Origin of the sequence: Methylobacterium sp. 2A, from assembly GCF_009806555.1 — a bacterium.
Taxonomy (GTDB): domain Bacteria; phylum Pseudomonadota; class Alphaproteobacteria; order Rhizobiales; family Beijerinckiaceae; genus Methylobacterium.
Genome location: NZ_VUOK01000064.1, coordinates 281 through 56,803, shown reverse-complemented (window position 1 = coordinate 56,803; position 56,523 = coordinate 281). Strand labels below are relative to the sequence as shown.

Genomic DNA, 56,523 nt, shown 5'->3' with positions numbered 1-56,523 from the left:
GCCAGGGCGAGGTCGCCGACCGCGTCGAGAATCTTGTGCCGGACGAACTCGTCCGGGAAGCGTAAGCCTTCGGGGTTGACCACGGCGGTCTCGCCGACCGCCACGGTGTTCTCCAGGGAGGCGCCGAGGGCAAAGCCCGCTTTCCAGTAGCGCTCCACGTCCCGCATCATCCCGAAGGTGCGGGCACCGGCGATTTCGCGGCGGTAGGAGGCGGGCGACAGGTCCATCGCCTTGCGCGAGCGGCCGATCACCGGGCTCTCGAAATCGATCTCGACATCGAGGCGGAAGCCCCGGTCGATCGGACGGAGTTCCGCGAAGGACCGGCCGGCCTCGATGCGGACGTGGCGCAGCACCTTGAGCCAGCGGCGGGGCGTGCCGCAGGTGGCGATCCCGACTTGATCGATCGCCTTGACGAAAGGCAGCGCGGAGCCGTCGAGGATCGGCATCTCGGGCCCGTCGATCTCGATCAGCGCGTTGTCGACGCCCAGGCCGAACAGGGCGGACATCAGATGCTCGACGGTGGCCACCGCGCCGGTCTCGACGTCGCCCAGGACGGTGCAGAGCTCGGTGGCGGAGACGAGGGCGTGATGCGCCTTGATCAGGCGATCGTTGCCGTGGGGCGTACCGGTGCGGAGGAAGGCGATGCCGTGATTGGCGGGTGCGGGCCGGAGCGTGATTTCGGCGGGGTTCCCGGAATGGACCCCGATGCCCGAAAGAGTCGCCGGCCCTTTGAGGGTCGTCTGTTTCAGCGTTCGCATTCCTTAGCCCCCGGCCGCGATCAGGTTCCGCCATTCCGACCGGGAACGGGAGAAGACTGACTGATCCGTCCGCTGCTTGATGCCCCTGCTCACGCGATCAGGTTGTATCCCGATGCATGTCTCGTCGGTCTCGGTGCTTCTATAGCTGCACCGCACAGGGCAGCCAAATCACGGATTCTTACGCTCTGTTACAGACACGCTTGCGGTCCGGCAGGCGCAAAAGGCTGTGTGTTCAAGGGCTTAAAAAATGGTTAACGCGTGGCTAACCGGCGGCCGATCTGTGTCGCGGATGCACCAGCCGTCCCCGGAAGACACAATCAGGGCGTCTCCGATGACGCCTGCAGCACCAATTTATAAAACCTGAAATTGTATTCGCGACGCAAAAGGGCCGGCGGTTGCCCGCCGGCCCCTGTTCCCGGTCGACCCTTGTGCGGCTTCAGTTCGCCTGGCGGCGGAGGAAGGCCGGGATCTCCAGCTGATCGTCGTCCATCATCCGGGTCTGGGGCGCCACGCGCCCTTGAGCGTCGAGGTTGCCCTGGGCCGGACGGTATTGCGGCACCGCCGGGGCGGCCGGCGCGCGCGGCGCCGGCGGGACGTGCGGCTGCGCCATCTGCGGCTGCGGCGCGGCGGAATTCACCCGCGCGGCGGGAGCGCCCTCAAGCTCGTCGCGACGCCCGCCGAAGCCCACCGTGGCGAGGCGCCGCAGCAGCGACGTCCGCTTCGATTCCGGGGCAGCCTCCTCCTGGGCGCGGGTCGCCAGGATCTGATTCTGGGCGATCGGCGGCAGCTCGTGGATCTGCGGCATCCGCGGGGCGCGGGCCAGCGGCGCGCCGCCCGGGGCGGCGGGACGCGGCGGCACGAACGGGCCGGCCTGGAACTGCGGCGCGGGCTCGGCCGGCTGAGGCGCGGGCGGCGGGACGAAGGGGGCTGCGGCCCGCGGCTGGACCGGGGCGAGCACGACGTCGTCACGGCTCACCGGAGCGACGGGCTCGCGGCTGACCAGCGGCTCGGACCGCATCTCCGGGGCCGGCAGCGGCGCGGGGGCCGGAGCGGGCGCCGGGGCCGGAGCGGCCGCCTCGGTGCGGATGCTCGGCACCGGCGAGGCGGCGCGCGAGCGGGCCTCGGCGCGCAGGCGCTCGGCAACCTCGGCGATGCGCTGCTCGGTCTCGGCGATGGCCGGGTTGTTCGGCGAGTTCGCCGAGATCAGGGCCGGCTCGATGCCGGTGGCGACCACCGACACGCGGATGATGCCGTCCAGGCTCTCGTCGAAGGTGGCGCCCAGGATGATGTTGGCGTCCTGATCGACCTCCTCGCGGATGCGGGTGGCGGCCTCGTCGAGCTCGTAGAGGGTCAGGTCCGAGCCGCCGGTGATCGAGATCAGCAGGCCGCGGGCGCCCTTCATCGAGACGTCGTCGAGGAGCGGGTTGGCGATGGCGGCCTCGGCGGCGCGGTTGGCGCGCTTCTCGCCCGACGCCTCGCCGGTGCCCATCATGGCCTTGCCCATGCCGCGCATGATCGCCCGCACGTCGGCGAAGTCGAGGTTGATGAGACCCTCCTTCACCATCAGGTCGGTGATGCAGGCGACGCCCGAGTAGAGCACTTGGTCGGCCATCGCGAAGGCGTCGGCGAAGGTGGTCTTCTCGTTCGCGACCCGGAACAGGTTCTGATTCGGGATCACGATCAGGGTGTCGACCGCGGCCTGCAGCTCCTGGATGCCCGACTCGGCGGTGCGCATGCGGCGCATGCCCTCGAACTGGAACGGCTTGGTCACGACGCCGACCGTCAGGATGCCCATGTCGCGGGCCGCCCGGGCGATGACCGGGGCGGCGCCGGTGCCGGTGCCGCCGCCCATGCCGGCGGTGATGAAGCACATGTGGGCGCCCGAGAGCTGATCGCGGATCTCGTCGATCACCTCGTCGGCGGCGGCCGAGCCGACCTCCGGGTGCGAGCCGGCACCGAGGCCCTGGGTCACGCCCAGGCCCATCTGGATCACCCGCTCGGCCTTCGAGGAGGTGAGCGCCTGCGCGTCGGTGTTGGCCACGACGAACTCGCAGCCCAAGAGGCCCGACTCGATCATGTTGTTGACGGCGTTGCCGCCAGCGCCACCGACGCCGAAGACGGTGATGCGGGGCTTCAGTTCCCGGATGTCCGGCGCCTGGAGTGTGATGGCCATGGTGTCGAGCCTCTCGCTAACTGTGCTGTCCGTGCGACGCCGCGGCGCCGGATTCTCTTCAATCCGCCCGTGGGGCGGGGGCGAAACTAGAAGCTGTCCCGGAGCCAGCGGCCGACCCGGTTCAGGTAGTTGTCGGTTCCGGTCGCCGCGAAGGCGCCGTGCCCGCGCGGCTCGAAATGCTCGGCATGGGCCACCTGCGGGTAGACCAGCAGGCCGACCGCCGCCGAGAAGGCCGGACCCTTGGCGGCTTCCGGCAGGCCGCGGATCCCGAGGGGGCGGCCGATCCGAACCTGGCCCTGGAGGACGCGCCGGGCGACCTCCGGCAGGCCGACGAGCTGGCTGGCGCCGCCGGTGAGCACCACCCGCCGGCCGGCCTGCGCGGCGAAGCCGGCCTCGCGCAGGCGGTCGCGCACCAGCTCGACCACCTCCTCGACCCGCGGCTTGATGATCCGCACGAGCTGCGAGCGCGGGATGTGGGCCGGGGCCTCGCCCTCGTCCTCGCCGACCCCGTGCACGGCGATCATGTCGCGGTCATCCGACGGGGTGGAGAGGGCCGAGCCGTAGAGGGTCTTCAGCCGCTCGGCCGCCGCCATGCGGGTGGAGAGGCCGCGGGCGATGTCCATGGTGACATGGTGGCCGCCGACCGCGACCGCGTCCACGTGGACGAGGTGGCCGCCCGAGAACACGCCGACGCTGGTCGTGCCGCCGCCCATATCGACGACGCAGACGCCCATCTCGGCCTCGTCGTCGACCAGCGCCGACAGGCCGGCCGCGTAGGGCGTGGCGATCACCGCCTCGACCCCGAGATGGCAATGCTCCACCGCCAGCATGACGTTGCGGGCCGCGGCGAGCTCGCTCGTGACCACGTGCAGATCGACGCTGAGCGCCTCGCCGATCATGCCCGACGGGTCGATCACGGCGCCCTGCCCGTCCAGCGCGTAGCCGGTCGGAAGGGCGTGGAGCACGGCCCGGCCGGGGCTGACGCCGTGGGCGCTCGCGGTCTCCAGCACCCGCTCGACATCGCTGCCCGTGACGGTGCCGGAGCGGACGTTCACCCGCGCCTGGAAGTGCTGCGAGGCGAGCCGGCCGCCCGACATGTTGACGATGACCGACTGGACCTCGACCTTGGCCATCCGCTCGGCGGCGTGGACCGCCTGGCGGATCGCCCCCTCGGCGGCGGCGAGGTCGACGATGGCGCCGCCCTTCAGGCCGAGCGAGCGCTGGTGGCCGATGCCGATGATGCGGGCGAGGTGCGTCCGGCCGCGGAGCGTGGTCAGCGCCTCGGCGGGCTGCAGCTCGGCGATGAGGCAGACGACCTTGCTGGTGCCGATGTCGAGCACCGACAGGGTGGTCGAGCGTCGGGCCGAGAGCGGCTTCAGGCGCGGCGTGAGGCCGTGGTGGCTGTGCATGGACGCTACCGGACGCGGGGTGCGGGACGGGCGGAGGTCTTGGTCGAGGGCATCAGCTGGCCGCGCCCTTCTTCTTCGCCTTCTGGGCTTCCGCACGGGCGGCGGCCGCCTCCTCGGTCAGGCGCACCACGAGGCGGTCCGGCATGCGCAGGTCCACCGCGATAATGTCCTTCTCCAGGAGGCCGGCCTCGCGCTCGTACTTGACGAGGCGGGCGAGCGCGGCCGCCGGATCGGTCTCGGGCAGGCGCACGTCGACGCCATCGAGCTTGAGCGTCCAGCGCCGGCCGGAGACGTAGGTGCCGGCCTTGATCCGCTCGGCCAGCGGACCGGCCGAGGCGATCAGGGCGAGGTATTCCGGGAGCTTGATGTTGGCGTCCTCGCCGACCACCAGGGGCAGGCTGGCGTAGCGGTCGTCCCGCATGGCATCGATGACGGTGCCGTCGGCCGCGATGACGCTGATCTCGCCGTTCTTCTGCCAGAGGGCCGCGGGCTCGCGCTCCACCTGGGTGATGGCGATCTCGTTCGGGTAGATCTTGCGGACCGAAGCCTGGGCGATCAGCGGCACGCGCAGCAGCTTCTCGCGCACGTCGGCGACGTCGAGGAACGGCACCGAGGAGCGCCAGTCGATGCCGGCGGCGGCCAGAACCTCGCGCTCGTACATCCGGGAGATGCCCGAGATGGTCACGCGCTCGACCCCGAAGCCCATCAGCCGCGCGGCGATATCGAGCGGGCGGCCCTGCTCGGCCACGAAGGCGTCGTAGCGCCCGCTCGCCACGAAGCCAGCCAGCGCAAAGGCCGCGAAGGTCATGGAGACGGCGACCGTGCCGGTCCCGCGGGACAGGCGCGCCGTCAGCCGCTGACCGGAGCGCGCCCGGCGAACCGAGAGCGACCGGGACGGGAGCCGGCCCATCACGGCTCCGGCAAGGCGCGCGGGACCGCTCCGGCCGGCGTCGCCGCCGCTCAGCGATTCAGGGAAGCGTCCTCCACCATCCATCGGACGAGCTCACCGAAAGTCAGGCCCGCATGGGCCGCCATATCCGGCACAAGGCTCGTCTGGGTCATGCCGGGTTGCGTGTTGACCTCCAGGACCACGAGCCGCCCGGTTCCACCCGGCGTATCGTCGAATCGAAGGTCGGCACGGCTGACGCCCCGGCAGCCCAGTGCTTGATGCGCCGTTAACGCCAGTTCTTGGACACGCTGGTAAACATTTGGTTTAAGTTCGGCCGGCAGCACGTGCACCGAGCCGCCGGGGGCGTACTTCGCGTCGTAGTCGTACCAATCCCCCGTGGCGGCCTTCACCTCGATGACGCCCAGCGCGCGGTCGCCCATCACCCCGCAGGTGAGTTCGCGGCCGGCAATGTAAGGTTCCGCAAGGACTTGCTCGCCGTAGGTCCATTCGTCCGAGGCCAGGATCTGGGGCGGGTGCGAGCGGCCGTCGCGCACGATGATCACACCCACCGATGAGCCTTCCGCGTTGGGCTTTACGACGTAGGGTGGTGGGAGGACGTGGGCTCTGGCGGCCTCAAGACGGTTAACGAGGCGACCCTCCGGCACGTCCACGCCGGCCGCACGCAACACGGTCTTGGCGCGTTCCTTGTTCATCGCGAGCGCCGAGGCGAGGACGCCGGAATGGCTGTAGGGGATCTTCAGGATCTCCAGCAGGCCCTGGATCGTGCCGTCCTCCCCGTCCGGGCCGTGCAGCGCGTTGAAGGCGACATCCGGCCGGAGCGCGGTCAGCACGGAGGCGATGTCGGGGCCGACATCGACGCGGGTCACGCGGTAGCCCTCGCCTTCCAGCGCGTCGGCGCAGGCCTTGCCGGAACTGAGCGAAACCTCGCGTTCGGCGGAGGTGCCGCCCATGAGGACGGCGACGTGCTTGGACATGGTGGGCACCTCGAATAGGTCAGCGCTGGACCGGTCTTTGGAAGCGTGATCGATCGCGTCAGGCGTCGACGTATTCGGCGATGCTCGTCGGCTGCGGCACCGGTTCGCCATCGGCCTGTAGGCCCTCAATGTGAAAGCGGATCGCATCGCGGATCTCGCGCTCGACCGCCTCGACCGTGGCTGCCGTCGCGATGCAACCGGGGAGATCGGGGACATAGGCCGCGACGTTGTCGCCGGCCCGCTCGATGATCACCGCGTAGCGCATCACCCATTCCTCTTGAGTCCGGCCTGCTTCAGGATGCTGTTATGCGTCCCGGGAGCGATCTCGTCGGACGGGGCACCCGCAATGGTTACGCGTCCGGGCTTGATGGGGTGTTTGAATTGGCGGTGGCTCCTCCGCGTCGCTACGAGAAAGCAACCGTCCGTTTCGATCAAGCGGATGAGTTCACGGACCTTCATGTCCGCCGCGCTCTTCGTTCGCGCCGGCGGGCAACCCGATCCGTCGGATCTCCCAGCGTAGCGCGACGCCACTGGTCTCTCGCACCCGCCGGCGGACTTCCTCGCCGAGATCCTCGATATCGGCCGCGGTCGCGCCACCGGTGTTGATCAGGAAGTTGCAGTGCATCGTGCTGACCTGCGCCCCACCCCGGGTGAGGCCCCGGCAGCCGGCGGCGTCGATCAGCTGCCACGCCTTGCCGCCCTCGGGATTGGCGAAGGTCGAGCCGCCGGTGCGCTCGCGGATCGGCTGGGCGGCTTCGCGGGCCGCCGTCACCCGCTCCATCTCGGCCTCGATGGCGGCCCGGTCGCCCGGCTTCCCGCGGAACAGCGCGCGGGTGAAGATCACGTCCTCCGGCGCCTCCGAATGGCGGTAGGAGAAGCCCATCTCGGGTTGGCTGAACGTGCGCAGCGCGCCACGCCGATCGATGCCGCGGGCCTCGACCAGCACGTCGGTGGTCTCGCCGCCATGGGCGCCCGCATTCATGCGCAGCGCCCCGCCGATCGAGCCCGGGATGCCGCGGTAGAAGGCGAGCCCGTCGAGCCCGGCCTCGGCGGCGGCCTTGGCGAGGCGCATGTCGGGCACGGCGGTGCCGACTGCCAGGGTCTCGCCATCGACCGCGATGCTGCCGAAGGCTTTCCCCCCTAACCGCACCACCACGCCCGGCACGCCGCCGTCACGGACGATGAGGTTGGAGCCGAGCCCGATCACCGTGACGGGGACATCCGGTTCGAGGGCGGCGAGGAGGCGGGCGAGATCCTCCTCGTCGGCCGGGGTGAACAGCACCTCGGCCGGTCCGCCGACGCGGAACCACGTGAGGTCGGCGAGCGGCTGGTCGGCGAGAAGACGCCCGCGCAGGTTGGGCGCGGCGGCGCGGATGCGGTCGTGGAGGGATGCGGTCATGGGTGTCTCTCCCCTCGCCCCGCCTGCGGGGAGAGGGCTCCGGCGACCTTGTCGTCGTCGGAGCGAGGCGGCAGCCGAGGGTGAGGGGGCGGTTCCGGATGTGTCTCGACCGGAACCGCCCCCTCACCTTCGCCCTTCGGGCTCGCCGCGCTTTCCCCCTCTCCCCGCAGGCGGGGAGAGGGGGAAAGCGCGGCTAGGATCGTGTCTAGGACACCGACGATGTTGTTCACGACTTCGGCGTTCCAGAAGCGAAGGATGCGGTAGCCCTGCGCGGTCAGCCACGCGTCGCGAACGCGATCGTGTTCGCTGTCGGCATGCTGACCGCCATCCAACTCGATGATCAGTCTTGCGTCGCGGCAGCAAAAGTCGGCGACGTAGCGTCCGACTGATTCCTGTCGCACGAATTTGAAGTCAGCTAGACGTCGGTCGCGCAGCCGGTACCAAAGGCGGCGCTCGGCCTCGGTCTGCGACTCGCGCAGGCCCCGCCGGAAACGGGTCCGTTCCGGGTCGGCCTCGCGCATCCCCTCACCGCCCCCGCGCGGCGAGCTCATCCGGCAGCGCGTAGGCCCATTGGGTGATCGTGCCGGCGCCGAGGCACACCACGTAATCCCCCGGCTTCGCCAGCTCCGCGATGATGCCGGCGAGTTCCTCCGGCCGCTCCAGCGCCCGTGCATCCCGGTGGCCGCGCGAGCGCAGGCCCGCCACGAGGCTGTCGCGGTCGAACCCCTCGATCGGCTGCTCGCCGGCCGCGTAGACCGGCGCCACGATCACCGTGTCGGCGTCGTTGAAGCAGGTGCAGAAATCGTCGAACAGCGATTGCAGCCGGGTGTAGCGGTGCGGCTGGACCACCGCGATCACCCCGTGCTCGGTCGAGGCCCGGGCGGCCTTGAGCACCGCCTTGATCTCCACCGGATGGTGCCCGTAATCGTCGAAGATCGTGGCGCCGTTCCATTCGCCGGTGCGGGTGAAGCGCCGCTTGACGCCGCCGAATGCGGCGAGCGCGTTGCGGATCGCCTCGGGCTTCACGCCGAGCTCGTGCGCCACCGCCAGCGCCGCCGTGGCGTTCAGCGCGTTGTGCTTGCCCGGCATCGGCAGGACGAGATCCTCCATCTCCATCCGGTAGCCGGGGCGGCGGTCGCGGATCATCACCCGGAAGCGGCTCTGGCCGCCGCGCAGGTCCACGTCGATCAGGCGGACATCGGCCTGCGGGTTCTCGCCGTAGGTGATGATCCGCCGGTCCTCGATATGGCCGACGAGATCCTGCACCACCGGATGGTCGATGCACATCACCGCGAAGCCGTAGAACGGGATGTTGTCAATGAAGCGCCGGAACGCGTCCTTGATGGCGTCGAACGAGCCGAAATGGTCGAGATGCTCGGGATCGATATTGGTGACGATCGCGACATCGGCCGGCAGCTTCAGGAAGGTGCCGTCGGACTCGTCGGCCTCCACCACCATCCACTCGCCCGCACCCATCCGGGCATTGGTGCCGTAGGCGTTGATGATGCCGCCGTTGATGACCGTCGGGTCGAGGTTGCCGGCGTCGAGGAGCGTGGCGACCAGGGAGGTCGTCGTGGTCTTGCCGTGCGTGCCCGCGATGGCGACGCAGGACTTGAAGCGCATCAGCTCCGCCAGCATCTCGGCGCGGCGCACCACCGGCAGGCGGCGCTCCCGGGCGGCTTGCAGCTCCGGGTTGTCGCGCCGGATCGCGGTCGAGACCACGACCAGCGCGGCTTCCTCGACATTCTTGGCGTCGTGCCCGACGAAGGTGCGCATGCCCTTCTCGGCGAGGCGCTGGACATTGGCGTTGTCGGAGGCGTCCGAGCCCTGCACCGTGTAGCCGAGATTGTGCATCACCTCGGCGATGCCGGACATGCCGATGCCGCCGATGCCGATGAAGTGGATGGGGCCGAGCTTGTCGGGCAGCTTCATGGGTCGAACCGTCTGGTGGCGGGACCGCCGGTCGCGGAATCCCTCGAAAGATCAGGTGCGGGCGGCCGTCTCGACGACGACCTCGGCCAGCCGCTCGGCGGCGTCGTGGATGCCGGCGCTTCTGGCCGCATCGGCCGCCGCGGTCAATTTTGCCGGCGTCGCGAAGCAGGCGGTGAGCTCCGCGGCGAGGCGATCCGGGGTGAAGTCCGATTGCTTCACGGCGAGCGCCGCCCCGATCGCGTCGAGGGTCGCGGCGTTGGCGGCCTGGTCCTGATCGAGCGAGCCGGGCAGCGGCACGAGGATCGCCGGGCGGCCGATCGCCGCCAGCTCCGAGACCGTCGAGGCGCCGGAGCGCCCGATCACGAGGTGGCTCGCGGCCATCCGGGCCGGGAGATCCTTGAAGAACGGCGCCGCCTCGATCCCGGCGAGCCCCATCGCGAGGTAGCGGTTCTGCACGGCCGTCAGATCCTCGGGCCGGACCTGCTGGACGAGGTGCAGGCGGGCGCGCAGCGCATCGGGCAGCCGCGCGATCGCCTCGGGCACGACCTCGCCCATGACCCGGGCGCCCTGGCTGCCGCCGAACACGAGGAGCCGCAGAACGTCACCCGCGCCGAAGGCCGGATACGGGACCTTCGCCGCCTCGATGACGGCCGGGCGGAGCGGGTTGCCGGTGTGGATGCGCGGGGCCTTCGCCTTGTCGGGCACGCCGCGCACCTCCTTGAAGCCGGTGGCGATGGTGCGGGCACCGCGGGCCAGGAAGGCGTTGGCCCGGCCCATCACGGCGTTCTGTTCGTGCAGGATCGTCGGCACGCGCAGGATCTGGCCGGCGAGCACGGGGGGCACCGTCGGGTAGCCGCCGAAGCCCACGATGGCCGCCGGGTTGATCCGCCGGATTTCCTTCGCGGCGACGCCGAAGCCGCGGCCGAGCGTCAGCACGGCGGCAGCCCGTTTCAGGGGCGCGCGTCCGGAGGGCGTCGCCGAGGCGATCGTCACCACCTCGGAGGCCGGGAACTCGGACGCGATCGCGTCGACCCGGGCGTCGGTGGCGAGCGCCACCCGGATGCCGCGGGCACGCAGCGCGTGGGCGAGGCTCTCGGCCGGGAACAGGTGACCGCCGGTGCCGCCCGCGCAGAGCAGGATCGTGGGGGTGAAGACCGTCACCGCATCACTCCGGCCACGGTGGCGGGTGTGGTGCCGGGGGGCTTCTGGCTGAGCAGCACGCTGCGCGGGCGCTTGCGGGTCAGGGCGACGAGGAAGCCGGTGCCGAGGGCGAGCGAGAACATCGACGAGCCGCCGAAGGAGACGAAGGGAAGGGTCATGCCTTTCGCCGGCATGAGCTGGGTGTTCACCGCCATGTTGATGCACGCCTGAAGGCCGAACAGGGTCGTCAGCCCCGTGATCGCCAGCCGCGAGAACGTATCGTCCGTGCGCCGGGCGAGCTTGAGGCCGCGCAGCACGATGTAGGCGAACAGGGCGACGAGGCACAGGCAGACGAGGACGCCGAATTCCTCACCGATCACCGAGAACAGGAAGTCCGTATGCGCGTCGGGCAGGTGGCGCTTGGCCACCCCCTCCCCCGGGCCGGTGCCGAACCAGCCGCCCGAGCGGAACGATTCCCGCGACCAGAAATCCTGGAAGCCGCCGCCGGAATCCCGGTCGAGGAACTTGTTGAAGCGCTCACGCACGTGATGGAAGAACATGTAGGCCGCAAAGACGCCGCCGAGCCCGAGCACGCCGAGCACCGCGACCCAGATCAGGTGCAGGCCGGCCACGAAGAACAGCGCGCACCACACCATGGTGATCAGCATGGTCTGTCCGAAATCGGGCTGGAGCAGCAGCGGCACGATGGTGATCGGCAGGAGGAGCAGGGCGAGGATCCCGCCCGGCATGTCGCGCCGCTGCGCGCCCTCCGAGAAGGCCCAGGCGGCCACGATCACGAAGGCCGGCTTCACGAATTCCGAGGGCTGCAGGCCGAAGGAGCCGAACTGGATCCACCGGTGCGCGCCCTTGATCTCCGGGCCGAATTTGCCCGCGAGCAGGCACAGGGCGACGCCGCTGATCCAGGTGAACAGCGCCATCCGGCGGATACCGCGCAACGACAGGAACGACACCGCACAGATGATCAGGATGGTCGGCGCGAGATACATCGCCTGCCGGTTCAGGAAGTAGAAGGTCGGCAGGCCGATGCGCTCGGCCACCGGCGGGCCGCCGCCCATCAGGAAAACGAGTCCGGCCACCATCAGCGCGAACAGGGCCGCGAGCAGGCCGCGGTCCACGGTCCACCACCAGTCGGTCAGGGGGGTGCGTTCCGCGCGTGACATCATGTCGGGCGACGACTCCAGGCCGCGCGGACGACGATCCGCGCGGGTTGGGCCGGATCCTCGGCAGGAATGGTAAACGGAGGCTTAGGGCCGCGCCCCCTTGGCGTTGCGCGCCGGCCTGACCTCGCGCCTCCGTCTCACCATGCTCGCGCGTGGGACCCGCGTTGGTTGCAGTGGCCGGCGCTCTCCGGCCGGTCGCGTCGGCCCCGGAACGAGAATTCGTGTTTATTGCATCGCTAATACTTGTATGAAGATACGCTGTGTTAATTTCGGTCGTGCAACTTCCGGATGTAAATATCCGGCGGTACGGAGCGCGAGGCGACCGGTCCGCCAAGCGGAAGCCGACGCGCCATGTTCCAGACCCTGTCCGTCCGTGAATCCCAGGCCAAGCTTGCCGCCCTCGACCGTGTCCAGGGCGTGATTGAATTCGATCTGGCGGGCCGCATTCTCGCGGCGAACCAGAACTTTCTCGATGTCGTCGGCTACACGCTGCCCGAGATCGTCGGCCAGCATCACAGCCTGTTCATGGACGCGGCCCAACGCGACTCCGAGGCGTATCGGGGATTCTGGGAGCGGCTGCGGACCGGCGCGTTCGAAACCGGCCAGTTCCAGAGGGTGGGCCGCGGCGGTCGTCCGATCTGGATCCAGGCCTCCTACAACCCGATGCTCGATGGCCGGGGGCGCCCCTACAAGGTGGTCAAGTTCGCCACCGACATCACCCGACAGCGCACCGAGGAGGCCGACCGTGCCGGCCAGATCGCGGCGATCGACAAGGTCCAGGCGGTCATCGCCTTCGATCTCGACGGCACGGTGATCGACGTCAACGACAATTTCCTGACGACCATGGGGTATACCCGCGGTGAGATTCTCGGCCGGCATCACAGCCTGTTCGTCGAGCCCGGCTACCGCGACAGCGAAGCCTACCGGGCGTTCTGGGCCGCCCTGCGCCGCGGCACCTATCAGGCGGCGCAGTTCCGCCGGGTCGGCAAGGGCGGGCGCGAGGTCTGGATCCAGGCGTCCTACAACCCGATCCTGGATGCGAGCGGGCGGCCTTATAAGGTGGTGAAGTTCGCCACGGATATCAGCGAGCAGGTCCATCTGTTCGCCAACCTGCGTACGCTGATCGACCAGAACTTTGGCGAGATCGAGCAGGCGGTGGCGCATTCGACCAAGGCGGCGGCGCTCGCCTCCTCGGCCGCGGATTCGACCTCCGGCAACGTCCAGACCGTGGCGGCCGCCGCCGAGGAGCTGGCCGCCTCCGTGGCCGAGATGTCCCAGAGCATCGTGCGCTCCCAGGGCGCCACCGACACCGCCTATGCCTGCGTGCAGGATGCCGACGCCCACACCAAGCGGCTCGCCGACACCGCGACCGCGATGACCAGCATCGTCGGCCTGATCCAGAACATCGCGGGCCAGATCAACCTGCTGGCGCTCAACGCCACGATCGAGGCGGCCCGGGCCGGCGAGGCCGGCCGCGGCTTCGCGGTGGTGGCCTCCGAAGTGAAGGCACTCGCCGATCAGGCGGCCCGCGCCACCGGGCAGATCAACGGCGAGATCGCCAGCGTCCAGCGGGTCTCGCAGGAAGTGGTGGAAGCGCTGAGCTCGATCGGCGCCTCGGTCTCGGTGATGCGCGAGACGGTGGTGGCGACCGCAGCCGCCATCGAGGAGCAGAGTGCGGTGACCCGCGACCTCGCCGAGAGCATGCAGAGCGCCTCCGGAGCGGTCACGGCGATCACGGGCAATATCGGCGCGATCGTACAGTCTGTGGCCGGCGTCTCGCAGGCGGTGGGGACCACCCGCGAGGCCGCCAAGGTGCTGGCGCGCTGAGGCCAGCCCTCAGGGCAGCGCCTGCACCAGCGCGCGGAAGCGGTTGCCGCGCACCTCGAAATTCGGGAACTGGTCGTAGGAGGCGCAGGCCGGCGAGAGCAGGACCACCGGCTCGGGCGCGCCCGAGGCGGCGGCGTTCTCGGCGGCCTTCTCGACCGCCACGTCCAGCGTCTCGCAGCGTGTGTAGGGCACGGCGCCCTCCAGGGTCGCCGCGAAGGCGTCCGAGGCCGCGCCGATCAGGTAGGCGTGGGCGACCCGCTCGAAATACGGAACCAGCGGGAAGATGCCGCCGTCCTTGGCCTTGCCGCCGAGGATCCAGTGGATGTCGCGGAAGGCCAGGAGCGCCTTCTCGGTGGAATCCGCGTTGGTCGCCTTCGAATCGTTGACGAACAGCACGGGGCCGCGCCGCCCGACCTCCTCCATCCGGTGCGGCAGGCCGGGGAACGAGGTCAATCCGGCCTGGATCTGCTCGGCGGTGAGACCCAGTGCCCGCGCCACCGCCACGGCGACGGCCGCGTTCTGCCAGTTGTGGGCGCCCCGCAGGGAGCCGATGCCGTTCACCTCGGCGAGCGCCGTGCCGTCCGGCTCGCGGACGATGCCGTCGCGCACGGTCAGGGCATCGGTGGCGAGCACCTCGCCGTGCGGCACGTGCACCCGCACGAGGTCGGTGCCGCGCCGTTCGGCGATGGCGCGGCTCGGCGCATCGTCGACGCCGACCACCGCCAGGGCCGCACCCTGGATCAGCCGCTCCTTGATGGCGGCGTACTGCTCCATGGTGCCGTGGCGGTCGAGGTGGTCGGGCGTGATGTTCATCAGCACGCCGATGCTCGGATCGAGGCCGGGCGTCAGGTCGATCTGGAACGACGACATCTCGATCACGTGGACCCGCTCGGCCGAGGGCGGCTCCAGGGACAGGATCGCGGTGCCGATATTGCCGCCCATCTGAACATCGCGGCCCGCTTGCGCGAGGACGTGGGCGATGAGGGCCGTGGTGGTCGATTTGCCGTTGGTCCCGGTGATCGCCACGAACGGTGCCCCCGGAGCCTGGGCACGGCGCTCCCGGCAGAACAGCTCGATGTCGCCGATGACCTCGACCCCGGCGTCGCGCGCACGGCGGACGCTCCAGTGCGGCTCGGGATGGGTCAGCGGCACGCCGGGGCTCAGGACGAGGGCGGAGAAGCCCGACCAGTCCGCCTCGCCGAGATCCTGGACGGTGATCCCGGCCTCCTGCGCCCGGGTGCGGCTCGCGGCGCTGTCGTCCCAGGCCCGCACGTCGGCGCCGCCCGCCTTCAGGGCCTGGGCGGTGGCGAGGCCGGAGCCGCCGAGGCCGAACAGCGCGACGGTCTTGTCCTGAAAGACGGTAACAGGTGTCATGCGGAACTCTGGATGCGGCGGCGAACCCGGCCGATCCAACCCTCACCCGCATCCTGAGCTGCCCGCGCAGCGGGGCTCGAAGGCGGGCTCCAGGATCACGCGGCCGGCTGGAGGGCTCCTTCGAGGCCTCCGCGACGCTCCGGCCCCTCAGGATGAGGGTTAGACTGGCACTGGCCGTTCGAGACGGGTCTTTAGCACAGTTTCTCAGCGCAGCTTCAGCGTCGCCAAACCGGCCAGTGCCAGGATCACCGCGATGATCCAGAACCGGATCACCACCTGCGGCTCCTTCCAGCCCTTCTGCTCGAAATGGTGGTGGATCGGCGCCATGCGGAAGACGCGCTTTCCCGTCAGCTTGAACGAGGCGACCTGGATGATCACCGACATCATCTCCAGGACGAACAGGCCGCCGACGATCGCCAGGACGATCTCGTGCTTGGTCGCCACCGCGATCGTGCCGAGCAGGCCGCCGAGGGCGAGCGAGCCGGTATCGCCCATGAAGATCTGGGCCGGCGGCGCGTTGAACCACAGGAAGCCGAGGCCCGCCCCGATCACCGCGCCGCAGACCACCGCGAGCTCGCCCGTGTCGCGGACGTAGTTCACCTGCAGGTAGCTCGCCGTGAACGAGTTGCCGACGAGGTAGGCGATGAACCCGAAGGTGCCGCAGGCGATCATCACCGGCACGATGGCGAGCCCGTCGAGCCCGTCGGTCATGTTCACCGAATTCCCGGCGCCGACGATCACGAAGGCGCCGAACAGGGGATAGAACCAGCCGAGGTTCAGGAGCGCGTCCTTGAACACCGGAAAGGCGAGCTGGTTCTGAAGGGCGGCGGGGGAATAGACCGCAATGGTGACGCAGGCGGCGAGCGCGATCAGCGCTTCCAGGGCCAAGCGGAACTTGCCAGAAAACCCCTTGTGCGACTGCTTGGTCACCTTGAGGTAGTCGTCGTAGAAGCCGATCGCGCCGAAGCCGAGGGTCACGGTCAGCGTGATCCACACGTAATGGTTGCGCGGATTGGCCCAGAGCAGGATCGCCACCACGGCGCCCGCCAGGATCATCAGCCCGCCCATGGTGGGGGTGCCGCGCTTGGTCAGCAGGTGGGTCTGCGGCCCGTCCTCGCGGATCGGCTGGCCCTTGCCCTGGCGGATGCGCAGCAGCGAGATGATCCAGGGTCCGAACCAGAACACGAACAGGCCCGCCGTGAACAGCGCGCCGCCGGTGCGGAAGGTGATGTAGCGGAACACGTTCAGCGGCGTGAAGGTGCCGCTCAGTTCCGAGAGAAGGTACAGCATCCGGGCGCTCGGCCCCTTCGTTCAGGCGAGGGTTTCAGGGGGCGGCACCGATCGTCGTGGACGCTCGGCCGCAGCGATCAGGGGGCGATCACGGGGCCGCCGCGAGGGCGCGCCGCGCCGGGTCGAGCGCGTAGCGGGCTTTCAGCGCCTCGACAATCCGGCCCATGCGGCTGCCGTTCGATCCCTTGATCATCACGGCATCGCCCGGGCGCAGGATCCGCGCGAGCGGCTCGATCAGGTCGGCGGCGGTGTCGGCGACGCCGCCCCGGCGGCTCACCGGCAGGGCCTCGAACAGGTTGCGCATGAGCGGGCCGGATGTGAAGACGAGGTCGATCTGCGCCGCCTCGATCGTCTCGGCGAGGCCGCGGTGGAGGTCTGGGGCGGCGGCGCCGAGTTCCAGCATGTCGCCGAGCACCGCGATGCGGCGCCCGCGTGGGCCGGTCTCGATGCCGGCGAGGGTCGCCAGAGCGGCGCGGACCGAGGCGGGGTTGGCGTTGTAGCTCTCGTCGACGAGGTAGGCGGTGCCGCCCTCGATCTCCAGCGCGGTGCGCGCCCCGCGCCCCACGGGTGGAGACAGCGTGCCGAGCGACAGTGCGGCCCGGGCGAGGTCGGCGCCGAGCGCGTGGATCACCGCCATGACGCCGAGCGAGTTCAGCGCGGTGTGGCGCCCGGCAGTGCCGAGCTTGTAGGTGACGGGTTCACCCATCACGACGGCGTCCACCACCGACAGGTCAGGGCGCAGCACGATCCGCTGGGCGCGCACGTCGGCTTCCGGATGCTCGCCGAAGCTCACGATGCGGCCGGCCCGGGACGCCTGCGCGTGGGCGACGAGGCGGTCGAAATGCGGGCCGTCGCGGTTGATGATCGCCACGCCGCCGGGCTGAAGCCCGGAAAAGATCTCGCCCTTGGCGTCCGCGATGGCGGCGAGCGAGGCGAAATGCTCGATATGGACCGGCTCGACCGTGGTGATCAGCGCGATGTCGGGCCGGACCTGGGCGGTCAGCGGCACGATCTCGGCCGCGTGGTTCATGCCGATCTCAAACACGCCGTAGCGCGTCACGGCGGGCATCCGCGCGAGCGTCAGCGGCACGCCCCAATGGTTGTTGTAGGAGGCCGCCGAGGCGTGGGTCTCGCCCTGCTCCGACAGGACGTGGCGCAGGGCCTCCTTGGTGCCGGTCTTGCCGACCGAGCCCGTCACCGCCACCACCTGGGCCATGGTCCGGGCGCGGGCGGCGGCGCCGAGGCGGATCATCGCCGTCAGCACCGGATCCGCGCCGGCCTCCGGCACCGCCAGCAGGGGGCCGTGCACCGTCAGCGCGTCCGCGCGATCCTGGCGCACCACAGCGGCCCCGGCCCCGCGGCCGAGGGCGTCGGCGACGAAATCGTGGCCGTCGCGCGCCTCGCCCCGGATGGCGAAGAACAGGTCTCCGGGTTCAAGGGTCCGCGTGTCGATCGACGCGCCGCCGATCGCGCGCTCCGCGCCGATCAGACGGCCGCCGGTGGCGGACTCAAGCTCCTCGCAGGTCCAGAGTGCGGTCATCATGAATCCCCGTCGCCGTCAGGCGGCCGCGTCGGCGATGGCGGCGCGCAACACCGCGTGGTCCGAGAACGGCAGGGTGCGATCCCCCACGATCTGGCCGGTTTCATGACCCTTGCCGGCAACCACCAGCACGTCGCCCGGCCCGAGCCGGCCCACGGCGGTCCGGATCGCCTCTTCCCGGTCGCCGATCTCCTCGGCTCCCGGCGCCGCCGCCAGGATCGCCCGGCGGATCGCGGCGGCCTCCTCGGTGCGCGGGTTGTCGTCGGTGACGATGACGACATCGGCGAGGCGCTGCGCGATGGCGCCCATCAGCGGGCGCTTGCCCCGGTCGCGGTCGCCGCCGCAGCCGAACACCACGACCAGACGGCCGGACGCGAAGGGGCGCAGCGCCGTCAGCACGCTCTCCAGCGCCTCGGGCTTGTGGGCATAATCCACGAGGCAGAGACCGCCCCGCGCCTCGCCGATCCGCTCCATGCGACCCGGCACGCCGGTGAGATGGTCGAGGGCCGCGAAGACGCCGTCCGGATCGGCCGCACCCGCCGGCGTTGCGAGCGCGAGGCCCGCCGCCACCAGGGCGTTCTCGACCTGGAACTCGCCGACGAGCGGCAGCCGCAGCGTGCGGGAGCCTGCGCCCGCGACGAGCCGGACCGCCTGGGCGAACCCCTCCGTCCGAACGGATTCGACCCGCAGGTCCCGACCGGCGCGCCCGACCGTGCGCACGGGCCGTCCGGCGGCCTCGGCGGCGGCGATCACCCGGTCGGCATAGGCTCCGTCGGCATTCACCACCGCCGGGCAGCCCGGCGGCAAGAGATCGGTAAAAAGTCTCAGCTTGGCGGCGAGATACGCCTCGATGCTCGCGTGATAGTCGAGGTGATCCCGGCCGAGATTGGTGAAGCCGGCCGCCACGAGCCGCACGCCGTCGAGGCGGCGTTGCTCGATCCCGTGCGAGGAGGCCTCCATGGCCAGCTCCGTCACGCCCTCATGGGCGAGCCGCGCCAGGGTCTCGTGCAGCGTCACGGGATCCGGGGTGGTCAGCGAGCCGTACTGCGCGCCGCGGTTGGTCACGATCCCGACCGTGCCCAGGCTCGCCGCGTCGCGGCCGAGGCGCGACAGGATCTGGCGCACGAAGTCGGCGACGGAACTCTTGCCGGCGGTGCCGGTCACCGCCACCACATTCTCCGGCTGCGAGCCGGCGAACCGCGCCGCCGCGAGGGCCAGCGCGCGCCTTGCATCCGCGACCGCGACCCAGGCGACCGCCTCCGGGAGATCCATGGGGCGGGCGCCCTCCCCCGCCACCGCGACGGCGCCGCGATTGGCGGCCTGGGCGGCGAAGCGGCGTCCGTCCGCCTTCGTGCCCGGCACGGCGACGAACACCGTGCCGGTGGCGACCTGCCGGCTGTCGGCGGTCAGGCCCGTCACCATGAGATCGGCGGCCGGGCCGGAGGCTTCGGGAAAGAGTTCGACGAGCCGGGCCGTCATGACACCCCCCTCACGGACCGCCGAGCTGGTTGACGTGGTAGGCGTTGAGCTTGACCATTTGCGGGAACGGACGCGCCGGCGGCTCGAATTGCGGCGGCAGGCCGAGGATCGGCGCCACCCGCTCGATCACCTTGCCGGTGACGACGCCGGAATTGTAGGCCGCAGTGGCGTAGCCACCCGTCTCCGGCAGGCCCTGCGGCTCGTCCATGATGGTGACGAACAGGTATTTCGGGTCGTTCATCGGGGCCGCCGCCATGAAGGTCGTGAACAGCCGGTTGTGGATGTAGCGGCCACCGATCACCTTCTCGGCCGTGCCGGTCTTGCCGCCGACGAAGTAGTACGGGACCGCCGCCTTCCTGGCCGAGCCCTCGGTGGCGTTCAGCCGCATGATGTAGCGCATCGCCTCGGAGGTCTGGGCCGAGAGCACGTGCGTCGCCTTCGCCTTCGCGTCGTCCGACGTGGTCTTGAGGAAGGTCGGGGTGATGAGATCGCCGCCGTTGACGATGGCGCCCACCGCCATGGCGGCCTGGAGCGGCGCCACCGCGATGCCGTGGCCGAACGCGATGGTGATCGTGTTGATCTCGCTCCAGCGCGACGGGACGATCGGGGCCGCGCTCTCCGGCAGCTCCGTGCGCAGCCGGTCGAGCAGGCCCATCTTCCGCAGGAACGCCTTGTGGCCGGGCACGCCGACGCCGAGGGCCATCTTGGCCGATCCGATGTTGGAGGAGTGCGTGAACACCTCCGGCATGGTGATGACGCGGTTGGTGCCGTGATATTCGTGGATCTTCTGCCGGCCCCAGTTCAGCACGCCGCCGCGCGTGTCGAAGGTCGAGTTGACGTTGTACTTGCCGGATTCGAGCGCCATGGCCAGCGTCATCGCCTTGAAGGTCGAGCCCATCTCGTAGACGCCGACATTCATGCGATTGATCCGGTCGGGCGAGAGCGCGTCCTTCGGATCGTTCGGGTCGAAATCGGGCATCGACACCAGCGCGATCACCTCGCCGGTCTTCACGTCGAGGATCATCGAGGCGCCGGCCTTGGCCTTGAAGTGGTCGATGCCCCAGGCGAGTTCGTCGCGCACGGCGAACTGCGCGCGCAGATCGATCGAGAGCTGCACCGGCTTCAGGTCGGCCTGCTTGTTGATCAGGCCGAAGCTGTTGAGCGCCTGAATGCCGGTGGAATCGATGTACTTCTCGATGCCCGCAATGCCGACGCCGTCGAGGTTGGTGGCGCCCAGGATGTGGGCGGCCGCGACGCCGTTCGGGTAGACGCGCTTGTGGTCCGGCAGGAAGCCGATGCCCGGGATGCCGAGCCGGTGGACCTCGGCCTGCTGCTTCGGGGTCAATTCGCGCTTCACCCAGACGAAGCCGGCGCCGCTGCGACCCTTGCGCGAGGACAGCTTGGCGCGCAGCTCCGACGCGTTGAGCTCCGGCAGGACCGCGGTGAGTAGCTCGACCGCCTCGTCCTTGTCGTAGATGTTGCCGGGCTCGGCGAAGACCGAGACCGTGCGGATGTCGGTCGCCAGGATCTCGCCGTTGCGGTCGACGATGTCGGGCCGGAAGGCCGTGGAGGAGGCCGCCGCGACCCGGTGCTCCTGGCTCGGCGGGTCGCCGAAGATCGCCATCGCCAGGAGCTTGGCCGAGATCGTCCCGAACACCCCGACGAAGACCAGCCCGACGAGCGCCACGCGCATGTGCGACCGCTCGATGGCGAGCCGGAACATGCTGCGCAGGAACGCCTTGGCGCGCTCGGCCCGCGGTACCGGCGGGAGCGCCTCCTCCGGGATCGGGCGTGGGGCGGCCGCGGCATGGGCCAAAGCGGCGGCTTCGAGAAGCGCGGCCTCGTGCTCCGAGACCTCGGTGTCGGTCACCGGCGCGGCGTCCGGGATCTGATCGGTGTCTTCGGACACGGGTGACTACCTCGAAGCCGTCGTCGGGGTGCGGGTCGTGGTCACGGTGCGGGTGATCGAGCCGGTGGTGCGCGGCTCGGGTCCGCCCCTGTCCTTGGGGGTCGCAGTCGCGGCGAGCAGGCGGCCGATCTCGTCGCCGCGCTCCTGCCGGGCGGGCAGATCCGAGAGGCGCGCCAGATGGCTGGTGCCGATCGGCTCCAGGGCGAGGTGCTTGTCGACGGCCGCCTGGAGCCGGTCCGGCCGGGTCAGGAGCTGCCACTCGGCGCGCAGCACCGCGATGGCCTGCCGCTCCGTGTGCAGGGCCGTCTGCAGCTTGGAGACCTGACCGCCCTGATAGAGCGTGTCGTACTTGATCGAATAGGCGTAGACCGCCGAGGCGACGAGCCCCACCACCGCCAGCAGGTTGAGGAGGCGGATCATCGGCGGTGGCCCCCGCGGGCGGCTTCGGGAAGGCTCGCGAGCGCGGTCAGGGCCGCCAGCGCTTCCGGCACGTCGGATTCCGTGCGTTCGGCGGCGCGCAGCTTGGCCGAACGGGCCCGGGGATTGCGCGCGGTCTCGGCCTCGCCCGGCAGGACCGGGCCCTTGGTCACGAGGGTGAAGCTGCGCACAGCCTCGGCCGGCGCCCCCGGCAGGTGGCGCGAGCCCTGCGCAGAGCGGCCGCTGCGGGCGGCGAAGAACTGCTTGACGATCCGGTCTTCCAGCGAATGGAACGTCACGACGGCGAGCCGGCCGCCGGGGCGGAGCACCCGCTCGGCCGCGTGGAGCGCGCGCACCAGCTCGCCCAGCTCGTCGTTGACGGCGATCCGCAGGCCCTGGAAGGTCCGCGTCGCCGGATGGATGTGGCTTCCGGGCTCGGCCCGGACGACGCCGGCGACCAGTTCGGCCAGCTGCGCGGTGGTCTCGATCCGGCCGCGGCGGCGGGCCTCGTGGATCGCCCGCGCGACGGCCCGTGAGCGCCGCTCCTCGCCGTAATGATAGATGATGTCGGCCAGCACCGTCTCCTCGGCCTCGTTCACGAGGTCGGCGGCGCTCGGACCGTCCTTGCCCATGCGCATGTCGAGGGGGCCGTCGTGGCGGAACGAGAAGCCGCGCTCCGGCGCATCGAGCTGCATCGACGAGACGCCGATATCGAGCACGATATGATCCGCCTGCGCCTCGCCCGCATCCCGCAGGAGGGTGTCGAGATCGCCGAACCGGCCGGGCACCAGTTGGAGACGTCCCCCGGAGGCAGCAACCAGGGGTTGACCCGCGGCGATCGCGGTCGGATCGCGGTCGATGGCGAGAATCCGCAGGGCCGGATCGCGCTCCAGCAGCGCGCGGGTGTAGCCGCCGGCACCGAACGTGCCGTCGATGGCGAGGCCGCCTTCGGTCTTCAGGGCCATCGCCACCTCGTCGAGCAGGACGGGGATGTGCGGTGGGGCCGGGCAGAGTTCCGGTGCCGGATCCGGCATCGTCGGAGAGGGACGCCGCCGGTTCATGCGGGCCTCGGCGCGGCGGCGCGGCCGGTAGCGGGATGGCGGCGCGGTCCGGAAATCCGGACGCGGATGCGGCTCAAGCGTCTCATGGTGCCCTGGGCCGGGCCGCACGGGGGCGGCACACGTGACGGGAACGGCACCGGATGCGGTGTGCGCAAAACGCCGCGCACGGACGGGCCCTGCCCTGAGACAGGTTGCGCCCGGCGATCCGATACACGCCGTTGACGGGAGGATGCCGGGTATCATGGGCCTCGGAGGATCGTCAACGGACGAGCTTGGCGCTGCCGTGCGGATCGATCTGAACCCGGCAAGGTTAACCGAAGGTTTTTACCGCGCTGGAAAATGCGCGTCCGCCCGGTCCGGAGCGAGCGCTGCGGTCCGGTAGTAAGGCCTTGGGCCGGCGCGGTTTTTCGGTGGCGGTGGATCAGCCGGCCTGTAAGCCGGGTTCTGTAGGGCCGACGCTCGCGCGCCGACGTGGCAGCCATTCCTCTGGGACGGTCGTTGCCGACCGCCTCGAGCAACCAACCCGGGCGACTGGCCTGGAGAGAAGGCCTGCCCCTCTCGCGAAGGGCGCGCCGCCCCTATTCGGTCTTGCTCCCGGTGGGGTTTGCCGTGCCGTCCGCGTTGCCGCGTCCGCGGTGCGCTCTTACCGCACCCTTTCACCCTGACCCCGGACGCGTCCGGGGCGGTCTGCTCTCTGTGGCACTGTCCCTGGGGTCACCCCCGCCGGAGGTTATCCGGCACCGTCTCTCCATGGAGCCCGGACTTTCCTCCCCGGACGCGAAAGGCGCCCGGAGCGGCCGCCCGGCCGGCTGATCCGAGGGGCAGATGCGCCCGCGGATCAGCCCGGGTCAAGGACCGGATCACCAGGTTCCGGTATTCTCCATGGAGGTCCAGGGCTCCTGCGGCTCCTTGGCGGCGCCCTTCTGGAGGATCTCGATCGAGATGCCGTCCGGCGACTTCACGAAGGCCATGTAGCCGTCGCGGGGCGGCCGGTTGATGGTCACGCCCTTGTCCCGGAGCTTGGCACAGAAGGCGTAGATGTCGTCGACCTGATAGGCGAGGTGCCCGAAATTGCGCCCGCCCGTATAGGTCTCCGGGTCCCAGTTGTAGGTCAGTTCGAGAAGCGGCGACTTCGTCTCCTCGGCGCGGGCGGCGTCGCCGGGGGCAGCCAGGAAGACCAGGGTGTAGCGGCCCTTCTCGTTCTCGACGCGGCGGACCTCCTGCAGGCCGAACGTATCGACGTAGAAGGCGAGGGCCCGGTCGAGATCGGCCACCCGGACCATGGTGTGCAGGTATTCCATCGGGGAGAATCCCTCAGCTGCGACGAGGGCCATCGCGATGCCCTCGGGGAGAACCAACGTGGCCGACTCCGCGTCGGCCGATCGCGTTCCTAAGATAGGATGGGTCCGGGGCCGAGGGTAGGCCGGAATGCGCGGCCGGTCGCGACCTGCCCCGGCGCCCGCCGGCGTTGCGCGGGGCGCTGCGAGCGACCAGAAGGGATCGCAGCGAACACCCGGAGTGAGAGCCGCATGCGCACCGAGACGCCGCCGCTGATCCGCCTGGAGGAATACCGGCCGAGCGACTACCTGATCGATCGCGTCGACCTCGACATCCGCCTCGACCCGCATGCGACCCGGATCGACGCGACCCTGGCATTGCGCCCGAACCCGGCTGGGCTGCCGGGGGCGCCCCTGACTCTCGACGGCGACGACTTGCGGCTGGTCTCGGTCGCCCTCGACGGCGCGGTGCTCGCACCCGACGCCTACACGGCATCCCCTTCGGGCCTCAGCCTGCTCGCCCCGCCCCGAAAACCCTTCAGCCTGCGCCTCGTCACCGAGGTCGACCCCACGGCCAACACCAAGCTGATGGGGCTCTACCGCTCGAACGGCGTCTACTGCACGCAGTGCGAGGCGGACGGCTTCCGCCGCATCACCTATTTCCTCGACCGGCCCGACGTCATGGCGGTCTATACCACGCGGATCGAGGCCGACCGGGCCGAGGCGCCGATCCTCTTGGGCAACGGCAACTGCGTCGAGTCCGGCCCGGTCGGCGCCGACCGGCACTTCGCAATCTGGCACGATCCGCACCCGAAGCCCGCCTACCTGTTCGCCCTCGTCGGCGGCCGGCTCGGCAAGGTCGAGACGCGGTTCACCACGATGGACAACCGCGCCGTCACCTGCGCGGTCTATGTCGAGCCCGGCAAGGAGAACCGGGCGGATTACGCCCTCGACGCCGTGATCCGCTCCATGGCCTGGGACGAGACGGCGTTCGGCCGCGTCTACGACCTCGACGTGTTCAACGTGGTCGCCGTGTCGGACTTCAACATGGGCGCCATGGAGAACAAGGGGCTCAACATCTTCAACGACAAATACGTGCTGGCGAGCCCCGAGACGGCGACCGATGGCGACTACGCCGCCATCGAGGCGATCATCGCCCATGAGTATTTTCACAACTGGTCGGGCAACCGGGTCACCTGCCGGGACTGGTTCCAGCTCTGCCTGAAGGAAGGCCTGACGGTCTTCCGCGATCAGGAATTCTCCTCCGACATGCGCTCCCGGCCGGTCCATCGGATCGCCGAGGTGCGCTCGCTCCGGGCGCGCCAGTTCCCCGAGGATGCCGGGCCGCTGCGCCACCCGGTCCGGCCGCGGGCCTATGCGGAGATCAACAACTTCTACACGGCGACCGTCTACGACAAGGGCGCCGAGATCGTCCGGATGCTGCGCACGCTGATCGGCGCCGAGGCGTTCCGGGCCGGCATGGACCGGTACTTCGCCGACAATGACGGGCGCGCCGCCACGGTCGAGGATTTTCTCGCGGCCTTCGCGGCCGTCACCGGGCGCGACCTGTCGGCCTTCGCCCGCTGGTACGAGCGCCCCGGCACGCCCCGCCTCTCGGTCTCCGGCACGTACGATCCGCAAGGAGCCCGCTACACCCTGCGGCTCGCGCAGAGCCTTCCCGACGCCGATGGACAGGAGGGGCCGCCGCTGGTCATCCCGGTCGCCCTCGGTCTCGTCGGCGCCTCGGGCCCGCTGACCGGCGCCACCTGTGCACAGGTGCGCGACGGCGTGTTCGTCCTCGACCACCCGGCGGCCGAGATCGTGTTCGAGACCGTCGCCGAGGAGCCCGTCCCCTCGGTGCTGCGCGACTTCTCGGCGCCGGTGCGGCTCGACCTCGCGCTGACCGACGCGCAGCGCATGCGTCTGCTGGCGCAGGACAGCGATCCGTTCAATCGCTGGCAGGCCGCGCAGGACGTGGCGCTGCGGCTGATCCTCGAACCCGATGCCGGCCGCATGGAGGCCTTCGCGGAGGCCCTGGGCCGCTTCCTCGACGGCGAGGCGCTCGCCGATCCGGCCTTCGCGGCCCTGGTGCTGGCGCTGCCGAGCGAGGGCGAGGCCGCCGACGCCCTGCCGGCCGATGTCGATCCCGACGCGATCCACCGGGCGCGCTGCGACCTCCGGGCCTATCTGGGCCGGACCTTGAGGGCGCGCCTGGAGCGGATCGACGCCGCCCTCGCCCCGGTCGCGGGCGCGCCCTACAGCCCGGACGCCGCATCGGCCGGGCGCCGGTCCCTGCGCAACGCCGCCCTCGACCTGGTCGCGGCGGGCGATCCCGAGGCCGGCGCGGCGCGGGCCGCCGAGCGGCTTGCGGGTGCCACCAACATGACCGACCGCCTCGCGGCCCTCACCACCCTGGCGCTGATCCCGGGCGAGACCCGGGAGTCGGCCCTGGCCGAGTTCGCAGCGCGTTACGCCGACGAGCCCCTGGTCCTCGACAAGTGGTTCGCCATCCAGGCGCAGATCCCCGAGGCCGGCACGCTGGAGCGAATCACCCGGCTTCAGGAGCACCCGGCCTTCATGCTCACCAATCCGAATCGGGTGCGCGCCCTGATCGGCAGCTTCGCATTCGGCAATCCGACCCAGTTCGCCCGGCGCGACGGGGCCGGTTTTTCGTGCGTGGCCCGGATGGTGACGGCGCTCGATTCGACCAACCCGCAGGTTGCCGCCCGCATGCTGACGGCCTTCGGATCCTGGCGCCGGCTCGAAAAATCGCGCGCCGCCAAAGCCGCCGAAATGCTCAACGGGATCAAGGCGATCCCGGGCCTCTCCCGGGACACGGCCGACATCCTCGCGCGCACCCTGGGAGACGGCTAAGTACCTGACCTTACGGTAGAAATCGAATCTCTGGCACCGCTGCAACAGGCGCCGGCCGTCAAGCCCTTATGGTAAAAAATCCGTGGACAAACCGCCCCGCGGGGTGATTGTATTCACAGAGATTCGGGGGGCCGAGCGCTCCGACTGGGTCACAGTTCCCACGGGCGAGGTTCGGCCATGCCGGAGGCGGGTTCCGCTTCCTTCTCCGCGCGTGCGGAATCGACTCTTGCTGTCTCCTGGCCGGGGCGTAGCCAGGAGACACGATTCGGGCAGGCCGAGCGCTGGCTGCGCTTCGCCGTGCCGGGCACGTTGGCAATGTTCCTGGCCTGCCTGACCGGGCTTGCCGCGCTCCACATCCGCGGCCAGCGCGCCGAGATCCTGGCCGTCGCCCAGACGGAGATCGAAGGGTTTGCGCGCCTGGCCGCGCGGGCCATCGGCCCCACGGGGATCGTCGGCGCGGATCTGCGCGCGCTGATGCCGGAGAGCGGGCGGCATTCGGGCCGGCGGCTGCTGCTGGTCCGCCCTGATACGCGCATCGTCGCCGCCCATCCGCCCCTGCCGGCTCACCTCGAGACCTTGTCCCAGGTGCTCGGCGAGAGCGAGCCGCTCTCCGGCCTCGGCGAGCGCGCCGGCGCCATCGCGCTCGATCTTCCCAACGGCCAGAGCGTGCTGGCCGCCATGCACAGCCTGCCGGGCGGCGCCGGGCAGGTGGCCGTGCTCCAGCCGATCGAGCCGCTGCTGGAGGGCTGGAGTGCCCGCACGCGGGACCAGATCGTCCTGATCGCCGCCGCCGCCATCGTGATCGTCGGGGTCGGGCTCGCCTACGGTCTCCAGACCCGGCAGGCGGCCCGGGCCGACCGCGCCCGCGAGACGATCCGCGGGCGCCTGGAGACGGCGCTTCGCCGGGGCGCCTGCGGCCTCTGGGATTGGGATGTCGCCCGGGGGCGGATCTACTGGTCCGACTCGATGTACAGCCTGCTCGGCTACCGGCGGCAGCACGAGTATCTCTCGTTCGGCGACGTCAACGGCCTCGTCCATCCCGATGACGGCGACCTCTACAGCCTCGCCCGCGGGGTGGCGGCCAACCAGACCCATATCGACCACGCCTTCCGCATGCGCGGCGCCGACGGGGCCTATGTCTGGTTCCGCGCCCGGGCCGAGGTGGTGGTGAACGCCGTGGACGGCAGCCAGCACCTCGTGGGAATCGCCACCGACATCAGCGAGCAGCGCGCCCTGGAGGAGACCAACGCGGCGGCCGACATGCGCCTGCGCGACGCGGTCGAGGCGATCTCGGAGGCCTTCGTCCTCTGGGATACCGGAAACCGGCTGGTCCTGTGCAATTCGAAGTTCCGCCATCTCCACGCCCTCAGCCCGGAGGACGCCCGCTCGGGCCAGAGCTACGCGGAGGTGATGCGGCGGGGCGTGCTGCCGCAGATCCGGCGCGAATTGCCCGATGTCGGCCTCGCACCCGGCGGCGCGACGTCCCGGACCTTCGAGGCCGAGCTGGCGGACGGCCGCTGGCTCCAGATCAGCGAGCGACGCACCAAGGACGGCGGCTACGTCTCGGTCGGCACCGATATCACGAGCCTGAAGCGCCATCAGGAGCAGCTCCAGGCCTCGGAACGCGAGCTGATCGAGACCGTGAAGGATCTCAAGCGCTCCCGCCGGACCCTGGAACTCCAGACTCAGCAACTCGCCGACCTTGCCGAGCGCTACCTCGACCAGAAGGCCGTCGCCGAGGCGGCGAACAAGGCCAAGGCCGAGTTCCTGGCCAATATGAGCCACGAGTTGCGCACGCCGCTCAATGCCATCATCGGCTTCGCCGACGTGATGGAGAACGCGGTGCTCGGCCCCCTCGGCACGCCCCGCTACACCGAATATTGCCGCGACATCCGCGAGAGCGGCTCGCACCTCCTGTCGATGATCGACGACATCCTCGACATGGCCCGGCTCGAAGCGCGCCGCGTGCGGCTGAGCCCCCGGGCGGTCCCGGCGGAGGCTGCGGTGTCGTCGGCCATCGCGCCCTTCGCGGCCGTTGCGGACGAGAAGGCGATCACCATCAGCACGGATGTGCCGCCGGATCTCGACCTGCTGGCGGATCCGAGCGCGCTGCAACAGATCCTCGCCAACCTCGTGCAGAACGCCGTGAAGTTCACCCCGGCCGGGGGGCAGGTCGCGGTCCGTGCACGACGCGCCGGCGCGAGCACCCATCTGTACGTGGTCGATAACGGCATCGGCATCCGGCGCTCGGATATCGCCCGGCTCGGCCGGCCGTTCACGCAGGTCGAGGCCCAGATGACCCGCAGCCACAAGGGGTCGGGGCTGGGGCTCGCCATCACGCGCTCGATCGTGGAACTGCACGGCGGTTCGCTGCGCATCCGCTCCGAGGAATCGGTCGGCACCATCGTCCTCGTGCGCCTGCCGGCCGCGCAGGCCGGTGCGCCGGATCAGCCCGGATCGGGCCTTCCGGCCGGTCGCGTCGCACCGCGCCGCAATCGCATGGCGTCATCGGCCGCAGCGTAGCCGCTGCCCGCCGCAGACGTGGCGCTCGCGCTACCGTCGCGAATCGAGGCCGCCGAGGCGCGCCATGCGCCCCTGTTCCGCGTGCCAGCGCGCATCCGCCACGGCGCGGGCGAGGCTGCGGATGCGCCAGCGGTGATAGAGACCGAGGATCGGATTGCCGCCGAGCCCCGCCTGATGACGATGAAGGCGTCGGAGCAGGCCCGGGATTTGGGCGGATGCCGCCTCGCCGGTCGCGATCGCGATGGCGCGCAATTCGGCCCGGAACCCTGCCTTCCAGTCTTCCATGACGCCCGCGTCTCCGCGCTGAAGCCGCCCTTCGCCTGTGGCCCGGACGAACCCCTCCGGCGGCGGATCCGCCAAGGCCGCGGCATGATTGCGCGCCCTGTAAACCCGCATCCGAGGGATGGATTTACGCCACAGACGATCCGTTCGGCGGATCACGCTCGGAGAATAGGATCAATGCGCTCCGGAACACGATTGCGCCTCAGCGTCGCGCTCCTGCTCGGCCTCGCGTCCGCACCGGCGTTCGCCCAGAGCACCGGCTACGTCACCGGCTTTCCCGGCAAGGATCCCGCGGGCGACGAGGAGATCGGCTGGGGGCCGGCCTACCGGCCGGAGACGAGCTTTGCCCAGCCCGGTACGCCGCCGACACCCGGCGCGATCGCAGGCCGCGCCTATCGCGCCCGGACCGGCCATGGGGTTTACGATCGTGTCGAGGGCGACGGGCCGTACCGGAACCGGTAGGGCGCGCTCGCCGCGCTATCGCCGCCGCAGGGCTCGCTTGGCGGCGGCGCGCGCCTCCCGCTCGAACCGCGCGAGCCGGAGCCGCCGCTCCAGGGAGAGCGCGTGGCTGCCCGGGGGGAGCGCGATGATGTCCGCGATGGCGGTCCGGTCCCGGTAGAGGCTTTCCAGGGCCGAGCCGTCGAGCGTCGCCGAATCGAGCCGGTCGGCGAAGCCGGTCGCGTGGCAGGCGCGCACGATCTCGGCTTCCAGGAGCAGCCCCGGGGCGTGGCTGCGCAGATCCTCGTCGTAGGCGGTCTTCAGCAGCGTCGCGGTGCCGCCGCCGACCAGCGCGAGGCTGACCGCGATCGGCCGGCCGTCGAGGGTCAGCGCGTCCGCCCGGACTGTCACCGGACCCGCCCCGTCCGCGAACAGGGCGTCGGCGAGCGCCTTGGTCTCCGGCCGGCAGGCCAAGGCGGTGCCGGCCCGTCCCTTCCAGCCGGCGCGTTCCAGGTCGAGGAACGCCGCGACCAAGCGGGCGAGGTCCGCCCCCGCGCTCGCGCTCTCGAACGCCACGGTGCCGATCTCCGAGAGGCGGCGGGCCCGGCGGCGCAGATCCTTGAACCGGGACCGGTTCGGGTGACCGGCCAGGAAGGCGTCGTGGTCGGCCCGCCGATCCATGACCGGGCGGTCGAAGGCCGCCACGACACCCACGGCCCAGCCGCGTGCCCGCATGGCCGCCAGCAGGTCCGGCACCGCCCCCTCCTGGGTCGGCAGCAGGGGCCAGCGCCAGGCCGCACCGCGGGAGGCCGCTTCGAGGGTGGCCACCAGCTCGTGTGCATGCGCGGCACGGTCCGGCCCCTCGGCGATCAGCGGCGCCGTGGCGGTCACGAAGGGGGAGAGGAACGGGCGCATCACCCGGCCGCCCAGGGCCGACACGTCGCGGGCCGGCGCGCAGGGCAGGAGCGCGACGAGGCGCTCCCCCCGCCGGACGGTGACGAACTGCAAACCAGCCGGCAGCAATCCGGCGGCTTCATGCGCCGCCAGGACGTGCCGCGAGAAATGCGGGTGCGGGTGGGCGGCGGCCGCGAACAGCGCGTCCCAGGCTTCCGCAGCCGGCGCCGCCGCGTCGGAGATCGACCGGTCGGACCGGCGGAGCGCGGTGTCGGCGCGGCTCATCGGACGGCGCCCGCGGACCAGATCGGCGTCGGCAGACCGTGGATCCGGCCCGCGGCCTGGGCGAGGAAGCCGGCGCGCGCGACGGTGGCGACCGCCACCGCCACGGCGGCGCCGAGCGCGCCCAGGGCCGGCACCAGGGTGAGGCACAGGCAGGCGGCGGCGAGGAGCGCGGCCGCCGTGATCGCTGCACAGCGCCGCTCGCCGCCCAGCATGGTCAGCAGATCCTCGCCCGGCCCGAACAGGCTCGCCGCGACGCTGCCGGCCACGAGCACGCACAGGATCGGAACGCTGTCGCCGAGGCCCGCGCCGAACATCGCCAGGAGCAGCGGCGACGCCGCCAGGATCGCGCCGCCGACCGCGAGCGTCGCGGCCGCGGTCAGCTGCGCTTGGCGCCGCACGAGTTCGGCCAGGAGGAAACGGTTCTCCACGGCATGGGCGGCGCTGTAGCGCTGGAGCGTCGCGGCGCTGACGGCGAAATGCACGAACACGACGAATTGCTGGATCCGCGTCGCCGCGAAGTAGAGGCCTACCTCGGCCGGGCTCACCAGGGCGCCGAGCACGATGACGTCGACGAAGGTGAATCCGGCATTGGCGAGATCGATCGCGGCGATCGGCAGGCTCGTGCCGAGCCAGGTCCGCCAGCGATAGCGATGCGGCCCGTGCGCCAGATGCCGGCGCAGGCGCGCGACGAGGAGAGCTGCCTGAACGGACGTTGCGGCCGCGGCGGCGACCAGCATGCAGCCCATCGCGACCTCCGCGCGCGGCGGGGCGCCGAGCAGGATTGCCGCGACCATGCAGGCCATCATCAGGGTCTGGCGCAGGAGGTAGGGCGGCGCGATGGCGAGCCCGATCCAGTTCTGGCTGCGTGCCACGCCCTCCAGATAATCCTGCAGCGCGAAGAGCGGCATCACGCAGAGGGCGACTGCGACCGGCGCCCGGTAGGCCGGGGCGAACAGCTCCGGTTCGAGGAACAGCAGCGCCGCACCGAGGCCCGCCACCGCCAGCGCCGCCCCGCCGGTCATCAGCGCGCCGGCGCGGATGTAGCCGCGGGCGAGGTCGAGGTCGCCCTGTGCCTGCGTGGCGGGCACGAACCGGCAGGCGCCCTGCGACAGGCCGAGCGTCAGCGTGTGGCCGAGCATCGCGGTCCAGACCCAGACGGAGGCGAAGATGCCGTAGGCGTCCCAGCCCATCAGCCGGGCCGCCAGGACCTGGGCGCCGTAGGCGAATCCGGCCGAGCCGACGCGGATCGCGAAGACCGCGAGCGCCACCCGCTGCGGGCCGTTCCGCAGGGCGCGCAGGCGCCGGAAGGCGCGGATCGGGAGAGCCGTGGCTGACATCGGAGCGCTCTCCGCCGAACTGGACGCCGGTTCGGCGCAAGAGAGCGCGGCACGATAGGCCGGGAAGCCGTTCCCGAATCCAGAGCGATCGGGATCGGCTTTTGGCGTACGACGCCGAACTCAAGGCTGGCGGGGCGCCGACCTCCGGTTGTCCGGTCTAACCCGGTGCGCGTTGCGTCCCGGTTAAGGGCGGCGCGGCGGGCGCCGCCTTCGGATCTGCGGGCGTCTCGGTCTTGGCGAGCGACGTGACGATCGTCAGCGCCACGTGCTCGGCCATGCAGCGCAGGCCCAGATCGTTCAAGCGGAACTGGCGCCCCAGGAAGTGTCCTTCGCCCCGGTCGATGCGGCTCGACAGGTAGTGCAGCGCTTCGTAGCGCCGCACCAGGGGCACCTGCTGCTGCATCGCCACGGTCCGGACCGCATCGACGATCCGGTTGTAATCGGCATCCGCGGCCATGCTGGCGGTGTAGATCGGATCGACCAGAACCACGTCGATCCCGTGGGACCGGATCCAGGCCACCGCCTCGGAGAGGGCCAATTCGAAGGCCTCGGCCTCCACGCGGGCGATGGCGTCATGGGTGCCGACCTGCCAGACGACCAGATCGGGCTCGGCCTCCACCACCATGGTGCGCATGTGCTCGGCGGCGCCGGAGGCGATTTCGCCCGGAAGACCGCGGTGGTCGATCACCACGTCGACCTTCGGCAAAGCCCGTTCCAGGGCCGCCTCGAGCTTGGCCGGATAGGAGGCGGAGGCCCCGGGGGCCGTGGAGCCGCCGATCGCCAGCAGCTTGATCGGCCGCTTCTCGGCCAAAGCCGCCTGGACAGCGCTGAGCTTGGCGGCGGTGTAGAGTTGCGCACCCGGAACCCGGCATTCGAGCGACAGGCTCGTTTCCCCGGCGCCCGGATCCGCCGCCTGCTCGGCCAGGGGATGCGACGCCGAAGCGGCCAGCACCAGGGCCGCCAGGATCGCGGTCCGCAGGGGCGACATGGGCCGGGCCGCGCTCACGTCCGCGGCCTCGGAGACTTGCTGCGGGTGCGCCACTCGACGAACCATGCGGTCAATCCCAGCCCGATCAGGCCCGTGCCGGCGACCAGCATATCGATCGGCAGGCCGCCGCCGGTCTGGAAACGCACGAGCTGCCCGATCAGGCTCAGGATCGAGCCCATCGAGAAGACAGCCAGGGAGTTCCGGCCCAGCTGGGTCAGATAGCCGACGATGGGGCCGATTCGGGGAGCGAGCAATGCGTAAACGGGGGCGAACGCCAACAATACCCCCAGGAAATGGACAAGACGTGCCGGTGTGAGATAGGTTTTCTCGAACGTGAACAGCAGACGCGGCTCCGGCACCAGCATCGGATCCGGCCGGATCTCAGTCACGGCGAGCACGATCCCGACAAGGACGATGACGATGCCGGCGGGAAACAGCCGCCGCGCCCATCGGCGCAGGACGCCGGACCGGGCGTTCCATCGCTGCAGCACGAAGCCCAGCACCAGAAGCACCTGCCAGCAGAGGGGGTCGAAGTACCAATCCCCCTCCCCGGGCCAGGAGGGCACGTTCCACGCGAAGACGAGGCTGGCGAGATAGATCCCGCCCGAGAGGAGCAGGGCCGCGACGAGGCTGAAACGGCCGACGATGACGAAGATCGGCGCGATGCCGATCAGCAGCACGTAGAGCGGCAGGATGTTGAAATAGCCGAGCTGGTAGGTCAGCAGCGCCATGCCGCAGACCGACTGGATCGGGTCCGCGAAGAAGCCGCCGGCATTGTGCCATTCGAGGATGAGCGGGTTGTCGAGCAGCAGCGCCGCGCCCGCGATGATCGCCAAGGCCAGCAGCATCACGGTGAGCTGCGCCCGGTAGACCTCGACGGTCCGGTTCAGCAGCCGCAGGACGCTCTTGCCCGGCGGCTCCGGGACACCGTCGCGGCCGCGGGTCGCGATGCCGATCGACCAGCCCGCCAGGAACACGAACAGCTCGGCGGCGTCCGAGATGCCGTATTGCGAGAAGGTGTAGCGCTCGAAGGTGTTGCCCGGGACATGGTTGATGAAGATCGTCACCAGGGCGAAGCCGCGCCAGAAATCGATCGCGTTGGGATCCCGCATCGTCGCGGCGGCTCCGAGTTTCGATGCGTCCGAGGGTCGGCGGCGGTGTGGCGGCCCCTGATACGGTGCCGGCCCGGGTCTGCAAAGGCGAACAAAGGTGGGGATCGCTCCGCAGGTCGAACCCGGCGGTCACAGCCGCGTTACGTCCCGGTACGGCGCCCCGGACCGACGGCTCGCCCGATCACGATGCTCGGCCCCGCGATCCTCATGGCCGTGATGGCTGCCGACGGCGTCCAGGCGCAGCCTCGGACCGAGACCGGGGGCGGCCCGACCACGACGGTGACGGCGCCGCCCGCCGCGCCGGTCGGGCGATGCCGCCGCGGTGCGGGCGCGGCGACCGCCGACGACAGGCGCGCCGCGCGAGGTCGAGAACCACAGGCTCATGCGCGGGATCGGCATCGGCTGCGACGCGCGTCACCGGCCAGCGAGTCCGCGCCGCCGACTTGTCCGCGCCGCCTACTTGCCCCGGCGCAGGCGCAAATCGTCCTCGCTCTCGCGGGAGAGCCGGAGCAGGTTCTGGCCGTAGCTGGTCTTGGCGAACATCTCGCCGCGGGCCACGAGCTGGTCGCGGGTGATGAAGCCCTGCAGGTAGGCGATCTCCTCCAGGCAGGCCACCTGGAGCCCCTGGCGGTGCTGAAGGGTGCGGACGAACTCGCTCGCCTCCAGCAGGCTGTCGTGGGTCCCGGTGTCGAGCCACGCGTAGCCCCGCGACATCCGCTCCACGTGAAGCTGGCCGCGCTCCAAGTAGGCTTCGTTGACGCTGGTGATCTCAAGTTCGCCGCGGGGCGAGGGCTTCACGTCCGCCGCGATGTCGAGCACCTGATTGTCGTAGAAGTACAGGCCGGTCACCGCCCAGGTCGATTCCGGGTTCTGCGGCTTCTCGACGATCTTGGTCGGGCGGCCGGCCTTGTCGAGGTTGACCACGCCGTAGGCCTGCGGGTTGTCGACATGGTAGGCGAAGACCGTGGCGCCCTGCTTCCGCGCGGCGGCGCGCTCCAGAAGTTCGCCCATGCCGGCGCCGAAGAACAGGTTGTCGCCGAGGATCAGCGCCACGTCGTCGTCGCCCACGAAGTCGCGCCCGATCACGAAGGCCTGGGCGAGGCCCTCCGGCCGCGGCTGCAGCGCGTAGGAGAAGGTGAGACCGAACTGCTCGCCGGTGCCGAACAGGCGCTTGTAATTGTCGAGGTGCTCCGGCGACGAGATGATCAGGATCTCGCGGATGCCGGCCAGCATCAGCACCGAGACCGGGTAGTAGATCATCGGCTTGTCGTAGACCGGCAGGAGCTGCTTGTTGATCGACAGCGTGGCCGGATGCAGGCGCGTGCCGGAACCGCCGGCCAGGACGATGCCCTTCATGGTTTGGATACTCCCTCTGAGACCGGCCCGACGAGCCGGTCCAGGATGTCGTCGAGCGCCGCCTGCCAGGGGCGGGGCTGAAGGCCGTAGGCCTCGGTGAGGCTGGCCGTGGACAGGCGCGAATTGGCCGGGCGCCGGGCCGGTGTCGGATAGGCGGAGGTCGGGATGCCCCTGACCGGGATTGAGCGGCCGCCGCGCCGGGCGGAGCCCGCCACGATCGCCTCGGCGAAGCCACACCACGTCGTGTCGCCCGCGTTCACGCAGTGGAACGTGCCCGTTGGGGCCGCCTCGTCCGTCGCGAGACGCTGCGCGATCGCCGCGAGCGCGGCGGCGAGGTCGGCGGCCGAGGTCGGGCAGCCGTGCTGGTCGTCGACCACGGTCAGGGCGTCGCGCTCGGCCGCGAGCCGGAGCATCGTCTTGACGAAGTTGCCCCGGTGCGGGCTCACCACCCAGGCGGTGCGCAGGATCGCATGGCGCGGGTTGGCGGTGCGCACGGCGAGTTCGCCCGCGGCCTTGCTGGCCCCGTAGACGCTCTGCGGGTCGATGGCTTCGTCGGGCGCATAGGCCCCATCCGGCTTGGTCCCGGCGAAGACGTAGTCGGTCGAGACGTGGACGAGGGGTATTTTTCGAACTGCGGTGGCCGCCGCCAGGATCGCCGGGGCGAGCGCGTTGAGGCGCCACGCCGCGACCACGTCGGACTCGGCCTTGTCGACCGCCGTGTAGGCGGCGGTGTTGATCACCGCCGCGTAGGCGCGGGCGTCGAGCGCCGCCGCGACGGCCTCCGCATCGGTGATGTCGAGCTCGGACCGGCCCGGCGCGTGAACGGTGACGCCGGCCGGCCAGGACAGCGCCTGCAGCTCGGTCCCGACCTGACCCGCACCACCGAGGACGAGGATGTCCATCAGGCGTTCAGCCCCAGGCGCTCGCCCTTGTAGCGGCCCTCGCGGATCGGGCGCCACCAGCTCTCGTTGTCGAGATACCACGCGACGGTCTCTTCCAGCGCCTGCTCGAAGGTCTTCTGCGGCCGCCAGCCGAGTTCGGTCTCGGCCTTGGTGCAGTCGATCGCGTAGCGCCGGTCATGGCCGGGGCGGTCGGCCACGAAGCTGATCAGCCGCTCGTGGGGGCCGTTCTGCGGGCGAAGCCGGTCGAAGGCCGCGCACAGGCCCTTCACCACCGCGAGGTTGTTGCGCACCGCCCGGCCGCCGAGCAGGTAGGTCTGGCCGACGCGGCCGCGCTCCAGCACGGCGACGAGGCCCTGGGCGTGATCCTCGACGTGGATCCAGTCGCGCTCGTTCTGGCCGTCGCCGTAGACGGGAAGCTTCTTCCCCTCGAGCGCGTTGAGGATCATCAGCGGGATCAGTTTTTCCGGGAAGTGGCGCGGCCCGTAATTGTTCGAGCAGTTCGTCACCAGCACCGGCAGGCCATAGGTCTCGTGCCAGGCGCGGGCGAGGTGGTCGGAGGCCGCCTTCGAGGCCGAGTAGGGCGAGCGCGGGTCGTAGCGGCTCTCCTCGGTGAAGAAGGCGCCCGGCGGCAGCGAGCCGTAGACCTCGTCGGTCGAGACGTGGAGGAACCGGAAGGTCTTCTTGTCCGCCTCCGGCAGGGATTCATAATGGCCGCGGGCACCGTCCAGCATGGTCTGGGTGCCGATAGCGTTGGTGCGCACGAAGGCACCCGGGTCCGTGATCGAGCGGTCGACATGGCTCTCGGCGGCCAGATGCATCACCGCCTGCGGCTTGAAGTCGGCGAAGGCCCTCTGCACCGCGGCGCGGTCGCAGATATCGGCCTCCACGAGGCGGTGGCGCGGGTTGTCGGCGAGCGGGGCCAGGGAGATCGGGTTCGCCGCGTAGGTCATCGCGTCGAGGGTGCAGACCTCGTGGCCGAGATCGTTGACGAGGTGCAGCACCAGCGCCGAGCCGATGAAGCCGCAGCCTCCGGTCACCAGGATGCGCATGGCAGGATACCTCTTCGGAGTGTTCGCAAACGGATGGGCGGGGCGTCAGAAGACGGCCGCCGTGACGGAATTACGGCCGACGGGCCGCTTCGATCAGAAGACGGGCCCGAGATCGGCGAGTTTCGGCGCGCGGCGATCCTTGTCGGACAGAATGGCCACCTCGGCCGAGACTGGCCATTGGATGCCGATTGCGGGATCGTTCCAGGCGAGCGACCGGTCATGCTCGGGGCTGTAGTAAGCGTCGACTTTGTAGGCGACCATCACGTCGGGTGTGAGGGTGCAGAAGCCGTGGGCGAAGCCGTGCGGGATGAAGAGCTGCGTGCCCGTCTCGGCGTCGAGCGTCACGGCCACGTGCCTGCCGTAGGTCGGCGAGCCGCTGCGGAGATCGACCGCGACGTCGAGGATGGCGCCCTGCAGCACGCGGATCAGCTTGGCCTGTGCCCGGGGCGCGATCTGGAAGTGCAGCCCGCGGATCGTGCCCTGCGGGGCGGAGAAGGACTGGTTGTCCTGAACGAAGGTGTTGGTGATGCCGCCCCGTTCCATGGCATCGACGCGGAACGTCTCGGAGAACCAGCCGCGCGCATCGCCCAGCCGCTTCGGGACGATGCGTTTCACGTCCGGGATCTCGGTTTCGATGACGTCCATGCCAGCGCCCTTCCAGCGGATCCCGTGGCGCGGCGCGGCGACCGTCTGCGCTAGAGCCCGCTCCGAGCCGGCCTCCGCATCGCCGAACCAAACCTCGTTGATCGGCCTGCGACTTCCGGTCATTCGACACCCGTGTCAAGGCGTGGGCATTCGGTGCCGATCACGTGGGGGCCGATGACGGGGCAGACGGAGCGATCCGTGGAGGCGCTGCTGCGCGCGCAGGTTGCAGACCCGAATTGCGCGTGGAGTCTCGGCAGCTACGGCGCCGTCGCAGCCTTCCGCAGGGATCCCGACGAGCCGGCGCGGCCCCAGGACGACGGACGGATCGGGCTGGCGACGGATCGCGGCGCGCTGGCCCTGCTGGCACTGCCCGCGCTTCGACCGGTCGCCTACGAGACCGGCTTCACGGGCAGCTGGAGCCAAGCGGTCGCGCTCTGTCTGCCGGTCGCGGCCTGCGCGATGGGGAGGCGCGCGGTGCTGACCGAATTAGGGCCGGACGCGGCGGCAGCCCGGCCCCAGGACCGGGACGGCATCCTGTTCGATCTTGGCCTGGGCCTCGACGCCGTCGACGCCTGCGTTCGCGTGGCCGCTCCCGACCTGATCGGCCGCCTGCGAGCCGCCTGCGGCCGGCCGCTCTTCGAGCCCGGCAATCCGGTCGTCGCCGCGCTCACGGCGTCGAGCCCGCATCGTGTCTTCATCGCCCGGATCGGGCGGATCGAGGTCTATACGGCGATCCCGGCTCCGGGCAGCATCGCCGAGCCCGGGCCGCACAGCCACATCCTTCCGAAGCTCCTACGACTGAGAAGGACGCATGCGGCCACGGCGCCGATCCCGCAGGGCTGGGTGCCCGTCGCGGCTCTGCACCCGGCCCATCCCGGCAAGGATGCGGCCGGTCGGGCGATCCCGTTCGACGCGGCGCGGCACGCGGCATTCGGGCGTCTGCTCGCTGCCTGGGGTGATCCGGTCCTGGCGGCCCTTCGGCGCGCGGTGCTGTCCGACGAGGAGCCGGATCCGGTCCTGGCCGACGGGCGATACGCGCGCTCGGCGATCCGGGCTGCCCGGGTGCAGCGCGCGGCCATGAAGTGGTGAATGCAAGGATCGGCAAGGCGTCACCATGCTCCGGCGATCTTATCAGCGTCGGATCCGAAACTCTTTCGGTGCGGACGGTTGGCTCGGTCGAACCGCGGTCCGCGCCACTCGACTTCGGGCACCGCCGGCCGCATTGTGTGACGATCGCGCTGGTCAGATTCACCCATGTCCTCTTATGCGATTCTCGCCGAAGATGTCGAAGAGAACAACTTCGCCACCGTCCAAGCGCGGGTGGGTGAATGGCGAGATCGCATCGATGCACTTTATCGACAGCTGAGAGATTGGTCTCCAGAAGACTATAAATTGGATACTTCGCAGCATCTCAGAATGCACGAAGGATTAATGAAAAACTATGGGATCCCTCCGATCGATCTTCCAGTGCTGAACATTTATGACAGCGTCGGTTGGAAGGCGAAGATCGTTCCGTATGGTCTTTGGATCATCGGCGGAGATGGCCGGCTCGATCTGCTCGCCGGTGCGCGACGGCATCTTATCACGGGGGTGCCGCCGAGTGCGGGTTCAGGGTGGCGCATCTCTGAGCCGGGCGCGCGCGGGAACATGAAAGCGCTCGATCGATCTTCCTGGCTCGCAGCACTGCAATGAATCTGGTGCCTCAGATTTTGGCGGCCTATACGGAGACCGACAACTATCTATTTGGCCAGCTCGACGATGCCATTAACAGCAACAATTCTGCCCGACAGGCGTCCGTCCAAGACTTTCGACGCTTCAATGACAATGCCTATTTTGTTCTGCTATGGGGCCAGCTGGAAAGTGAGATCAACGTTAAATTTGCGACCGTGATCTCAGCCGGTCAATCGCATCCGGATTGGGCTGAGCGGCGGAAATTTTACACTTATAATGTGGATAAGACCAAATTCGAGGATAGGCTTTCACTGTTGCTCGACAAGCAGGCGGGGAAGGGGAGCGCGTGGGCTCTCGCGATGCGATACTACGAGCACAGAAACAAGATCGCGCATGGGAAAGCGATAGAACCGGCATCGACGTGACTGCGGTAATCGCCGCGCTGTACCAAGTGCAATCTGCACTCACGGTCTGAGGCCAGGATTCGTCCGGGAGCGTCGTATGGGGAAGTCGCTATGAACAAACATGGCGCCGTCGACCGTGGGTACGGCGATCTAAACCGACCGGATTCAGGCCCTACGGGATCCCGATCATCTTGTGGGTCTGGAGCGAAAGCCGCCAGCGCGCATCCCGCCGGCAATACGCGATCGCGGCCTCCGTGCTGGCAATCCGGCCCGGCCCGTCGAGGGGCTGGAGAAAGCGGTGGCGGAAATCGAGGCCAACGAAATCCGCCGGGTCGGCATCCGCCTGCGGATAGACGAGCTTCAATTCGTGGCCGGTCGTCTGCGCGAGCGGATTGGCCCCCTTCGGGCTGACGCAGATCCAGTCGATGCCGGGGGGCGCCGGCAGCGTGCCGTTGGTCTCGATCGCGATCTCGAACCCGTGTGCATGTACGGCCTCGATCAGCGGCCCGTCGAGCTGAAGCAGGGGCTCGCCGCCCGTGAAGACCACGTAGCGGTTCGCCGGGCCCCCTTCCCACGTTGCCGCGATGGCGGCGGCGAGGGTGGAGGCGTCGTCGAACCGGCCGCCGCCCTCGCCGTCGAGGCCGACGAAATCCGTGTCGCAGAAGCGGCAGGCAGCGGCCGCGCGATCCGCCTCGCGGCCGGACCAGAGATTGCACCCGGCGAAGCGGCAGAACACGGCCGCGCGCCCGGCCTGGGCGCCCTCTCCCTGAAGGGTGTGGAAAAGTTCCTTGACCGCGTAACCCACCGTCATCTCAGTCTGTGTCGCGCACGATGGCCCGTGCGGCCTCTCGGTTGCAGATAGGCGCTGTGCGGATCGGGGACCACAGACAACCACGCCGCGCAGGGCCGCGCCCGGCTCTCGCCTTGCTCTCGCCACGGTGGCCACGTTGATGCCAGGGTGCAGCGCGGCGACCGAACGGCGGCCGCTCGCGTTGTGCCCTCTATCCGGCCCCTCGGCCGGACCTGCGGCGCCTCACGGTGCCGAATCTGGCGATCCTTTGACGAGTCGGGCGCGCATGTCCTCTTCTCTCTTCCGGCGATTCACCGTCGGGTTCGCGGCGCTGGCGGGGCTGCTCGCCGGGATCCGCGCCGCGGATGCGGTCACGGCGCCGATCCTCGTGGCGGACGTGGATTCGGGGAAGGTGATCTACGCGCAGGCGCCGACCGATCCCTGGTATCCGGCCTCGATCACGAAGCTGATGACCACCTACGTCGCCCTCGATCTCGTGCGGCAGGGCAAGGTCTCGCTCGATTCGATGATCACCATCTCGGCCGCCGCCGCCGCCGAGCCGCCCTCGAAGATGGGCTTCAAGCCGGGGACGCAGCTCACCCTCGACAACGCCCTCAAGATCATCATGGTGAAGTCGGCCAACGACATCGCCTACGCGATCGGCGAGAACCTCGGCGGCTCGATCGACAACTTCGCCGCGCTGATGAACGAGACCGCCCAGCGGATCGGCATGCGCGACAGCCACTGGTACAATCCCAACGGCCTGCCCGATCCGCGCCAGTGGACCTCGGCCCGCGACATGGCGGTGCTGGCCCGGGCGCTGATCCGCGACTTCCCCGATTCCCACGACCTGTTCTCGATCTCGGCGATCCAGTTCGGCCGGGCCGTCATGCCCAACCACAACGGCCTGCTCGGGCGCTATCCGGGCACCGACGGGATGAAGACCGGCTTCATCTGCGCGGGCGGCTTCAACGTTGTGGCGACCGCCACCCGCAACGGCCGCCGGATCATCACCATCGTGATGGGCCAGCCGAGCCCGCGCGAGCGCGACGTGAAGGCCGCCGACCTGTTCGACTACGCCTTCACCCAGAGCGCCGGCTGGACGAGCCCGACGCTCGATGCCCTGCCGACCTCCGCCCTGCCCCAGCCGCCGGACATGCGGCCCTTCGTGTGCGGCGGCAAGAAGCCCCCGGCCATCGAGGATGGCCCCGGTGCCCTCACCGCCCCCGGCTCGGCCGCGCAGCTGATCGGCGGCGCGGCGGCCAACTCGCCGGCGCTCGCGATGGCGGCCTTCTCCAACCCGGCCCTGCGCGCCCGGAGCCTGCCGCCGCGGGCGCCGCTGCAGCCGGTCGCCGTCTGGATCGGCCGCAACCCGGCCGAGGGCCAGCAGATCCTCGACGCGCAGGAGGCCCAGCAGAAGGCCGCGGCCGCCAACAGCCGGGCCGCCAAGCTCGAAGCCGCCAAGGCCAAGCGTTTGGCGGCACTGGAAGCGGCCAAGCAGGCGCACGCCGAGCGGGCGGAACGCGCGCAGGCGGCCAAGGAGGCGGCCAAGCAGGCGGCCAAATCCGCGCCCAAGCCGGCCGCGAAGGTCGCCGCGAAGCCGGCCCATGCGCTTCCCCGGTCGGCCAGCGCCTATACCGCCGCGACGACGCCGTCGATGCCGGAAGCCAAGCCGGGCAAGGGCCTGTCCAAGCCGGCCCCGAAGACCGTCGCGCATAAGCCGGCCCCGGCCAGGAAGCCGGCCGACAAGAAGGCCTCCGCGGAGGAGTAGGCGCTCCCACGCGGCGGTTGCTGCGTTGCCGCGGGCGCCGGGAATCCTTACCTCGACGCCCATGTCAGTCAGCCCTACGCCTGCCCCCGATCCGCGACGCCCAGAGCCGATCCCGCTCACGGTGCTCACCGGCTTCCTCGGTGCCGGCAAGACCACGTTGCTGAACCGGCTCCTGCGCGATCCGGCGCTCGCCGACACGGTGGTGATCGTCAACGAGTTCGGCGAGATCGGTCTCGATCACCTGCTGATCGAGACCGTCGACGAGGACATGATCCTGCTCGGCGCCGGCTGCCTGTGCTGCACGGTGCGCGGCGATCTGATCGCCACCCTCGAAGATCTCCTGCGCAAGCGCGACAATGGGCGGATCGGCGCGTTCCGCCGCGTGGTGATCGAGACGACGGGCCTCGCCGACCCCGCCCCGATCCTGCACGCTCTGATCTACCACCCCTATCTCGTGCTGCGTTTCCGCCTCCAGGCGGTCATCACGGTGGTGGATGCGGTCACGGGGGCCGACACCCTGGACGCGCATCCCGAGGCGGTCCGGCAGGCCGCCATCGCGGATCGGATCGTGCTCACCAAGGCCGATCTCGCGGAGGACACCGCCGCGATCCGGGCGCGGATCGCCACCCTCAACCCGGGGGCTCCGATCGTTGCGCCCGACGCACCCGCGGAGACGCTGCTCGGCGGCCTGTTCGGGCTCGACGGCAAGGGGGCCGACAAGGGGGCCGACGTGCGCGCATGGCTGGGCGATGAGGCCCTCACCCAGGCGGATCACGCCCAGGCCGATCACGCCCAGGCCGATCACGCCCAAGCCGACGTGAACCGGCACGACGCGTCGATCCAGGCTGTCTGCCTGACCAGCGCGGCGCCCGTGCCGCGCGCCGCCTTCGAGATGTTCATGGACCTGCTCCGGTCGGGGCACGGGCCGAAGCTGCTGCGGCTGAAAGGCCTCGTGGCTCTTGCCGAGGATCCCGAACGGCCGCTGGTGGTGCACGGGGTCCAGCACGTCTTCCACGCACCGCTCACCCTGCCGGCTTGGCCGGATCCCGACCATACGTCCCGGCTCGTTCTGATCCTGAAGGATCTCGATCCGGCTTTCGTCCGGCAGCTCTGGGACGCGTTCCTGGGACGTCCGCGCGTCGATGCGCCGGACGCTGCCGCTCTCACCGACAATCCCCTGGCGATCCCGGGTCCCTGACCCGGCACCGGCCTTGAAATGCGCGCACCGAATGGCGCTTCGGAGGCGCCGAGGCGTCCCGAAACGGGACGAAGCGTCGAGAGGCAGGACACGCGATGGCGCCACGCTTCACCGTGATACAGGGCGGCCTCTCCGTCGAAGCCGGAGGCGCGGCCAAGCCCTCCACCGGGCGAGCGCCGGACCAGGCTGCCGCGTGGCGCGTCGATCTCCATCGGCCCGCGGACGTGGACGCGGCGTCCGTATCCGCGTGGCGGGCGATGCTGGTCCGGAACGCCGTGACCGATCCGCTGCGCGACCCCGATCACCTGCTGCCCCTTGCCCAGCATCGCCCCGCCGGCCGCCGGGTCGCGATCGCCCTGGTCTGGGACCGCGACGCGGAGACCGGTCGGGAGGCGCTGCAGGGCGTGGTGCCGCTGGCGATGCCGGATCCGGTCTGGGGGGGACGAGCCCGTCCCTGGCAGCCCGCCGAAGCCGAGGCCGCCGCCCTGGTCGAGCGCGCTGCGGCCGAGGCTGTCGACCGGGCGCTTCGGGAACGGCTCGGCGCGCTGCGCCACCCGTGCCGGCTCGTCGGAGCGGTCGAGCCGGCACGGCCGGCGCAGCGGACCCGCCTCATGTCGGTGGCGGACCTTTCGGCCCTGCCGCGATCGGTGCCCGCCGCGAACCTGATCGGGATCCGGCCCGCCGGATGGGAGGCGCCGGTCGCCGAGATCCGTACGGTCACCGGAGCGCAGGCCGTGCGCGATGCGGTCGAAACCTTCCTCACCCTTGATGCACGCACCGCGCGGCGTCCGATCATCGCCGATCCGGCAGAGGCTTCGTTGGTGCGCGTGGTGAGTCGCCTGTTCGGACGCCGCGGTGCGCTCCGGGTCGAGTTCCTGCGCCGGGCGGGGGACATCGTGGCCGGGACCCTGCATCTCGGGACCGGCGCGGCTTCGGTGCCGTGGCGGCGCGCCCGGGCCTGAGCAGTCAATCGGCCGCGCAGCCAGGATCTGTCTGGTGCATGCCCGGGACGCTAGCTCCCCGGTATGGCGCGCGACACCCTCCACGGCCTTCGATCCTCACCGCGCCGGGCGGCCGCCAAGCCGGTCCGTCCCATCGCACGCGACGCGGCCGAACGGGCCGCCGCCGTGATGTCCCGCTTCTCCGAGGCCGATCCGGATCCGAAAGCCGGATTCGATGAGGCCGATCCGTTCCGGCTGCTTGTGACCGTGCTGCTCTCCGCCCAGTCGACCGGACCGACGGTCGCCCGGATCGCGGAGGCGCTGTTCAGCGAGGTTCACGACCCCGCCGGCATGCTGGCGCTGGGCGAGGCGCGCATCACCGAGATCATCCGGCCGGTCGGGCTCGGGCCGTCGAAGGCGCGCAACATCGTCAAGCTGTCGGCGGTGCTGATCGCCGAATTCGGCGGCGTCGTGCCGCGCAGCTCCACCGCGATGCGCCGCCTTCCGGGCATCGGCCGCAAGAGCGCCGAAGTCACCGCCAATTTCGCCTTCCACGAGCCGGTGATCGCGGTCGACACGCACGTGTTCCGGGTCTCGAACCGGATCCCGCTCGCGCCCGGCCCGACCGTGGACGCCGTCGCGGACGGCCTCGCGCGGATCGTGCCCGAGCGGTTCAAGGACGGGGCCCATATCTGGCTGTTCCGCCACGGGCGCGACACCTGCACGGCCCGGAAGCCGGCCTGCCCACGCTGCCCGGTCTCGGACCTGTGCGTGTGGCCCGGCAAGGCGGTCTGAACGCCGCTATTCGTCCTCACCGAACCGGTTGGCGAGCAGCGCCTCGATGGCATCGAGACAGGCCTCCGCATCCTGGCCCACGGCCGTGACGGCGATGCGCGTGCCCATGGCGGCGCCCAGGGTCAGCAGACCCATGATCGACCGCCCACCCACGGTCTCGCCCGCGCGAGTGACCGTGACGGCGGCATCGTAGCGCTCGACGGTCTGCACGAATTTCGCGGAGGCCCGGGCGTGCAGGCCGCGGCGGTTGATGATCGGCAGCAGGCGGAGGAAACCGCCCTCCGGCACCGGGAGATCGTCGTCCGTCTCGAAAAGGTCGTCCATCGGGCGGCGTGATTTTCTGTTCTGGGAGGAGGACGAGATCGTCTCAGGCGGAAGAAAGAAACTTAGAGGCTTTTCCGATCGCGTTGCAATTCGGAATGGATCCAAGGGGTCGTCTTACGCGTCCGCTTCAGAAGGCGCACACAACAGCATCGACCACACCCGGAATTGCCGCTTCCTGAGATGATGCTTCTCCGATGCGCGACCGGGCGCGTTGCAGGCACGATGACGGGTGCGCATAAGACCAATACGGCTCGCACCCACTGGGAGTGACGAGGTTGGCCACCATCACCATTCGCGACGTGCCCGGTGAGGCCCGCCGGCCCTTCGTCCGCGAGCCGAGCGGCATGGCCGCAGCCCGGAGGATGAGATTCGCGGTCTTCTGGAACAGGCCACGCGGCCGGAAGGGCGCCTGAAGCTGGGTTCGCTCCTGGCCTCCATCGCCGGCGAGGCCGGCGGATTGACCGACGACGAGGCCGTCCGCTTCGACCGGATTCGCGAAACGGAGCCGGTCGAGCCGCCCCGTTTCGAATGATCATCCTCGACACCACCGTCATCTCCGAATTGTGGAGAGCGGCGCCGGATTCGCACGTCCTGGCCTGGGTCGACGCTTAGTGATCGTGGAAACTGTCCATCTATCCGCCGTTACCGTCGCCGAGCTACGCTTTGGCTGGGCGTCCATGCCAGCCGGCAAGCGGCGCAGGATCTACGAGGAGCGCCTTGAGAATGCGGTCCTGGCGGCCTCCCGGACCTACGCCGATCTGATGGTTCGGGCCAGGGCCGCAGGCCGACCGAGCGGTCTGGCGGACGGATATATCGCCGCCACGGCGGCTGCGCGGAACCTCATGGTCGCAACGCGCGAGACCCGTCCGTTCGAAGCGGCCGGCGTGCAGACCATCAATCCCTGGCTGTTGGAAACGTCGTTCGCGACGCCCTACCACTCGTACTCGGCGCCGACGCCCAGGCTGGTGCGGCCGTCGCTGCCCGCCTCGCCCTTCAGCTTGATCCGCCGGGTGACGTCGAAATCCACCCCCACCGCCGTGTCGGCGGGCTTGGCGCCGGCCTTCACGCCGATGCTGACCCGGTCCGAGATGTAGCGCGAGGCGCCGAGCGCCGGGCCGCCGCTGGACCCTGTCGACACGTCGAGGCTGTCGAGACCGAGGCCTTTGCGGGCCTGCTCGAACACGTCCGGACCGGCGGCACCGCCCGAGAGCTGGGCCACGGCCTGGGCGAGCTGCAGGGCCTGGAACGGCGACAGGCCGCCCGCCGCCTTCTTGAACAGCAGCCGCGACAGGATCTCGTCCTGCGGCAGCACCGGATCGGAGGTCAGGACGAATTGCGGCGCGTCGGCCGGTCCGGTCACCGCCACCCGGGCGGTCACGTCGCCGGCCTTGGTCTCGGCGGCGAAATCGAGGTCCGGGGTGGTCAGGCTGCCCGCGAAGGTCAGCCGGCCGCGGCTGAAATCGAGGCGCTGGCCGACCAGTTCGAGGCGGCCGCGCCGCATCGCGAAGGCGCCGACCGCGTTGGGCGCCAGCGCGGTTCCGGTGATCCGCAAGGCACCGCCGAGTTCGGCATCGATGCCCCGCCCGCGCACGAAGATGCGGCTCGGGGCATCGACCGCCACGTCCAGGGTGGCGTCGAAGGGGACGGCGGGCTTCTTCGGCCTGCGCCCCGGTGCCGTCGCGGCCTTCCGCGCGGCGCGCTGCGCCAGCCGCGCCCGCAGCTCCGGGGGCGTGTTGACATGGCGCACCCCCGGCAGGGGGCGGACGGTGGCGGGCAGCCGATCCGGCACGGCGACGTCGATCGAGGCGACATCGACGCGTCCGGAGATCCGCGGCGTCCGCGCCAGCGGGCCGGCGAGGGAGAGATCGAGGCTCGACACGGCGGTCATCAGCGGGCTCGACACGAGTTCGGCCGGCTCCGCGACGATGTGGAACTGGCCGGGGAAATCCGGTTGCAGCGCCACCCGGCCGGTCACGGAGACGCGCCCGCCGTTGCGGGTCGCCGCATTCAGGCGCTCGACCACGAGGCTGTCGCCCCGGCCGCTGACCCGCCCCTCGATTCCGGTAAGACGGATGCCGTTGAGCGGGTCGGTGAAGCTGCCCCCGGTGAGGGTCGCTGCCCCTTGCGCCCGCGGAGCCGCCAGCGTGCCGGTGACGCCTCCGTCGATCGAGACCATCCCGGCGACGCTCTGGCCGCCGACGCTCAACAGGGAATTGGCGAGCGCCGCGTCGAGGCTGCCCCGGGCGCGCAGGTCAAGGGTGCCGCCAGCCTCGACCGGGATCCGGCCGGCTACGGTCAGCGCCATGCCGCGTCCCGCGGTCACCCGGCCGTCGAGGCTCGCCTGCCCGTCCGACAGGGTGCCCTTGGCGCTGGCATCGACCGCCGGCAGGCCGGCCTGCCGCATCTGCGGCGCGACGAGCCTGGACACGGTCAGCGCATAGCGCCCCTCGGGCCTGTCGGCCGGCCCGTGCAGATCCGCCTCCCCGTCGAGGGTCCCCGACAGGGCGAGGTCGGGGGCGGCGATCCGGGCGAGCGAGAGGGGCAGCGCGCGGATCGCGATCTTCAGGTCGAGAGCGCGCCCGGCCCGGCCCGCGACCGAAACCCGGCCGCTGCCCGCCGCGACGACGAGCCCGTCGATCACCGCACCGCCGTCCCGCAGGGTGATGGCGGCCGGGCCGGCCAGGGCCAAGCGGTCGGTCCCGCGGGCGGCCGAGAAGCGCTCGATCTCGATGCGGGGGTCGTCCGCCGGCACGATCCGGGCGGCCCCGTCGAGGCCGAAGCCGCGGGCCTTGGCGCTCAGCGTGACATCGCTGAAGGCGGGGTTTCCGTTGGCGACGAGCCGGACCGTGTCGATCTGCTGGCCGGCGGCGACGAGCCGGTCGGCATCGAGACGTCCGTCGAGGACCGGATGGGCCAGCAGGTCCCGGCCCCTCAGATCCGCATCGAGGCGGGTCAGGGCGGAACCGCCGTAGCGCAGGGCAGCCCCGGTCGCCCGGATCGTCGCATCCTGGCGGCCGCCGTTGCGGGCGAGCGTCACGGCCGCGTCGAGGCGGCCAGCCATCGGCTCAGGGGCGAGCGGCGCGATGTCCTCGAGGTTGGCCGCCCGCACGGTGAGCTGTCCGGCCGAGAGCCACGTCTCGGCCGCGACCGTCGCGTTGCCCGTCACCGCCACCGAGCCGAGATTGAGCGCGAGCCGGTCGAGCACCCAGTCCGGCCCGATACGCGCGCCGTGGGCATCGCCGGTCAGCGCCTTGCCGGCCACATCGCCGGAGAGCTTCAGGCTGCCCTCCGGGGCCAGGAGCGCGTCGTTGAGGATGGCCTCGGCCCGCAGGCCGCGGATCGGCTTGCCGTCCGCGGTGGCGGCGGGCGCGGTGAGCGTCGCCGTGAGGTCCGGGTGCTCCAGGGAGCCGGTGAGCCGCGCATCCAAGGCGGCGCGCCCGGTGAGACGGGTATCGAGATCCGCGAGACTCCGGAGATCCAGCCGGCCGGCCACGTCGGCGCGCTCCGAGGTCGCCTCGCCCTGCAGGGTCGCGGTGACGCCCTGTCCCTCCAGACGCAGGTGGTCGAACCCGTAGCCGTCGTAGGTCCGCGACACGCGTCCTTGGAGCGCAGGCGTGCGACCCAGGACACGGTCGGCCGCCGCGAGCCCGGTCGCGAGGCCGGCGGTGGTGACCGACAGATCGGCCGCCACGGCCTTCCGGGCCGGATCGCCGCTGAGCCGCGCCTTCGCGTCGAGGGAGCCGGCAAGCCCGCGCCCGGCGAGGCCGGAGAAGACCGCGAGATCGGGCAGCGCCGCGTCGAGCGTGCCGGTCAGGGTGTTCTGGCCGATTCGGCCGGTATAGGCGGCGCGCGCCGTCTCGGATTCGAGCCGGAGCGTGGTCACGTCGATCACCCCGTCCGGCCCGGTCCCCGCACGGAGCGTGAGCTGCGCCCGGCTTCCGATCGCCCGCCGCAGGGCCGGATCGGCGAGCCGCAGGCCCGACATCGTGCCATCCGCGCCGATGGCGAAGCGCTGCGCCGCGGGCTCGCCCTGCGGCACCACGTCCAGGCGCGCCTCGACGCGATCGAGGGCGGAATCGCGGCTGCGCAGGCCCGCCGCGTCGAGTGAGCCGCGGATCGTCGGCGTCGCGATCGGTCCCTTCAGGCTGCCGTCGAACACGAGTTTTTCGATTTCGGCCTCGCCCGCCTTGGTCACGCTGCCGTCCGTGGGCAGGGCCCGGGCCTGGAGCGTCAGATCGGCGACCCGGTCGGCGCTCAGGCTCCCGCCGGCGGCCAACCGGGCGGTGCGGGAGGTCAGCTCCAGCCGGTCGATCCGGAAGGCGCTGCTATCCGCGAAGGCGAGGCCGCCTGCAAGCTGCGTCGTGCCGGCGAATACGGAGGCGGCCGGGCCCGGCACCAGCCCTTCGATCCGCGCCGCGAGGTCGAGGGCGAGCCGCCGCTCGGCGCCGATCCGCGAGATCTTCGCGCCGCCCTTCGCGCCGATCTCCGGGCCGGCGGCGAAATCCAGCTTGGCCGACCACGCGTCGAGCGTACCCGTTCCATCGAGGTCGAAATTGATCGGCGGCGTGCCGGGCAGGTTGGCCGCCTTGGAGAGCAGCCCGCCCGCGGGCTCCACGAGATTCGCCTTCAGCTCCAGCGTGTCGCCGTTCGGCACGTAGAGCAGGCCGAGCAGGAAACGCCCGGCGGCGTCGAGGCGCTGCGCCCGGGCCTTGAGTTCCAGCCCCTCGCTCGCCGCGCCGAGCCGGGCGCGCCCTTCCGCGGAGAGCCGGGCAGGCTGCCCGGCCACCGCTGCGCCGAGCACGAGTTCGGCAAGCCTGAAATCCTTGATCTCGACCTTCACCGGCAGATCCGGCAGCAGCTTGCCGTCGGGCTTCGCCTCCGGCGGCGTCGGGCCGGGAACCGGACGGCGCAGCACTTCGAGCTGCCCGATTTCGAGGCTGTCCACCTCCAGCCGACCCGACAGCAGGGCGAGCCGACGCCAGACGATCCGCGCCTTGTCGAGCTTGAGCCAGACGCCGTCACGATCGCTGACCGCGACATCGCGGATGGTCGCATCCGACGACAGGGCACCATCGACCGCGCCGATCGCTACCCGCGACGACGGCGTCGAGAGCGCCCGGGACAGGAGGCCGCCGAGCACGGACTTGTCGCCTTCGTCGGCCCAGGTCCGCGTCAGGGTAGCGGGGATGAGCAGCGCGAGGCAGATCAGGACGAGGCTGAGACCGCCGCGTCCCATGCCGAGAAAGGTTCGCCGTCGTGTTCCGGCTCGGCCTGTCCGTTCAGCCATTCAGAACGCCTGCCCCAGGCTGAGATACAGGACCGCCGGGCGGACGTGGCCGCCCTTGTAGGGGTCGAGCGGGAAGGCGAGATCCGCGCGGATCGGGCCGATCCCGGTGTAGTAGCGCAGGCCGATGCCGACCGATTTCCGGATCTTCTCCTCGAAATCCGGCAGCGCGGAGGCGAAGGCCGTGCCCGCGTCGAAGAACGGCACCACACCGATCGTGTCGGTGACCTTGATGCGCGCCTCGACCGACGCCTCCAGCAGGCTGCGGCCGCCGATCGGCAGGTTGTAGGGGCCGATCGGCCCGAGGGTCCGGTACGGATAGCCGCGCACGGAGCCGCCGCCGCCGGCGAAGAAGCGAAAATTGTCCGGGATCTCCCCGAGCGGCGCGCCGGAGACCGAGCCGAAGCCGATCCGCCCGGCCAGAATGTAGCGGGACTCGTCGTCGAGCGAATAATAGGTCGAGCCCTGCGCCTTCGCGACGAGGATGCCGGGCGACGAGATCGCCCCCGGATAGGCGGCGAGCGAGGCGATCGCCCGCACGCCGCGGGTCGGATCCAGGAGATTGTCGGTCGAATCGTAGGTGACCGAGGCCGGCACGCCGATCAGCCGGTAACTGACCGTGCCCAGCGCGTCCTTGGAGCGGCCTCCTTGAGCGTCGAGCCCGATCTGGGCCGAGAACGTGTCGGAGAACCGGTGCCGGATCGCCGCGGAGGCGCCCCCGCCATCCACCAGATAGCTCTGCTGCACCTCGCGGGTGACGAAGGCGTTGGCCAGCAGGTCGTTGCGCGATCCCCAGAGCGCCGGCTGGACGTAGGTTGCGGAGAGCCGGCCGCCGAGCCCGTTGGTACCGATGCCGGCGATCTTGCGCTGCGTGGCGAAGGGATCGCTGCCGAGGCCGAGATAGTAGATGTCGGCGTCGATCCGGAACGTCTCGCCACCGCCGAACAGGTTGCGGTTGGCATAGTAGGCCCGCACGCCTGGCCCATCGACCGTCGAATAGCGCGCCGAGATGCCGACGAGGTTGCGCTCCCGCTCGGTGACCGTGACGAACAGGGGCAGGTCCCCGTCGGCATCGAGCGCCGTGCCCTCGCGGACCCGCACGCCGCCGATCCCCTCGATCCGCGCCACCGACCGGCGGATCGCCGCGACCGCCTGCGGCGAATAGGGATCGCCCGGCTCGGCGTAGATGAAGGAGCGGATCGTGGCCGGGTCGATCCCCGGGGCGCCGCTGACCGCCACCGGGCCGAGCCCGGCCACCGGACCCGGATCGACCGTGAAGGTCACATCCATGACGTGGGTGGAATCGTCCACCACCGGATCGCGGGTGATCACCTTGGCGAAGGGGTGGCCCTGGCTCCGGAACTGATCGATGATCCGGGCTTCGCGGGCCAGCACGGTGGCTGAGCGGGCAGGAACATCCTCATCCACGCGGGTAACGCGCGGCGGCAGGACGGCTTCGGGGAAGGCGCGGCCGGCCGGATCGTGCACCACGATCCGGCGCAGGTGATAGAGCGGCCCGAGATCGATGGCGATCCGGACCGGGACGAGACCGCGATTGCGCCATGCCTCGGCGGCGCCGACGGAAGCGGTCTCCTGTCCGCCGACCGAGGCGCCATCGATCCGGATCGCGACGGTGCCCTGGTAGTAGCCGTAGCCCGACAGGAGATCGGCCAGCTTGGCTCGGTCGGCCTCGGCCCGGCGCAGGAGCCCCTCCCCGTCCGGAGGCGGCTCCTGGCGCAGGCGGTAAAGGGTCGACGTATCCTGCACGGCCTGCAGGACATCGGAATCGTCGGTGCCGGTGATCCGCACGCTGTACGGCAGCGCCGAGGGGCTCGGGGTCGGCGGTTCCGGCTCGCTCCCGAACAGGCCGAACAGGTCGAAGGCTTGCGCCGGACGCGGTGCGGCCGTCAGCACCAGAAGCGCGCTCGCGCCGGCCAGCATCAGCCGTGGCAGCGCGCGACGCGTCCGGATCTCGAATGTTGGGTTGGCGGAACCGGAAACGCGCAAACCGCGCTCTTCAGTCCCGATTGCGGTCGGCCGCGCGGCCCGTCCGGATCGTCATCGCTGCTCCCCCCTACGCCGCGTGATCCGACGCACCCCAACCTATCTTAAGGCGCCGTGCCGCCCAGGCCAACTCTGCGGCGCGCGTCGTCCCGGGGCGATCGCGGGATCGGCGCGATCAGGCGGGCAACGCGACGCGGGCCGGCAGGTTGGCGGCGAGCGCATCGATCGCGAGACGCACCCGCAGCGGCAGATGCGGCGTCTGCGGCCAGAGCGCGTGGCTGTCGAACACATGCGCCGCGAGGTCGCCCAGCACAGGGACGAGCCGCCCGGCTTCGACATCGTCCCGGATCAGCCAGTATGGCAGCCACGCGAGGCCGTGGCCGTCCAGCGCGGCGTCACGGATCGCGCCGACATCGTCGATATGCATCCGGCTCGGCGGGGTAATCTCCGTCGCGGGTCCGCTCGGCTGCGGGAACAGCCAGGACCGCGACCGGTCGGGGCGGCCGTAGAGGATCGCGCGATGCTGTGCCAGATCGGCGATCGACTGCGGAACGCCGGATGCCCGGAGGTAGGCTGGGCTTGCGCAGACGCGCATGGGCTGGCGCGCGATCCGGCGGGCGGCGAGCCCGGGCCAATCCCGCAGGGCGCCGTTGCGCACCACGAGATCGAACCGATCCTCCACCACATCGACCAGGCGGTCGGTGAGGCTGAGGTCGAGCTCGAGCCGTGGATGCGCGTCGGCGAGACGGATCAGGATGGGCGCGACGCAGAGGCGTCCGAACAGGACCGGCATTGAGACGCGCAGCCGTCCGGCGATCTCCCGCCGGCCGGATTCCAGCATCACGGCCGCGCTCTGGATCTCGCCGAGCGCCCGCCGCCCGTGCTCGAAGACGGTCTGCCCCTCTTCGGTGAGCGTCAGCGACCGGGTGGTGCGATGGAACAAGCGGACGCCGAGCCGCCGTTCCAGGCGCGCGACGGTGCGCCCGACCGCCGAACGGGTGAGGTTCAGCCGGCTCGCCGCCGCCGAGAAGCCGCCCGCCTCGACGGCGGCGACGAAGACCGGCATGTCGGCCAGAAGTTCGCCCCGGATCATTGTTGCGCTCCCGGCACCAATCGAGATCCGAACTATCGCCCCTGGTCCGTGCGCGGCAACGGTAAGCTGTCCCCGTCGGAACGATTTCGGGGAGCTACGATGACGACGATGCGACGCTGGGTTTTGAGCGGCTTCGGTCGCGAAAACCTTCGATTGGAGGAGGTGCCGATCCCGGATCCTGAGCCGGGCGAGGTGCTGGTGAAGGTCGCGGCGGCGTCGCTGAACTACCGGGACAAGCTGGTGATCGCCAATGGAATGGGCCGGGCGCTCGATTTCCCCTTCACCCCGGCTTCCGATCTGGCCGGAACGATCGTCGCCCTGGGCGACGGTGTCACGCGGTTCGACGTGGGTGACCGGGTGATCTCGACCTTCTTTCCGGACTGGATCGACGGTGCGCCGTCCGGCGACGCGCGGAATCCGGATGGCAGCGCCCTCGGCGGCGGCTATCCCGGCGTCCTGGCCGACTATGTCGCCTTCCCGGCAAGCTGGTTCGTCGCGGCGCCGCGCGCTCTCGATCCGGCAGAGGCCAGCACCCTGCCCTGCGCCGGCCTGACCGCGTGGTTCGCGTTGATCGAGCGCGGCGGTCTGAAAGCCGGGACCCGCGTCCTCGTGCAGGGGACGGGCGGCGTCGCATTGTTCGGACTCCAGATCGCGAAGGCGCACGGGGCTGAAGTGTTCGTCACCTCCGGCGACGCCGGGAAGCGGGCACGGGTTCGGGCATTGGGCGCCGACCACGTGCTCGACCGGGCGGGATGGGTCGAGGCCGTTCACCATCTCACCGGGGACCAAGGGGTCGACCACATCCTGGAAATCGTCGGCGGCCCGCATCTGGCCCGATCGCTGGAAGCCGTTGCCGTTCAGGGGCGGATCTCGGTGATCGGCGTCCTCGACGGCTACGACCTTGCGGCCTCCGGCGGGTTGCTGTTGCTCAAGACGGCGACCATCCAGGGCATCCGGGTCGGCCACCGCCGCGCGCTTGAGGATCTGGTGCGCGCGGTGGATGTGCTCCAGCTGAAGCCCGTCATCGACCGGCGCTATAAGCTGACCGAATTGCAGGACGCCCTCGACCATCTCGACAGGGGCGCGTTCGGCAAGATCGTGATCGCGCTGGAGTAAGACGGCCGAAGCGCCCTCCCCTGCCGGACGGATCGCCTGTTTTCGCACGGCAAACGCCGAGAAGCCCGCGGAGCGGTGAGCTCTGCGGGCTTCTTGTTGGGGTCTGTGTCGTGGGATTGTAGATTTGGTTGCGGGGACAGGATTTGAACCTGTGACCTTCAGGTTATGAGCCTGACGAGCTACCGGGCTGCTCCACCCCGCGCCAAGTGTGTGCGGCTGGTCCGGTGCGCCGGCTCTGTGCGAGCGTGGGCGATGGCTCCGGGGCCGGATCGGTGTCGTGTCGAGGGAATGGCGCGGGCTCTGTGCGAGCGTTGCGCGTGGGCTTGCGATGTGCGGGTCTGGCGGCGACCGACTCTCCCGTGTCTTGAGACACAGTACCATGGGCGCTGGCGTGTTT

The 56,523-nt window shown here is 70.6% G+C and carries 46 protein-coding genes, 1 tRNA gene, 1 rRNA gene, 1 other RNA gene and 2 pseudogenes (2 of these 51 only partly in view); 14 read left to right on the top strand and 37 right to left on the bottom strand.

Annotated elements, in window-relative coordinates:
* The 12 genes from lpxC to FVE89_RS29815 all read right to left on the bottom strand — a co-directional run.
* A protein-coding gene (lpxC, locus tag FVE89_RS29870) for a UDP-3-O-acyl-N-acetylglucosamine deacetylase (RefSeq protein ID WP_161393781.1) crosses the window boundary here: on the bottom strand, positions 1–758 show its 5' portion. The gene continues 190 nt to the left of window position 1, outside the view; 758 of the gene's 948 nt are visible here — the first part of the coding sequence; it begins with the start codon at positions 756–758; its stop codon lies beyond the left edge, outside the window.
* Between the two features lie 436 nt (positions 759–1,194).
* Entirely contained in the window at positions 1,195–2,931 is a 1,737-nt protein-coding gene (gene ftsZ / locus FVE89_RS29865) for a cell division protein FtsZ (RefSeq protein WP_161393780.1), read from the bottom strand.
* A gap of 86 nt (positions 2,932–3,017) precedes the next feature.
* On the bottom strand, positions 3,018–4,340 hold the full coding sequence (gene ftsA, locus FVE89_RS29860; RefSeq protein ID WP_161393779.1) for a cell division protein FtsA: 1,323 nt from the start codon (positions 4,338–4,340) through the stop codon (positions 3,018–3,020).
* 52 nt (positions 4,341–4,392) lie between these two features.
* The gene (locus FVE89_RS29855; protein WP_161393778.1) at positions 4,393–5,334 is read right to left on the bottom strand and encodes a cell division protein FtsQ/DivIB; all 942 of its coding nucleotides are present in this window, start codon (positions 5,332–5,334) and stop codon (positions 4,393–4,395) included.
* Positions 5,301–6,224 (bottom strand): D-alanine--D-alanine ligase, encoded by a 924-nt coding sequence (locus tag FVE89_RS29850; protein ID WP_161393777.1) that lies wholly within the window; start codon positions 6,222–6,224, stop codon positions 5,301–5,303. Before FVE89_RS29850 ends, FVE89_RS29855 begins: the two co-directional genes overlap by 34 nt.
* Before the next feature lie 58 nt (positions 6,225–6,282).
* Positions 6,283–6,489: a type II toxin-antitoxin system HicB family antitoxin gene (locus tag FVE89_RS29845; RefSeq protein WP_161393776.1), complete on the bottom strand. Its 207-nt coding sequence runs from the start codon at positions 6,487–6,489 to the stop codon at positions 6,283–6,285.
* A complete protein-coding gene (locus FVE89_RS29840; protein ID WP_161393775.1) occupies positions 6,489–6,683 on the bottom strand; it encodes a type II toxin-antitoxin system HicA family toxin in 195 nt (64 codons plus the stop codon). The genes FVE89_RS29845 and FVE89_RS29840 overlap by 1 nt, the downstream gene beginning before the upstream one ends.
* Positions 6,670–7,623 carry a UDP-N-acetylmuramate dehydrogenase gene (gene murB, locus FVE89_RS29835; RefSeq protein WP_161393774.1) on the bottom strand — a complete coding sequence of 318 codons (954 nt, stop codon included), beginning with the start codon at positions 7,621–7,623 and terminating at the stop codon, positions 6,670–6,672. Before murB ends, FVE89_RS29840 begins: the two co-directional genes overlap by 14 nt.
* Complete coding sequence (locus tag FVE89_RS29830; RefSeq protein ID WP_161393773.1) at positions 7,620–8,144, bottom strand: endonuclease domain-containing protein; 525 nt, start codon at positions 8,142–8,144, stop codon at positions 7,620–7,622. Before FVE89_RS29830 ends, murB begins: the two co-directional genes overlap by 4 nt.
* Positions 8,145–8,148: 4 nt before the next feature.
* Positions 8,149–9,555 (bottom strand): UDP-N-acetylmuramate--L-alanine ligase, encoded by a 1,407-nt coding sequence (gene murC, locus FVE89_RS29825; RefSeq protein ID WP_161393772.1) that lies wholly within the window; start codon positions 9,553–9,555, stop codon positions 8,149–8,151.
* Positions 9,556–9,606: 51 nt separating this feature from the next.
* Positions 9,607–10,716 (bottom strand): undecaprenyldiphospho-muramoylpentapeptide beta-N-acetylglucosaminyltransferase, encoded by a 1,110-nt coding sequence (gene murG / locus FVE89_RS29820; RefSeq protein ID WP_161393771.1) that lies wholly within the window; start codon positions 10,714–10,716, stop codon positions 9,607–9,609.
* A complete protein-coding gene (locus FVE89_RS29815) occupies positions 10,713–11,879 on the bottom strand; it encodes a putative peptidoglycan glycosyltransferase FtsW (protein ID WP_161393770.1) in 1,167 nt (388 codons plus the stop codon). The genes murG and FVE89_RS29815 overlap by 4 nt, the downstream gene beginning before the upstream one ends.
* 348 nt (positions 11,880–12,227) lie before the next feature.
* Between FVE89_RS29815 and FVE89_RS29810 the strand changes: the two genes are divergently transcribed.
* Complete coding sequence (locus FVE89_RS29810) at positions 12,228–13,703, top strand: PAS domain-containing methyl-accepting chemotaxis protein (RefSeq protein ID WP_161393769.1); 1,476 nt, start codon at positions 12,228–12,230, stop codon at positions 13,701–13,703.
* A gap of 9 nt (positions 13,704–13,712) precedes the next feature.
* Here the strand turns inward: FVE89_RS29810 and murD are convergent, their stop codons facing one another.
* The 9 genes from murD to FVE89_RS29765 form a co-directional block, all read right to left on the bottom strand.
* Entirely contained in the window at positions 13,713–15,077 is a 1,365-nt protein-coding gene (murD, locus tag FVE89_RS29805; protein WP_161393768.1) for a UDP-N-acetylmuramoyl-L-alanine--D-glutamate ligase, read from the bottom strand.
* A 204-nt stretch (positions 15,078–15,281) separates the two neighbouring features.
* Entirely contained in the window at positions 15,282–16,367 is a 1,086-nt protein-coding gene (gene mraY, locus FVE89_RS29800) for a phospho-N-acetylmuramoyl-pentapeptide-transferase (RefSeq protein ID WP_161393767.1), read from the bottom strand.
* An 88-nt stretch (positions 16,368–16,455) separates the two neighbouring features.
* Positions 16,456–17,907 carry a UDP-N-acetylmuramoylalanyl-D-glutamyl-2,6-diaminopimelate--D-alanyl-D-alanine ligase gene (locus tag FVE89_RS29795; protein ID WP_161393766.1) on the bottom strand — a complete coding sequence of 484 codons (1,452 nt, stop codon included), beginning with the start codon at positions 17,905–17,907 and terminating at the stop codon, positions 16,456–16,458.
* Between the two features lie 18 nt (positions 17,908–17,925).
* A complete protein-coding gene (locus FVE89_RS29790; protein ID WP_161393765.1) occupies positions 17,926–19,386 on the bottom strand; it encodes a UDP-N-acetylmuramoyl-L-alanyl-D-glutamate--2,6-diaminopimelate ligase in 1,461 nt (486 codons plus the stop codon).
* A gap of 10 nt (positions 19,387–19,396) precedes the next feature.
* Positions 19,397–21,295, bottom strand: a complete 1,899-nt coding sequence (locus FVE89_RS29785) for a penicillin-binding protein 2 (RefSeq protein ID WP_342389606.1) — start codon at positions 21,293–21,295, stop codon at positions 19,397–19,399.
* Between the two features lie 6 nt (positions 21,296–21,301).
* On the bottom strand, positions 21,302–21,715 hold the full coding sequence (locus FVE89_RS29780) for a hypothetical protein (RefSeq protein WP_161393764.1): 414 nt from the start codon (positions 21,713–21,715) through the stop codon (positions 21,302–21,304).
* On the bottom strand, positions 21,712–22,746 hold the full coding sequence (gene rsmH / locus FVE89_RS29775) for a 16S rRNA (cytosine(1402)-N(4))-methyltransferase RsmH (RefSeq protein ID WP_161393849.1): 1,035 nt from the start codon (positions 22,744–22,746) through the stop codon (positions 21,712–21,714). Before rsmH ends, FVE89_RS29780 begins: the two co-directional genes overlap by 4 nt.
* Positions 22,747–23,190: 444 nt before the next feature.
* Positions 23,191–23,586: RNase P RNA component class A (gene rnpB / locus FVE89_RS29770), an RNA gene on the bottom strand.
* A gap of 47 nt (positions 23,587–23,633) precedes the next feature.
* Positions 23,634–24,074, bottom strand: coding sequence for a VOC family protein (locus FVE89_RS29765; RefSeq protein WP_161393848.1), 441 nt, complete (start codon positions 24,072–24,074; stop codon positions 23,634–23,636).
* A 228-nt stretch (positions 24,075–24,302) separates the two neighbouring features.
* On the opposite strand from FVE89_RS29765, the gene pepN reads away from it, so the two are divergent.
* Together pepN and FVE89_RS29755 are read left to right on the top strand one after the other, a co-directional pair.
* A complete protein-coding gene (gene pepN, locus FVE89_RS29760; RefSeq protein WP_161393763.1) occupies positions 24,303–26,924 on the top strand; it encodes an aminopeptidase N in 2,622 nt (873 codons plus the stop codon).
* A gap of 177 nt (positions 26,925–27,101) precedes the next feature.
* On the top strand, positions 27,102–29,447 hold the full coding sequence (locus tag FVE89_RS29755) for a PAS domain-containing sensor histidine kinase (protein ID WP_161393762.1): 2,346 nt from the start codon (positions 27,102–27,104) through the stop codon (positions 29,445–29,447).
* A gap of 30 nt (positions 29,448–29,477) precedes the next feature.
* Here the strand turns inward: FVE89_RS29755 and FVE89_RS29750 are convergent, their stop codons facing one another.
* A complete protein-coding gene (locus tag FVE89_RS29750; RefSeq protein WP_161393761.1) occupies positions 29,478–29,732 on the bottom strand; it encodes a hypothetical protein in 255 nt (84 codons plus the stop codon).
* Positions 29,733–29,906: 174 nt separating this feature from the next.
* Here FVE89_RS29750 and FVE89_RS29745 point away from each other — a divergent pair, with 174 nt between their 5' ends.
* Positions 29,907–30,191 (top strand): hypothetical protein, encoded by a 285-nt coding sequence (locus tag FVE89_RS29745; RefSeq protein ID WP_161393760.1) that lies wholly within the window; start codon positions 29,907–29,909, stop codon positions 30,189–30,191.
* 15 nt (positions 30,192–30,206) lie between these two features.
* On the opposite strand, the gene FVE89_RS29740 is transcribed toward FVE89_RS29745, so the two are convergent.
* The 8 genes from FVE89_RS29740 to rfbC form a co-directional block, all read right to left on the bottom strand.
* Complete coding sequence (locus FVE89_RS29740) at positions 30,207–31,346, bottom strand: GNAT family N-acetyltransferase (protein WP_161393759.1); 1,140 nt, start codon at positions 31,344–31,346, stop codon at positions 30,207–30,209.
* Complete coding sequence (locus FVE89_RS29735; RefSeq protein ID WP_161393758.1) at positions 31,343–32,683, bottom strand: lipopolysaccharide biosynthesis protein; 1,341 nt, start codon at positions 32,681–32,683, stop codon at positions 31,343–31,345. The genes FVE89_RS29740 and FVE89_RS29735 overlap by 4 nt, the downstream gene beginning before the upstream one ends.
* A gap of 157 nt (positions 32,684–32,840) precedes the next feature.
* Positions 32,841–33,671, bottom strand: a complete 831-nt coding sequence (locus FVE89_RS29730; RefSeq protein WP_161393757.1) for an SGNH/GDSL hydrolase family protein — start codon at positions 33,669–33,671, stop codon at positions 32,841–32,843.
* 14 nt (positions 33,672–33,685) lie between these two features.
* On the bottom strand, positions 33,686–34,783 hold the full coding sequence (locus tag FVE89_RS29725) for an OpgC domain-containing protein (protein ID WP_161393756.1): 1,098 nt from the start codon (positions 34,781–34,783) through the stop codon (positions 33,686–33,688).
* Positions 34,784–35,239: 456 nt separating this feature from the next.
* Positions 35,240–36,139, bottom strand: coding sequence for a glucose-1-phosphate thymidylyltransferase RfbA (gene rfbA, locus FVE89_RS29720; RefSeq protein WP_161393755.1), 900 nt, complete (start codon positions 36,137–36,139; stop codon positions 35,240–35,242).
* Positions 36,136–37,041: a dTDP-4-dehydrorhamnose reductase gene (rfbD, locus tag FVE89_RS29715; protein WP_161393754.1), complete on the bottom strand. Its 906-nt coding sequence runs from the start codon at positions 37,039–37,041 to the stop codon at positions 36,136–36,138. Before rfbD ends, rfbA begins: the two co-directional genes overlap by 4 nt.
* On the bottom strand, positions 37,041–38,090 hold the full coding sequence (gene rfbB / locus FVE89_RS29710; RefSeq protein WP_161393753.1) for a dTDP-glucose 4,6-dehydratase: 1,050 nt from the start codon (positions 38,088–38,090) through the stop codon (positions 37,041–37,043). Before rfbB ends, rfbD begins: the two co-directional genes overlap by 1 nt.
* A gap of 93 nt (positions 38,091–38,183) precedes the next feature.
* Positions 38,184–38,735 carry a dTDP-4-dehydrorhamnose 3,5-epimerase gene (gene rfbC / locus FVE89_RS29705; RefSeq protein ID WP_161393847.1) on the bottom strand — a complete coding sequence of 184 codons (552 nt, stop codon included), beginning with the start codon at positions 38,733–38,735 and terminating at the stop codon, positions 38,184–38,186.
* Positions 38,736–38,909: 174 nt separating this feature from the next.
* Here rfbC and FVE89_RS29700 point away from each other — a divergent pair, with 174 nt between their 5' ends.
* From FVE89_RS29700 to FVE89_RS29690, 3 genes are all read left to right on the top strand, one after another.
* Positions 38,910–39,824 carry a hypothetical protein gene (locus FVE89_RS29700; protein ID WP_161393752.1) on the top strand — a complete coding sequence of 305 codons (915 nt, stop codon included), beginning with the start codon at positions 38,910–38,912 and terminating at the stop codon, positions 39,822–39,824.
* A gap of 165 nt (positions 39,825–39,989) precedes the next feature.
* Complete coding sequence (locus FVE89_RS29695) at positions 39,990–40,427, top strand: hypothetical protein (RefSeq protein ID WP_161393751.1); 438 nt, start codon at positions 39,990–39,992, stop codon at positions 40,425–40,427.
* On the top strand, positions 40,424–40,831 hold the full coding sequence (locus FVE89_RS29690) for a hypothetical protein (RefSeq protein WP_161393750.1): 408 nt from the start codon (positions 40,424–40,426) through the stop codon (positions 40,829–40,831). Before FVE89_RS29695 ends, FVE89_RS29690 begins: the two co-directional genes overlap by 4 nt.
* Before the next feature lie 151 nt (positions 40,832–40,982).
* Here FVE89_RS29690 and queE read toward each other — a convergent pair whose 3' ends face one another.
* Positions 40,983–41,615, bottom strand: coding sequence for a 7-carboxy-7-deazaguanine synthase (gene queE / locus FVE89_RS29685; RefSeq protein WP_161393846.1), 633 nt, complete (start codon positions 41,613–41,615; stop codon positions 40,983–40,985).
* A gap of 271 nt (positions 41,616–41,886) precedes the next feature.
* Here queE and FVE89_RS29680 point away from each other — a divergent pair, with 271 nt between their 5' ends.
* From FVE89_RS29680 to nth, 4 genes are all read left to right on the top strand, one after another.
* Entirely contained in the window at positions 41,887–43,371 is a 1,485-nt protein-coding gene (locus FVE89_RS29680) for a D-alanyl-D-alanine carboxypeptidase family protein (RefSeq protein WP_161393749.1), read from the top strand.
* Between the two features lie 61 nt (positions 43,372–43,432).
* Entirely contained in the window at positions 43,433–44,569 is a 1,137-nt protein-coding gene (locus tag FVE89_RS29675) for a GTP-binding protein (RefSeq protein WP_161393748.1), read from the top strand.
* A 95-nt stretch (positions 44,570–44,664) separates the two neighbouring features.
* On the top strand, positions 44,665–45,531 hold the full coding sequence (locus FVE89_RS29670) for a hypothetical protein (protein WP_161393747.1): 867 nt from the start codon (positions 44,665–44,667) through the stop codon (positions 45,529–45,531).
* Positions 45,532–45,594: 63 nt separating this feature from the next.
* Positions 45,595–46,305, top strand: a complete 711-nt coding sequence (nth, locus tag FVE89_RS29665) for an endonuclease III (RefSeq protein WP_161393746.1) — start codon at positions 45,595–45,597, stop codon at positions 46,303–46,305.
* A 6-nt stretch (positions 46,306–46,311) separates the two neighbouring features.
* Here the strand turns inward: nth and FVE89_RS29660 are convergent, their stop codons facing one another.
* Positions 46,312–46,629 carry an HPr family phosphocarrier protein gene (locus FVE89_RS29660; protein ID WP_161393745.1) on the bottom strand — a complete coding sequence of 106 codons (318 nt, stop codon included), beginning with the start codon at positions 46,627–46,629 and terminating at the stop codon, positions 46,312–46,314.
* A 275-nt stretch (positions 46,630–46,904) separates the two neighbouring features.
* On the opposite strand from FVE89_RS29660, the pseudogene FVE89_RS31445 reads away from it, so the two are divergent.
* Both FVE89_RS31445 and FVE89_RS29655 read left to right on the top strand, forming a co-directional pair.
* Positions 46,905–47,161, top strand: a pseudogene (locus FVE89_RS31445) (plasmid stability protein stbC).
* A pseudogene (locus FVE89_RS29655) lies at positions 47,158–47,534 on the top strand (type II toxin-antitoxin system VapC family toxin); the annotation flags it as partial. The pseudogenes FVE89_RS31445 and FVE89_RS29655, both read left to right, overlap by 4 nt.
* A 26-nt stretch (positions 47,535–47,560) precedes the next feature.
* Here the strand turns inward: FVE89_RS29655 and FVE89_RS29650 are convergent.
* From FVE89_RS29650 to FVE89_RS29640, 3 genes are all read right to left on the bottom strand, one after another.
* On the bottom strand, positions 47,561–51,865 hold the full coding sequence (locus FVE89_RS29650) for a translocation/assembly module TamB domain-containing protein (protein WP_246731242.1): 4,305 nt from the start codon (positions 51,863–51,865) through the stop codon (positions 47,561–47,563).
* 51 nt (positions 51,866–51,916) lie between these two features.
* On the bottom strand, positions 51,917–53,854 hold the full coding sequence (locus FVE89_RS29645; protein ID WP_161393845.1) for an autotransporter assembly complex family protein: 1,938 nt from the start codon (positions 53,852–53,854) through the stop codon (positions 51,917–51,919).
* Positions 53,855–54,092: 238 nt separating this feature from the next.
* Positions 54,093–55,010, bottom strand: a complete 918-nt coding sequence (locus FVE89_RS29640) for a LysR family transcriptional regulator (RefSeq protein WP_161393743.1) — start codon at positions 55,008–55,010, stop codon at positions 54,093–54,095.
* A 99-nt stretch (positions 55,011–55,109) separates the two neighbouring features.
* On the opposite strand from FVE89_RS29640, the gene FVE89_RS29635 reads away from it, so the two are divergent.
* On the top strand, positions 55,110–56,126 hold the full coding sequence (locus FVE89_RS29635) for an NAD(P)-dependent alcohol dehydrogenase (protein ID WP_161393742.1): 1,017 nt from the start codon (positions 55,110–55,112) through the stop codon (positions 56,124–56,126).
* 125 nt (positions 56,127–56,251) lie between these two features.
* Here the strand turns inward: FVE89_RS29635 and FVE89_RS29630 are convergent.
* Both FVE89_RS29630 and rrf read right to left on the bottom strand, forming a co-directional pair.
* Positions 56,252–56,328 (bottom strand) — tRNA-Met (locus FVE89_RS29630).
* Between the two features lie 134 nt (positions 56,329–56,462).
* Positions 56,463–56,523: ribosomal RNA gene (gene rrf, locus FVE89_RS29625) — 5S ribosomal RNA — on the bottom strand (it continues 68 nt past the right edge of the window).

Bases quoted from the DNA above. Each gene is read 5' to 3' on its own strand.
- FVE89_RS29725 (WP_161393756.1), bottom strand. From the start codon at position 34,783: ATGCGGGATCCCAACGCGATCGATTTCTGGCGCGGCTTCGCCCTGGTG.
- FVE89_RS29855 (WP_161393778.1), bottom strand. From the start codon at position 5,334: ATGGATGGTGGAGGACGCTTCCCTGAATCGCTGAGCGGCGGCGACGCC.
- mraY (WP_161393767.1), bottom strand. From the start codon at position 16,367: ATGCTGTACCTTCTCTCGGAACTGAGCGGCACCTTCACGCCGCTGAAC.
- nth (WP_161393746.1), top strand. From the start codon at position 45,595: ATGGCGCGCGACACCCTCCACGGCCTTCGATCCTCACCGCGCCGGGCG.
- FVE89_RS29635 (WP_161393742.1), top strand. From the start codon at position 55,110: ATGACGACGATGCGACGCTGGGTTTTGAGCGGCTTCGGTCGCGAAAAC.
- FVE89_RS29730 (WP_161393757.1), bottom strand. From the start codon at position 33,671: ATGTCGCCCCTGCGGACCGCGATCCTGGCGGCCCTGGTGCTGGCCGCT.
- FVE89_RS29810 (WP_161393769.1), top strand. From the start codon at position 12,228: ATGTTCCAGACCCTGTCCGTCCGTGAATCCCAGGCCAAGCTTGCCGCC.
- FVE89_RS29670 (WP_161393747.1), top strand. From the start codon at position 44,665: ATGGCGCCACGCTTCACCGTGATACAGGGCGGCCTCTCCGTCGAAGCC.
- FVE89_RS29740 (WP_161393759.1), bottom strand. From the start codon at position 31,346: ATGAGCCGCGCCGACACCGCGCTCCGCCGGTCCGACCGGTCGATCTCC.
- rfbD (WP_161393754.1), bottom strand. From the start codon at position 37,041: ATGGACATCCTCGTCCTCGGTGGTGCGGGTCAGGTCGGGACCGAGCTG.
- FVE89_RS29755 (WP_161393762.1), top strand. From the start codon at position 27,102: ATGCCGGAGGCGGGTTCCGCTTCCTTCTCCGCGCGTGCGGAATCGACT.
- rfbB (WP_161393753.1), bottom strand. From the start codon at position 38,090: ATGCGCATCCTGGTGACCGGAGGCTGCGGCTTCATCGGCTCGGCGCTG.
- FVE89_RS29845 (WP_161393776.1), bottom strand. From the start codon at position 6,489: ATGCGCTACGCGGTGATCATCGAGCGGGCCGGCGACAACGTCGCGGCC.
- FVE89_RS29695 (WP_161393751.1), top strand. From the start codon at position 39,990: ATGTCCTCTTATGCGATTCTCGCCGAAGATGTCGAAGAGAACAACTTC.
- ftsA (WP_161393779.1), bottom strand. From the start codon at position 4,340: ATGCACAGCCACCACGGCCTCACGCCGCGCCTGAAGCCGCTCTCGGCC.
- FVE89_RS29830 (WP_161393773.1), bottom strand. From the start codon at position 8,144: ATGCGCGAGGCCGACCCGGAACGGACCCGTTTCCGGCGGGGCCTGCGC.
- rsmH (WP_161393849.1), bottom strand. From the start codon at position 22,746: ATGCCGGATCCGGCACCGGAACTCTGCCCGGCCCCACCGCACATCCCC.
- FVE89_RS29650 (WP_246731242.1), bottom strand. From the start codon at position 51,865: ATGGGACGCGGCGGTCTCAGCCTCGTCCTGATCTGCCTCGCGCTGCTC.
- FVE89_RS29700 (WP_161393752.1), top strand. From the start codon at position 38,910: ATGACGGGGCAGACGGAGCGATCCGTGGAGGCGCTGCTGCGCGCGCAG.
- murC (WP_161393772.1), bottom strand. From the start codon at position 9,555: ATGAAGCTGCCCGACAAGCTCGGCCCCATCCACTTCATCGGCATCGGC.
- FVE89_RS29815 (WP_161393770.1), bottom strand. From the start codon at position 11,879: ATGATGTCACGCGCGGAACGCACCCCCCTGACCGACTGGTGGTGGACC.
- FVE89_RS29850 (WP_161393777.1), bottom strand. From the start codon at position 6,224: ATGTCCAAGCACGTCGCCGTCCTCATGGGCGGCACCTCCGCCGAACGC.
- FVE89_RS29680 (WP_161393749.1), top strand. From the start codon at position 41,887: ATGTCCTCTTCTCTCTTCCGGCGATTCACCGTCGGGTTCGCGGCGCTG.
- FVE89_RS29840 (WP_161393775.1), bottom strand. From the start codon at position 6,683: ATGAAGGTCCGTGAACTCATCCGCTTGATCGAAACGGACGGTTGCTTT.
- FVE89_RS29675 (WP_161393748.1), top strand. From the start codon at position 43,433: ATGTCAGTCAGCCCTACGCCTGCCCCCGATCCGCGACGCCCAGAGCCG.
- FVE89_RS29750 (WP_161393761.1), bottom strand. From the start codon at position 29,732: ATGGAAGACTGGAAGGCAGGGTTCCGGGCCGAATTGCGCGCCATCGCG.
- pepN (WP_161393763.1), top strand. From the start codon at position 24,303: ATGCGCACCGAGACGCCGCCGCTGATCCGCCTGGAGGAATACCGGCCG.
- FVE89_RS29660 (WP_161393745.1), bottom strand. From the start codon at position 46,629: ATGGACGACCTTTTCGAGACGGACGACGATCTCCCGGTGCCGGAGGGC.
- FVE89_RS29645 (WP_161393845.1), bottom strand. From the start codon at position 53,854: ATGCTGGCCGGCGCGAGCGCGCTTCTGGTGCTGACGGCCGCACCGCGT.
- rfbA (WP_161393755.1), bottom strand. From the start codon at position 36,139: ATGAAGGGCATCGTCCTGGCCGGCGGTTCCGGCACGCGCCTGCATCCG.
- FVE89_RS29690 (WP_161393750.1), top strand. From the start codon at position 40,424: ATGAATCTGGTGCCTCAGATTTTGGCGGCCTATACGGAGACCGACAAC.
- FVE89_RS29735 (WP_161393758.1), bottom strand. From the start codon at position 32,683: ATGTCAGCCACGGCTCTCCCGATCCGCGCCTTCCGGCGCCTGCGCGCC.
- murB (WP_161393774.1), bottom strand. From the start codon at position 7,623: ATGACCGCATCCCTCCACGACCGCATCCGCGCCGCCGCGCCCAACCTG.
- rfbC (WP_161393847.1), bottom strand. From the start codon at position 38,735: ATGGACGTCATCGAAACCGAGATCCCGGACGTGAAACGCATCGTCCCG.
- ftsZ (WP_161393780.1), bottom strand. From the start codon at position 2,931: ATGGCCATCACACTCCAGGCGCCGGACATCCGGGAACTGAAGCCCCGC.
- FVE89_RS29640 (WP_161393743.1), bottom strand. From the start codon at position 55,010: ATGATCCGGGGCGAACTTCTGGCCGACATGCCGGTCTTCGTCGCCGCC.
- FVE89_RS29765 (WP_161393848.1), bottom strand. From the start codon at position 24,074: ATGGAATACCTGCACACCATGGTCCGGGTGGCCGATCTCGACCGGGCC.
- FVE89_RS29790 (WP_161393765.1), bottom strand. From the start codon at position 19,386: ATGACGGCCCGGCTCGTCGAACTCTTTCCCGAAGCCTCCGGCCCGGCC.
- FVE89_RS29745 (WP_161393760.1), top strand. From the start codon at position 29,907: ATGCGCTCCGGAACACGATTGCGCCTCAGCGTCGCGCTCCTGCTCGGC.
- FVE89_RS29780 (WP_161393764.1), bottom strand. From the start codon at position 21,715: ATGATCCGCCTCCTCAACCTGCTGGCGGTGGTGGGGCTCGTCGCCTCG.
- FVE89_RS29795 (WP_161393766.1), bottom strand. From the start codon at position 17,907: ATGACCGCACTCTGGACCTGCGAGGAGCTTGAGTCCGCCACCGGCGGC.
- murD (WP_161393768.1), bottom strand. From the start codon at position 15,077: ATGACACCTGTTACCGTCTTTCAGGACAAGACCGTCGCGCTGTTCGGC.